Source organism: Mycobacterium sp. BK086 (genome assembly GCA_004362315.1).
Classification (GTDB): domain Bacteria; phylum Actinomycetota; class Actinomycetes; order Mycobacteriales; family Mycobacteriaceae; genus Mycobacterium.
Genome location: SNWL01000005.1, coordinates 453754 through 510653 on the forward strand (window position 1 = coordinate 453754; position 56900 = coordinate 510653).

60 protein-coding genes (2 of these 60 only partly in view) are annotated in these 56900 nt (G+C 65.3%); 31 read left to right on the forward strand and 29 right to left on the reverse strand.

The features are described 5' to 3' along the window. The 4 genes from EV580_RS18585 to EV580_RS18600 all read right to left on the reverse strand — a co-directional run. A protein-coding gene (locus EV580_RS18585) for an FAD-dependent oxidoreductase (RefSeq protein ID WP_133693131.1) crosses the window boundary here: on the reverse strand, nt 1-113 show its 5' portion. It extends 1363 nt beyond the left edge of the window; the window shows 113 of its 1476 coding nt (coding positions 1-113); the start codon lies at nt 111-113; its stop codon lies beyond the left edge, outside the window. Continuing rightward, nucleotides 110-1018 (reverse strand): biphenyl-2,3-diol 1,2-dioxygenase, encoded by a 909-nt coding sequence (bphC, locus tag EV580_RS18590; RefSeq protein WP_166654765.1) that lies wholly within the window; start codon nt 1016-1018, stop codon nt 110-112. Before bphC (EV580_RS18590) ends, EV580_RS18585 begins: the two co-directional genes overlap by 4 nt. A gap of 1 nt (nt 1019) precedes the next feature. Continuing rightward, nucleotides 1020-2201 (reverse strand): acyl-CoA dehydrogenase family protein, encoded by a 1182-nt coding sequence (locus EV580_RS18595; protein ID WP_133692670.1) that lies wholly within the window; start codon nt 2199-2201, stop codon nt 1020-1022. Nucleotides 2202-2294: 93 nt separating this feature from the next. Next, nucleotides 2295-2615, reverse strand: coding sequence for a 2Fe-2S iron-sulfur cluster-binding protein (locus EV580_RS18600; RefSeq protein WP_133692671.1), 321 nt, complete (start codon nt 2613-2615; stop codon nt 2295-2297). A 101-nt stretch (nt 2616-2716) separates the two neighbouring features. Here EV580_RS18600 and EV580_RS18605 point away from each other — a divergent pair, with 101 nt between their 5' ends. The 5 genes from EV580_RS18605 (at nt 2717) to EV580_RS18625 (ending at nt 8207) form a co-directional block, all read left to right on the forward strand. Further along, on the forward strand, nt 2717-4330 hold the full coding sequence (locus EV580_RS18605) for a flavin-containing monooxygenase (protein WP_133692672.1): 1614 nt from the start codon (nt 2717-2719) through the stop codon (nt 4328-4330). Further along, the gene (locus EV580_RS18610) at nt 4331-5137 is read left to right on the forward strand and encodes a mycofactocin-coupled SDR family oxidoreductase (RefSeq protein ID WP_133692673.1); all 807 of its coding nucleotides are present in this window, start codon (nt 4331-4333) and stop codon (nt 5135-5137) included. Further along, on the forward strand, nt 5134-5967 hold the full coding sequence (locus EV580_RS18615; RefSeq protein ID WP_133692674.1) for a mycofactocin-coupled SDR family oxidoreductase: 834 nt from the start codon (nt 5134-5136) through the stop codon (nt 5965-5967). The genes EV580_RS18610 and EV580_RS18615 overlap by 4 nt, the downstream gene beginning before the upstream one ends. A 26-nt stretch (nt 5968-5993) precedes the next feature. Continuing rightward, nucleotides 5994-6848 (forward strand): enoyl-CoA hydratase, encoded by an 855-nt coding sequence (locus EV580_RS18620; protein WP_133692675.1) that lies wholly within the window; start codon nt 5994-5996, stop codon nt 6846-6848. 75 nt (nt 6849-6923) lie between these two features. Beyond that, complete coding sequence (locus EV580_RS18625) at nt 6924-8207, forward strand: HNH endonuclease signature motif containing protein (protein ID WP_133692676.1); 1284 nt, start codon at nt 6924-6926, stop codon at nt 8205-8207. On the opposite strand, the gene EV580_RS18630 is transcribed toward EV580_RS18625, so the two are convergent. From EV580_RS18630 to EV580_RS18640, 3 genes are read right to left on the reverse strand one after another with little or no spacing between them, the layout of a single operon-like run. Further along, the gene (locus EV580_RS18630; protein ID WP_133692677.1) at nt 8204-9664 is read right to left on the reverse strand and encodes an FAD-dependent oxidoreductase; all 1461 of its coding nucleotides are present in this window, start codon (nt 9662-9664) and stop codon (nt 8204-8206) included. The genes EV580_RS18625 and EV580_RS18630 overlap by 4 nt on opposite strands. Nucleotide 9665: 1 nt before the next feature. Further along, nucleotides 9666-10574 carry a biphenyl-2,3-diol 1,2-dioxygenase gene (bphC, locus tag EV580_RS18635; protein ID WP_166654766.1) on the reverse strand — a complete coding sequence of 303 codons (909 nt, stop codon included), beginning with the start codon at nt 10572-10574 and terminating at the stop codon, nt 9666-9668. 1 nt (nt 10575) lies between these two features. Continuing rightward, nucleotides 10576-11757, reverse strand: a complete 1182-nt coding sequence (locus EV580_RS18640; RefSeq protein WP_133692678.1) for an acyl-CoA dehydrogenase family protein — start codon at nt 11755-11757, stop codon at nt 10576-10578. A 119-nt stretch (nt 11758-11876) separates the two neighbouring features. Between EV580_RS18640 and EV580_RS18645 the strand changes: the two genes are divergently transcribed. Next, a complete protein-coding gene (locus EV580_RS18645) occupies nt 11877-13478 on the forward strand; it encodes a flavin-containing monooxygenase (RefSeq protein ID WP_133692679.1) in 1602 nt (533 codons plus the stop codon). Nucleotides 13479-13483: 5 nt separating this feature from the next. On the opposite strand, the gene EV580_RS18650 is transcribed toward EV580_RS18645, so the two are convergent. Next, nucleotides 13484-14338, reverse strand: a complete 855-nt coding sequence (locus EV580_RS18650; protein WP_370581613.1) for an alpha/beta fold hydrolase — start codon at nt 14336-14338, stop codon at nt 13484-13486. Between the two features lie 169 nt (nt 14339-14507). Between EV580_RS18650 and EV580_RS18655 the strand changes: the two genes are divergently transcribed. Genes EV580_RS18655 through lhgD form a run of 3 tightly spaced genes read left to right on the forward strand, consistent with a single transcriptional unit; the run spans nt 14508 to nt 19308 of the window. After that, nucleotides 14508-16685, forward strand: a complete 2178-nt coding sequence (locus EV580_RS18655; protein ID WP_133692681.1) for an adenylate/guanylate cyclase domain-containing protein — start codon at nt 14508-14510, stop codon at nt 16683-16685. Then, nucleotides 16685-18100: a mechanosensitive ion channel domain-containing protein gene (locus tag EV580_RS18660; protein WP_133692682.1), complete on the forward strand. Its 1416-nt coding sequence runs from the start codon at nt 16685-16687 to the stop codon at nt 18098-18100. Before EV580_RS18655 ends, EV580_RS18660 begins: the two co-directional genes overlap by 1 nt. 5 nt (nt 18101-18105) lie before the next feature. Further along, nucleotides 18106-19308 (forward strand): L-2-hydroxyglutarate dehydrogenase, encoded by a 1203-nt coding sequence (lhgD, locus tag EV580_RS18665; RefSeq protein WP_133692683.1) that lies wholly within the window; start codon nt 18106-18108, stop codon nt 19306-19308. A 1-nt stretch (nt 19309) separates the two neighbouring features. On the opposite strand, the gene EV580_RS18670 is transcribed toward lhgD, so the two are convergent. Genes EV580_RS18670 through EV580_RS18680 form a run of 3 tightly spaced genes read right to left on the reverse strand, consistent with a single transcriptional unit; the run spans nt 19310 to nt 22285 of the window. Next, nucleotides 19310-20620, reverse strand: coding sequence for a DUF1214 domain-containing protein (locus EV580_RS18670; protein ID WP_133692684.1), 1311 nt, complete (start codon nt 20618-20620; stop codon nt 19310-19312). After that, nucleotides 20610-21764 carry a sulfotransferase family protein gene (locus EV580_RS18675; RefSeq protein ID WP_133692685.1) on the reverse strand — a complete coding sequence of 385 codons (1155 nt, stop codon included), beginning with the start codon at nt 21762-21764 and terminating at the stop codon, nt 20610-20612. The genes EV580_RS18670 and EV580_RS18675 overlap by 11 nt, the downstream gene beginning before the upstream one ends. A gap of 53 nt (nt 21765-21817) precedes the next feature. After that, nucleotides 21818-22285 (reverse strand): MarR family winged helix-turn-helix transcriptional regulator, encoded by a 468-nt coding sequence (locus tag EV580_RS18680; protein ID WP_133692686.1) that lies wholly within the window; start codon nt 22283-22285, stop codon nt 21818-21820. Nucleotides 22286-22384: 99 nt separating this feature from the next. Between EV580_RS18680 and EV580_RS18685 the strand changes: the two genes are divergently transcribed. Continuing rightward, a complete protein-coding gene (locus EV580_RS18685) occupies nt 22385-23251 on the forward strand; it encodes an EamA family transporter (RefSeq protein WP_370629545.1) in 867 nt (288 codons plus the stop codon). 10 nt (nt 23252-23261) lie between these two features. On the opposite strand, the gene EV580_RS18690 is transcribed toward EV580_RS18685, so the two are convergent. Next, on the reverse strand, nt 23262-24710 hold the full coding sequence (locus tag EV580_RS18690; protein WP_133692688.1) for an MFS transporter: 1449 nt from the start codon (nt 24708-24710) through the stop codon (nt 23262-23264). A gap of 65 nt (nt 24711-24775) precedes the next feature. On the opposite strand from EV580_RS18690, the gene EV580_RS18695 reads away from it, so the two are divergent. Next, complete coding sequence (locus EV580_RS18695) at nt 24776-25591, forward strand: acyl-CoA thioesterase domain-containing protein (RefSeq protein WP_133692689.1); 816 nt, start codon at nt 24776-24778, stop codon at nt 25589-25591. A gap of 1 nt (nt 25592) precedes the next feature. Here EV580_RS18695 and EV580_RS18700 read toward each other — a convergent pair whose 3' ends face one another. Continuing rightward, nucleotides 25593-26744 carry a DmpA family aminopeptidase gene (locus tag EV580_RS18700; protein ID WP_133692690.1) on the reverse strand — a complete coding sequence of 384 codons (1152 nt, stop codon included), beginning with the start codon at nt 26742-26744 and terminating at the stop codon, nt 25593-25595. 328 nt (nt 26745-27072) lie between these two features. On the opposite strand from EV580_RS18700, the gene EV580_RS18705 reads away from it, so the two are divergent. From EV580_RS18705 to EV580_RS18725, 5 genes are read left to right on the forward strand one after another with little or no spacing between them, the layout of a single operon-like run. Continuing rightward, complete coding sequence (locus EV580_RS18705) at nt 27073-27921, forward strand: sulfurtransferase (protein WP_133692691.1); 849 nt, start codon at nt 27073-27075, stop codon at nt 27919-27921. A 2-nt stretch (nt 27922-27923) separates the two neighbouring features. Then, a complete protein-coding gene (locus EV580_RS18710) occupies nt 27924-28163 on the forward strand; it encodes a hypothetical protein (RefSeq protein WP_133692692.1) in 240 nt (79 codons plus the stop codon). Then, on the forward strand, nt 28160-28927 hold the full coding sequence (locus EV580_RS18715) for a potassium channel family protein (protein WP_133692693.1): 768 nt from the start codon (nt 28160-28162) through the stop codon (nt 28925-28927). The genes EV580_RS18710 and EV580_RS18715 overlap by 4 nt, the downstream gene beginning before the upstream one ends. A 1-nt stretch (nt 28928) precedes the next feature. Continuing rightward, the gene (locus tag EV580_RS18720; RefSeq protein ID WP_133692694.1) at nt 28929-30125 is read left to right on the forward strand and encodes a thiolase family protein; all 1197 of its coding nucleotides are present in this window, start codon (nt 28929-28931) and stop codon (nt 30123-30125) included. Beyond that, a complete protein-coding gene (locus EV580_RS18725) occupies nt 30122-30565 on the forward strand; it encodes a Zn-ribbon domain-containing OB-fold protein (protein ID WP_133692695.1) in 444 nt (147 codons plus the stop codon). The genes EV580_RS18720 and EV580_RS18725 overlap by 4 nt, the downstream gene beginning before the upstream one ends. A 39-nt stretch (nt 30566-30604) precedes the next feature. Here EV580_RS18725 and EV580_RS18730 read toward each other — a convergent pair whose 3' ends face one another. Further along, on the reverse strand, nt 30605-30790 hold the full coding sequence (locus EV580_RS18730; protein ID WP_108054293.1) for a long chain fatty acid-CoA synthetase Faa4p: 186 nt from the start codon (nt 30788-30790) through the stop codon (nt 30605-30607). A gap of 173 nt (nt 30791-30963) precedes the next feature. On the opposite strand from EV580_RS18730, the gene EV580_RS18735 reads away from it, so the two are divergent. From EV580_RS18735 to EV580_RS34290, 5 genes are all read left to right on the forward strand, one after another. Continuing rightward, complete coding sequence (locus EV580_RS18735) at nt 30964-31362, forward strand: DUF1801 domain-containing protein (RefSeq protein ID WP_133692696.1); 399 nt, start codon at nt 30964-30966, stop codon at nt 31360-31362. A gap of 169 nt (nt 31363-31531) precedes the next feature. Continuing rightward, nucleotides 31532-32104, forward strand: coding sequence for an MspA family porin (locus EV580_RS18740; protein ID WP_370629557.1), 573 nt, complete (start codon nt 31532-31534; stop codon nt 32102-32104). Next, the gene (locus EV580_RS34085; protein ID WP_208114637.1) at nt 32101-32472 is read left to right on the forward strand and encodes a hypothetical protein; all 372 of its coding nucleotides are present in this window, start codon (nt 32101-32103) and stop codon (nt 32470-32472) included. The genes EV580_RS18740 and EV580_RS34085 overlap by 4 nt, the downstream gene beginning before the upstream one ends. Nucleotides 32473-32521: 49 nt before the next feature. Beyond that, nucleotides 32522-33355: a hypothetical protein gene (locus tag EV580_RS18750; RefSeq protein WP_133692698.1), complete on the forward strand. Its 834-nt coding sequence runs from the start codon at nt 32522-32524 to the stop codon at nt 33353-33355. A gap of 80 nt (nt 33356-33435) precedes the next feature. Next, nucleotides 33436-33834, forward strand: coding sequence for a hypothetical protein (locus tag EV580_RS34290; protein WP_255525398.1), 399 nt, complete (start codon nt 33436-33438; stop codon nt 33832-33834). A gap of 236 nt (nt 33835-34070) precedes the next feature. Here EV580_RS34290 and EV580_RS18760 read toward each other — a convergent pair whose 3' ends face one another. After that, nucleotides 34071-34472 (reverse strand): nuclear transport factor 2 family protein, encoded by a 402-nt coding sequence (locus tag EV580_RS18760; RefSeq protein ID WP_133692699.1) that lies wholly within the window; start codon nt 34470-34472, stop codon nt 34071-34073. A 140-nt stretch (nt 34473-34612) separates the two neighbouring features. Between EV580_RS18760 and EV580_RS18765 the strand changes: the two genes are divergently transcribed. After that, nucleotides 34613-35446 (forward strand): alpha/beta fold hydrolase, encoded by an 834-nt coding sequence (locus EV580_RS18765; protein WP_133692700.1) that lies wholly within the window; start codon nt 34613-34615, stop codon nt 35444-35446. Here the strand turns inward: EV580_RS18765 and EV580_RS18770 are convergent. Then, a complete protein-coding gene (locus EV580_RS18770) occupies nt 35435-35980 on the reverse strand; it encodes a TetR/AcrR family transcriptional regulator (RefSeq protein WP_286171660.1) in 546 nt (181 codons plus the stop codon). The genes EV580_RS18765 and EV580_RS18770 overlap by 12 nt on opposite strands. A gap of 139 nt (nt 35981-36119) precedes the next feature. Here EV580_RS18770 and EV580_RS18775 point away from each other — a divergent pair, with 139 nt between their 5' ends. From EV580_RS18775 to EV580_RS18800, 6 genes are all read left to right on the forward strand, one after another. Beyond that, nucleotides 36120-37037, forward strand: a complete 918-nt coding sequence (locus EV580_RS18775) for a metal-dependent hydrolase (protein WP_133692702.1) — start codon at nt 36120-36122, stop codon at nt 37035-37037. Then, on the forward strand, nt 37034-37489 hold the full coding sequence (locus tag EV580_RS18780; protein WP_133692703.1) for a VOC family protein: 456 nt from the start codon (nt 37034-37036) through the stop codon (nt 37487-37489). The genes EV580_RS18775 and EV580_RS18780 overlap by 4 nt, the downstream gene beginning before the upstream one ends. Before the next feature lie 98 nt (nt 37490-37587). Next, nucleotides 37588-39057, forward strand: a complete 1470-nt coding sequence (locus tag EV580_RS18785) for a flavin-containing monooxygenase (protein ID WP_133692704.1) — start codon at nt 37588-37590, stop codon at nt 39055-39057. 12 nt (nt 39058-39069) lie between these two features. Then, complete coding sequence (locus tag EV580_RS18790; protein ID WP_133692705.1) at nt 39070-39513, forward strand: VOC family protein; 444 nt, start codon at nt 39070-39072, stop codon at nt 39511-39513. Continuing rightward, nucleotides 39510-40244 carry an SDR family NAD(P)-dependent oxidoreductase gene (locus tag EV580_RS18795; RefSeq protein ID WP_133692706.1) on the forward strand — a complete coding sequence of 245 codons (735 nt, stop codon included), beginning with the start codon at nt 39510-39512 and terminating at the stop codon, nt 40242-40244. The genes EV580_RS18790 and EV580_RS18795 overlap by 4 nt, the downstream gene beginning before the upstream one ends. Next, complete coding sequence (locus tag EV580_RS18800) at nt 40241-41896, forward strand: N-acyl-D-amino-acid deacylase family protein (RefSeq protein WP_133692707.1); 1656 nt, start codon at nt 40241-40243, stop codon at nt 41894-41896. Before EV580_RS18795 ends, EV580_RS18800 begins: the two co-directional genes overlap by 4 nt. 3 nt (nt 41897-41899) lie before the next feature. Here EV580_RS18800 and EV580_RS18805 read toward each other — a convergent pair whose 3' ends face one another. The 10 genes from EV580_RS18805 to EV580_RS18850 all read right to left on the reverse strand — a co-directional run bounded on the left by EV580_RS18805 (nt 41900) and on the right by EV580_RS18850 (nt 51257). Further along, complete coding sequence (locus EV580_RS18805) at nt 41900-42832, reverse strand: thioredoxin family protein (RefSeq protein WP_133692708.1); 933 nt, start codon at nt 42830-42832, stop codon at nt 41900-41902. Nucleotides 42833-42863: 31 nt separating this feature from the next. Next, nucleotides 42864-43907: an NAD(P)H-dependent amine dehydrogenase family protein gene (locus EV580_RS18810; protein ID WP_133692709.1), complete on the reverse strand. Its 1044-nt coding sequence runs from the start codon at nt 43905-43907 to the stop codon at nt 42864-42866. Continuing rightward, nucleotides 43900-45129: a cytochrome P450 gene (locus EV580_RS18815; protein WP_133692710.1), complete on the reverse strand. Its 1230-nt coding sequence runs from the start codon at nt 45127-45129 to the stop codon at nt 43900-43902. The genes EV580_RS18810 and EV580_RS18815 overlap by 8 nt, the downstream gene beginning before the upstream one ends. A 33-nt stretch (nt 45130-45162) precedes the next feature. Beyond that, nucleotides 45163-45723 carry a TetR/AcrR family transcriptional regulator C-terminal domain-containing protein gene (locus tag EV580_RS18820; protein WP_133692711.1) on the reverse strand — a complete coding sequence of 187 codons (561 nt, stop codon included), beginning with the start codon at nt 45721-45723 and terminating at the stop codon, nt 45163-45165. Continuing rightward, nucleotides 45723-47462 carry an N-acyl-D-amino-acid deacylase family protein gene (locus EV580_RS18825; protein ID WP_133692712.1) on the reverse strand — a complete coding sequence of 580 codons (1740 nt, stop codon included), beginning with the start codon at nt 47460-47462 and terminating at the stop codon, nt 45723-45725. Before EV580_RS18825 ends, EV580_RS18820 begins: the two co-directional genes overlap by 1 nt. Continuing rightward, on the reverse strand, nt 47459-47953 hold the full coding sequence (locus tag EV580_RS18830) for an SRPBCC family protein (protein WP_133692713.1): 495 nt from the start codon (nt 47951-47953) through the stop codon (nt 47459-47461). The genes EV580_RS18825 and EV580_RS18830 overlap by 4 nt, the downstream gene beginning before the upstream one ends. Next, nucleotides 47954-48583 (reverse strand): nitroreductase family protein, encoded by a 630-nt coding sequence (locus EV580_RS18835; protein ID WP_133692714.1) that lies wholly within the window; start codon nt 48581-48583, stop codon nt 47954-47956. An 837-nt stretch (nt 48584-49420) separates the two neighbouring features. Beyond that, entirely contained in the window at nt 49421-49813 is a 393-nt protein-coding gene (locus EV580_RS18840; protein ID WP_133692715.1) for a nitroreductase family deazaflavin-dependent oxidoreductase, read from the reverse strand. A gap of 155 nt (nt 49814-49968) precedes the next feature. After that, a complete protein-coding gene (locus tag EV580_RS18845; protein ID WP_133692716.1) occupies nt 49969-50394 on the reverse strand; it encodes a hypothetical protein in 426 nt (141 codons plus the stop codon). 155 nt (nt 50395-50549) lie between these two features. Then, nucleotides 50550-51257 (reverse strand): GAP family protein, encoded by a 708-nt coding sequence (locus tag EV580_RS18850; protein ID WP_133692717.1) that lies wholly within the window; start codon nt 51255-51257, stop codon nt 50550-50552. 93 nt (nt 51258-51350) lie between these two features. Between EV580_RS18850 and EV580_RS18855 the strand changes: the two genes are divergently transcribed. Beyond that, entirely contained in the window at nt 51351-51809 is a 459-nt protein-coding gene (locus tag EV580_RS18855) for a hypothetical protein (protein WP_133692718.1), read from the forward strand. Nucleotides 51810-51832: 23 nt separating this feature from the next. On the opposite strand, the gene EV580_RS18860 is transcribed toward EV580_RS18855, so the two are convergent. Together EV580_RS18860 and EV580_RS18865 are read right to left on the reverse strand one after the other, a co-directional pair. Then, entirely contained in the window at nt 51833-53377 is a 1545-nt protein-coding gene (locus tag EV580_RS18860; protein ID WP_133692719.1) for a phospholipase D family protein, read from the reverse strand. A gap of 61 nt (nt 53378-53438) precedes the next feature. Continuing rightward, the gene (locus EV580_RS18865; RefSeq protein WP_286171664.1) at nt 53439-54293 is read right to left on the reverse strand and encodes a universal stress protein; all 855 of its coding nucleotides are present in this window, start codon (nt 54291-54293) and stop codon (nt 53439-53441) included. 64 nt (nt 54294-54357) lie between these two features. Here EV580_RS18865 and EV580_RS18870 point away from each other — a divergent pair, with 64 nt between their 5' ends. Beyond that, complete coding sequence (locus tag EV580_RS18870) at nt 54358-54822, forward strand: hypothetical protein (RefSeq protein ID WP_166654767.1); 465 nt, start codon at nt 54358-54360, stop codon at nt 54820-54822. A gap of 11 nt (nt 54823-54833) precedes the next feature. On the opposite strand, the gene EV580_RS18875 is transcribed toward EV580_RS18870, so the two are convergent. After that, a complete protein-coding gene (locus EV580_RS18875) occupies nt 54834-55604 on the reverse strand; it encodes a dienelactone hydrolase family protein (RefSeq protein ID WP_133692721.1) in 771 nt (256 codons plus the stop codon). A gap of 125 nt (nt 55605-55729) precedes the next feature. Between EV580_RS18875 and EV580_RS18880 the strand changes: the two genes are divergently transcribed. Next, nucleotides 55730-56900: the 5' portion of a GMC family oxidoreductase gene (locus tag EV580_RS18880; protein WP_133692722.1), read on the forward strand. 515 nt of this gene lie beyond the right edge of the window; the window shows 1171 of its 1686 coding nt (coding positions 1-1171); its start codon is at nt 55730-55732; its stop codon lies off the right edge, out of view.

Here is a 56900-nt window from a genome sequence, read left to right on the forward strand (position 1 = left end):
ACAGCAGCGGCCGCTCCCGCGATGCCGTAGCCGATGATGACCACATCGGCCTCGTGATCCCACCTCCCGATCGACGAGGCCGGGATAGGCGTGACGTCGTCCTCGGGTGTCACGGCCGCATGGCTGCCGGAAGATCCGATACCCACTGGTGCCCCCAATAGCTGTCGGCGGTTATCTCTTCTGCGGTGTAGTGACTTTCGTCTACCAGCTCGCCCGCAGTCCCGAATTCAATATCCCAGTCACCGGGCGCGCGTACATAGAACGACACCATTTTGTCGTTGGTGTGCCGGCCCAGCGTGGACGAGAGCTGGTATCCCGCGGCGTTGACGCGGTCAAGAGCCTGGCCGACGGCGTCGAGGGAATCGACTTCGACCATGAGGTGGATCAGCCCCGGATCTCGCAGCGTCTGCGCCGGGCAGATCGCGAGGCTGTGGTGCCGTTGATTGACACCCATGAACCGCACGCGCAGCGGACCGAACTCGGGCGGCACCGGCACCCGGAACGCGCCGCGCGACACGAATCCGAGTACCGCGGTATAGAACTCGAAAAGACCGTTCACATCGAGCGCAGGCAGGACGACGTGTCCGAGTCCCTGGCCGCCGGTGACGAAACGCGCTCCGAACGGGGTGACCACGGGGGAGTGGTCGAGTACCGCCCCGTGGAACACCTCGAGTGAGGTTCCGGCCGGATCCTCGAAGGCGATGACTTCCTCGACCCGTCTGGCGTCCGCCTCGTCGAGGGACAGTTGCTTGAACGGGGCGCCTGCGGTGTCGAGTGCGGCCTTGACCCGCTCCAGGTCGGCGTGGTCGCGTACCTCCCATCCGACGGTCAGGATTTTGTCCACATCGCCGGGGACGACGACGATGCGGGCGGCGCGTTCGTCGATGCGGAGGTACAGAGCGGCGTCGTCGGGACCACTGCCCTCGGCGAAACCGAGCACGTCGAAGGCGAAATGGCGCCAGCGACCGATGTCGGCGGTCGCGACGGTGACATAGCCGAGGCTCTTGATCAGACTCATCTCAGATCATCGCCCGAAGCGGTCCCTGCGGATCGACACCCAAGGAGCTGAGTGCCGCGGCGTGGTAGATGGTTCCCGGCACATGGATGGCGTGGGCTTGGCCCACATGGACGTCGCGCCAATACCGTTGCAGCGGTTTGTCCATCCGTGCCGCATTGCCACCACAGCGCGCGAAGATCTCGTCGACCGCGGACACCGCGCGCCACACCGCGCGTACCTGGGTGCGCCGTCCGGCCGCCCGGTCCTCGAAGGACACCTCGTTTCCGGAGTCGACCATGTCGTAGATGCGATCGGCATTGGCGAGAAGTTCCTGCCGCGCCGCGTTGATGTCGGCTGCGGCCTCACCGATGGCGTACATGACGTAGGGGTCGTCCTTCACCGCCACCCCGCTGGCATTGACCCGCTCACGCTGATAATCCAGCGCCGCGGCGAGGGCGCCTTCAGCGATGCCGATGGTCGCCGCACTGATGCCGAGGGGGAACATCGTCGACCACGGCATGAGGTAGAGGGTGTCGGTCATGCCCGCCTCCCGCTGAGCCGTACCATCCATCACCTTCGTGGCATCCATGGTGCGGTAAGCCGGCACGAATGCGTTCTTGACGATCACGTCTTTCGACCCGGTACCGCGCAGCCCCACGACATTCCATGAGTCGTCGACGATCTCGTAGTCTTTGCGCGGCAGGATCATGTGGAGCATCTGCGGGGGCATCACGGGCTTGCCGTCGGCGTCGGCGAGCATTGCGCCGAGGAAGATCCAGTCGCAGTGGTCGGTGCCGGAGCTGAACTGCCACCGGCCGTTGAAGAGGTAACCACCGTCCACCGGCTTCGCCACGCCCTGCGGGGCATAGGGCGAGGCCACCCAGGTATCGACGTCCTCGGCCCAGATCTCGGCGGCAACCCTCGGATCGGCATACGCCAGCTGGTAGGGGTGCACACCCACGACACCGTTGATCCAGCCGGCCGACGGATCGAGCGCAGCGGTGGCCATGACGGTCTCGGCGAATTCACGTGGATGAACTTCCAGGCCGCCGTGCGACTTCGGTTGCAGCAAGCGGATATTGCCCGCCGATTTCATCAGCTTGACGGTCTCGTCGGTGAGCTTGCCGATTCTCTCGGCCTCGACACCCTGCTCGCGGAGTTGCTCGGCGTTTCGCCGCACCCGGTCGATTACCCGCTCAGTCATGATCTGTTCCCATCTCGCTCGGCTGAGGCTGATCGTGTACCGGTGCGGCGACGACGGCGGTCAGGATTCCCGGTCAGCGGAAAGCGGCCGCACTCAGAATTCGACGTGGACGTCATCGGTGAGTGGTCTGGCCTGGCAGCTGAGAATCACGCCGTCCGCAAGGTCTTCGGCCTTCAGGATGTCACAGACGGCCATGTCGACCTTTCCGGTCACCACGGTCGCCGCGCAGGACCCGCAGTGGCCCTCTTTACAGGAGAACGGCACGTCGAGTCCGGCGGCGATCAGGGTGTCGACGAGGGTGGCGGCTCGAGGCCAGCGCACACGGTGCTGTATTCCGTAGAGGTCGACGTGAGCGGTCGCGGTCTCTGCGCTCTCGAATTGCGTTGCCGCTGTGCTGCTGTCGAGGTCGGCCATGGGCGCCCATTCTGGCCGACTGGCCGGGACGTGGTATTCGGGCGTCCATTCACCGGGAAGCGGGTCTGTCGGCTGCGTGACCGGCGCCTACCGTTCGGTGCGTGAGCAGTGAGTCGAAGACCGACGTCGATGTCGTCGTGGTGGGAGCCGGATTCGCCGGCCTGTATGCCCTGCACAAGTTCCGCTCGCAGGGGCTGTCGGTGCGGGTGTTCGAGGGGGCACCTGAGGTCGGCGGCACCTGGTATTTCAATCGATATCCGGGCGCACGGTGTGACGTCGAAAGCGTCGACTACTGCTACTCGTTCTCCGACGAGCTGCAACAGGAGTGGACGTGGACCGAGAAATACGCCACTCAGACCGAGATTTTGGCCTACATCAACTGGGTCGCCGACAAGCTCGATTTGCGCCGGAACATCACCTTCGACACCCGGGTGACGAGCGCGGTTCTCGACGAAAAGACGTTGCACTGGACGGTCACCACTGACGCAGAGGAGACGGTACGGGCCCGCTTCGTCGTCATGGCGACAGGTCCACTCTCGGCGGCACTGACTCCGAACTTCCCGGGGCTGGACAGCTTCCGTGGCGAGGTCTACCACACAGCGCACTGGCCGCACGAGAGCGTGGATTTCACCGGCAAGCGCGTTGCCGTCATCGGCACCGGATCCTCGGGAGTTCAATCGATACCGATCATCGCCGAACAAGCCGAACAGCTCTACGTGTTCCAACGCACGCCGAATTACAGTGTGCCTGCGGGCAATCGGCCACTGACTGCGGACGAGGTCGCCGACGTCAAGGCAAATTACGCCGACCGCCGACGGATGTCGTGGCGTAGTGGCGGCGGGTCACCGCACGTTGCGCATCCGAAGCTGACGATGGAGGCCACGCCGGAGGAGCGCAGGGCGGCGTTCGAGAAACGCTGGGAATTCGGCGGCGTGCTGTTCTCGAAGACGTTCACCGACCAGATGGTCTCCGCGCAGGCCAACGACGAGGCCCGCAAGTTCTACGAGGAGAAGATTCGCGCCGTCATCGACGATCCGGCTCTCGCGGAGCTGCTCATCCCGACCGACCATCCGATCGGCACCAAGCGAATATGCACCGATTCCAACTACTTTCAGACGTTCAATCGGCCCAACGTCGCACTGATCAGTGTGCGCGACACTCCCATCGAGTCGATGGACGAAACGGGAATCGCCACCTCGGACGCGCACTTCGAGATCGACGCACTGGTGCTGGCAACCGGGTTCGACGCGATGACCGGCGCGCTCGCCAAGATCGAGATCGTGGGCCGTTCGGGGGAGCGGTTGATCGATGACTGGGCTGATGGGCCTCGGACTTATCTAGGATTGGGGACCGACGGCTTCCCCAATCTTTTTCTGGTGTCGGGGCCTGGCGCACCTGCGGTTCTCGCCAACATGGTGTTGCACGCCGAGGCGCACGTCGATTGGATCGCCGAGGTGATCGAGTACCTGGACGATTGCGGTTACGACGCCGTCGAACCGACCGCTGCGGCCGTCGACAGCTGGATCGCGGAGTGTGCGCAACGCGCTGAAGCGACATTGTTCACCAAGGCCGACTCCTGGTACATGGGTGCCAATGTTCCCGGCAAGCCGCGAGCCTTCATGCTCTTCATCGGCGGCTTCGGAACCTATCTCGATATCTGCAACGAGGTAGCCGCCGCCGGGTACAAGGGATTCGATCTCATCAAGGCGCCGTAGATGCCGTCGGGCTTGGCGGACAAGGTCGTTCTGGTTACCGGCGCGGCCAGGGGCACGGGCCGGGTGCACTGTGAACGGTTCGCCGACGAAGGTGCCGACGTCATCATGTTCGACCACGCCGACGCGGCCGACGACCTGCGCGAGACCGCGCAGCGCGTGACGCAGCGGGGGCGGCGTGCCGTCGCCACAGCGGCCGACGTGACCGATCTCGCCCAGGTCACCAGCGCGGTCGAAGAAGGCGTCGGACAACTGGGCAGGCTGGACATCGTCGTGGCCAACGCCGGGATCCACACGCCTGGTGGACCCGCCTGGCAGATCGATCCAGCGGTATGGCAACACACCATCGACGTGAACCTGACCGGCGTGTGGCATACGGTCCGGGCGGGTGTACCCCACATCGGTCCTGAGGGCGGCTCGGTGGTGATCATCAGTTCCACCAACGGATTACGGGGCACCGCAGGCACTGCTCATTACACCGCCAGTAAACATGCCGTCGTCGGGCTGGCGCGCACCCTGGCCAACGAGCTGGGGCCCAGGAGCATCCGGGTCAACACCGTGCACCCAGGTGCTGTCGGCACACCCATGGTTCGAAATGAGGCGACGTACAAACGCCTGCGTCCCGATCTGGACAACCCGACCGAGGCCGACGCTGCCGAGGTCCTCGCCGCCCGCAACCTGTTGCCCGTGCCGTGGGTCGAACCCGTCGACGTCGCGAACGCCGTCGTCTTCCTGGCGTCCGATCAGGCTCGGTACATCACCGGAACCCAGCTGGTCGTCGACGCCGGCCTGACCCAGAAGACGACATGACCGGCCGGCTCGAGGGGAAGACCGCGTTCATCACCGGAGCTGCGCGGGGCATCGGTCGTGCCCAGGCGGTGCGTTTCGCGCAAGAGGGTGCGGCGATCATCGGCGTCGACATCTGCGGCCCTGTCGAATCAGTGCACGTGCCCGCGAGCACCCCGGACGACCTCGACGAGACCGTACGCCTGGTCGAGCGCCTCGGCGGACGCATCGTCGCCGATATCGTCGACGTACGCGATCGCGACGCACTGACCGCGAGCGTCGACCGCGGTGCCGCCCACTTCGGCGGACTCGACATCGTTTGCGCCACAGCAGGAATCACGTCACGCGGCGCGGCCGTCGATATGACGGAGTCGACATGGCGAACGATGGTGGACGTCAACCTCACCGGGGTATGGCATACCTGCACGGCTGCGGTGCCCCACTTGATCGATCGCGGGGGAGGGGCTGTGGTGCTGGTGAGTTCGATCGCCGGTCTGCGCGGCCTGGTCGGTGTCGCCCACTACACCGCGGCCAAGCACGGTGTGGTCGGTCTGATGCGCAGCCTCGCACAGGATTTGGCGCCCCACGGCATTCGTGTCAACACGGTCCACCCGACGAACGTCGATACGCCGTTGATCCAGAACGACGTGGTGAGCAGCGCGTTCCGACCCGATCTGACCCGGCCGCCGACCAGGCAGGAGTTCGCCGAAGCGGCGTCGACGATGAACATGCTCGCGGTGCCCTGGGTGGACCCACGCGACGTTGCCAATGCCAGCCTGTTCCTGGCCTCCGATGAGGCGCGCTACATCACCTCGGTTAGCCTTCCGGTAGACGCCGGCAGTACCCAGCGTTAGGCACAACGGTTATCGAAAGGCACGTGATGACAACACTCGACGGTGACGTGGTGACCTACGAAGTCGTTGGCGGAACCGCGGTGGTGACCATGAACCGCCCGCGCTACCGCAACGCCCAGAATTCGGTCATGACCTATGCCCTCGACGCCGCTTTCCAACGAGCCGTCGAGGACGACGATGTTCATGTCATCGTGCTGGCCGGCAACGGCGACCACTTCAGCGCCGGCCACGACATCGGCACACCGGACCGCGATCACCATGTGTCGTACGACAACAAGGCCGCGCTCTGGTGGGACCACGTCGACAAAGAGGGCGGCGACATGCGCTACGCCCGTGAGGTCGAGGTCTATTTGGGGATGTGCCGGCGCTGGCGGGAGATTCCCAAGCCCACCATCGCCATGGTGCACGGCGCCTGCATTGCCGGCGGGCTCATGCTGGCGTGGGTCTGCGACATGATCATCGCCGCCGATGACGCGTTCTTCTCAGATCCCGTTGTGCGCATGGGTATCCCGGGCGTGGAGTACTTCGCCCACCCCTGGATCGTGGGGTCACGCTTCGCCAAGGAGATGTTGTTCACCGGGGACAAGTTCGGTGCACAGCGTGCCTACGAGATCGGGATGGTCAACCGAGTCGTGCCGCGCGACGAACTCCGGACCGCCACCCTCGAGATGGCCGAACGGATCGCCACCATGCCGAGATTCGGTCTCGCCTTGACGAAGCGCGCGGTCAACCAATGCGAGGACCAGATGGGCTTGCGCAGCGGCATGGATGCGGTGTTCGGGCTGCATCACTTTGCCCATTCGCACAACGTCGAAGTCGGTCAGGACTCGCTTGGTGGGCTGGACGCGAAGACGATGGCGGCGGGTCGTAAAGTGCCGTAGCCCAAGGTTTTCCACAGCCTGGGGTTCATCAACAGGCAGCCGGTTTTTGTCGGTGGCCGGGCATAGTGTTTGGGCATGACTTCGATCGTGGCGGCGTTGGATGCGCTCGACGCCGCTGTCGAACTACTGGGCGCCGCTGATATCCAGGAGTTGCCCGCACCGCAGCGGTTCGCGGCGATCGAACGGCTGGAAAACGCGGTCCGCTGCCAGGTCGCGATCTCCCATGAACAGCTCACCAACCGCGAGCGCTACGAGGGCTGCCCGCCGATTCCGATGGTGTTGGCTGATGTGTTGCGAATCAGTCGCACGGCCGCCAAGCGCCGGGTCCGCGATGCCGAGCAGCTGACCGCGCGCACCACATTGACCGGCGAGCAGCTCCCGCCCTTGTTGCCGGCCACGGGGAAAGCCTGGGCGGCCGGTCACCTCGACGGCGAGCACGTGCGGGTGATCCAGAAGTTCTTCCGAGAGTTGCCCGATCATGTCGGCCCAGCCGAGGTCGACAAGGCCGAACGCGCCCTGGCTGAGCACGCCCAGAGGATGCGGCCCGACCAGCTGGAGAAGGTGGCTGATCGCCTCGCCGTCCATCTCAACCCCGACGGAAAGTTTTCGGACGAGGACCGGGGCCGCAAACGGGGCTTCCAATGGTGCGGCAGCCAACGCCCCGACGGCATGAGTGTCGGGAAACTGATCGCCGATCCACAACTGCGCGCGGAATTGGATGCGTGGTTGGCGAAGTTCGCTGCACCCACCCCCGACGACCTGCGTAGCCATGTCCAGCGCCAGCACGACGCCCTCAAGACATTGGTCCACGAGCGGCTAGGTGATCCGAAACTCGGTCAGCACAACGGGTTACCGGTCACGATGATTGTCACCACCACCCTGCAGGACTTGCAGAAGGGCGCGGGGAAAGCCGTTACCGCGGGCGGCACGTTGATCCCGGTCTCGGATCTGATCCGAATGAACGCTTCCGCCTACAACTATCTGGCAGTGTTCGACGGTGTGACCGGCCGGTCGCTCTGGCTGGGCCGCAGTAAACGCCTGGCCTCGGCGGATCAGCGCATCATGTTGTTGGCGAAATACCGGGGCTGCACTGCACCCGGATGCGCGGTCAACGGCTACAACAGCCAGGTTCATCACGCCGACAAGGACTGGAAACACGGCGGCCACACCGATATCGACGATCTCACCCTGGCATGCCAATGCAACAACCTCATGGTCGAAAACGACGGCTGGACCACCCACCAACTACCCAACGGCCAAACCTATTGGACCCCACCACCTGACGTACCCCTGCGCGGCGGCACCAACGACTACCATCATCCCGAACGGTTTCTGCCGAAAGACGACGAGAAGGACTAAGGCCGGGCAGCCGAGCGACCGGCGCGGCGGCCGTAAAAGCTGCCGTCGCCCAACGAGATTCCGCTCGCGTAGCCCCATGCGGCCAATCCCGCGGTGCAGCGACCGGCTGCGTACAGGCCCGGGATCGGGTCGCCGCTGACGTGCAACACCTCGGCCGAGAGGGTGGTGCGCAACCCGCCGAGGCTGAAACCGCCCGTGCTGTGCCGCAGGTCGATCGCGCCGATGGGACTGCCCAGAGGGCGTAGCCATCGAGCCTTCTTGTGCAGCAACGGATCCTCACCGCGGGCCGCGGCCTCGTTATAGCGCGCCACCGTGTCCTGCAGGCTGCCATAGGGTAGGCCCATCTCGGCCTCGAGCTCGGCCACCGTCTCACACACCCACTTCGGTTTGCGCAGAATCAGTTTGGGTGTCTGCGATGCCAGGGCCTGTTCTTGACCTTCCTCATCGAGGATCAGGAAGGCCTTGTCGTCCTGGTAGTAGAGCGTGTGCTGTCCCACCCGGCCCGGGTAGGTGTCCTCGGCGACGAAGCGCTGCCCGCGCCCGTTGACCAGAATGCCCCGCACCAGCTGCTGCGGATCGACGAAGAAGGCCACCTCGGTGGCATCTGTGTGGGAAAGATCGGCGCCGAGGGCCTGCGCCATCCGAATGCCTTGCCCGTCATGCTGTTCCACCGCGGAAATCGGCCGGCCGGCGATCCGCGGGGTGAAGCGGGCCATCATCGACTCGTTGTAGGCGAAGCTGCCCGTTCCCAACACCACGCCGCGGCGAGCGCGGATGGCGATGTCGGTGCCGTACTGGCGTGCGGTGATACCGACGACCCGGCCGTCGGACTCGACGACGAGGGACTGCACGCGCACGTCGTACTCGGCCCGAACACCAAGTCCTGTCGCGGTTTCCACGAGCGGCTTCATCAGCATGAAGCCAGCACTGGCCTGACCCTGCTTCTTGTTCTGCATCTTCGGTACATGCCCGCGCGGCGCCGGTTCGGCGATGGTGTTGAACGGGTAGGCATCTTCGCCGCCGCTGTACATCAGTCCCTGGTCGCCCAGCGGTTCCCAGCCCGGCTCGTCGAAGAACTCCGGTTTGAACGGCACGCCGCAGTCAACCAGCCAGTTGAAGTGCGCGACGCTGCCTTCGGAGTAGTCGGCAATGCGCTCCCGGTCGGCGCCCGGGCCCATCGCCGCGTTGAGGAAGGCGGCCATATTGTCCGCGGAATCGCTGAAACCGCAGGCTTTTTGCAGGGGAGTGCCGCCACCCAGATAGATGAACCCGCCGGCCAGGGCCGCCGCACCGCCCCAGGCTCCCGCCCGCTCCAGCACCAGAACATCGGCGCCCGCTCGCGCGGCTTCGACCGCCGCGGTCGCACCGGCCACGCCGTAGCCGGCGATCACCACGTCGGCCTCGTGGTCCCAGCTCGTCACCGCGGCGGCGGGGACCGGGCGGACGTCGGTGTTCACGTCAGGGTCGCATGGCTGCCGGCAGGTCGCCGACCCACTTGTGGCCCCAGTAGCTGTCGGCGGTGATTTCCTCAGCGGTGTAACGGCTTTCGTCGACCCGCATGCCACCGGTGCCGAACTCGATATCCCAGTCGCCGGGGGCGCGGACGTAGAACGACACCATCTTGTCGTTGGTGTGCCTGCCCAGCGTGGACGACAGCTGGAATTCCTGGGCGGCGATCCGATCCAAGGCCTCGCCGACCGCGTCGAGGGTGTCTACCTCCACCATCATGTGGATCAGGCCTGGGTCGCGCTGATGCATCGCAGGGGCAATCGCCAGACTGTGATGGCGTTCGTTGAGGCCGAGGAAGCGGATCCGGATCGGGCCGAATTCCTTGGGCAGCGGGACGCGGAACGCACCCCGGGACACGAATCCCAGTACCTCGGTGTAGAACTCGAACAATCCGGGGGCGTCCATGGCCGGCAGCACGACGTGACCGAGGCCTTGATCGCCGGTGACAAACCGGGCGCCGAATGGGGTGACGACGGGGCTGTGGTCGAGGACCGCGCCGTGGAACACCTCCAGATGAGTGCCGGCCGGATCGTCGAACGCGATGACTTCCTCGACGCGCCGGTCGTCGGCCTCGGACTGCGACAGCTGCTTGTACGCCACCCCGGCACCGTCGAGCAGTTCCTTCACCTGCTCCAGTGCCGCGTGGTCACGGACTTCCCAGCCCACGGTCGCGATCCGGTCGCCGTCGCCGGGCACCACGATGATGCGGGCGGCCCGCTCGTCCATCCGCAGATACAGCGCCGCCGGGTCCGGGCCCTTGCCTTCAGCGAATCCCAGGACACCGAAAGCGAATTGGCGCCAGCGATCGATGTCCGCGGTTTGGATGGTGACGTAGCCGAGGCTCTTGAACAGAGCCACGTCAGATCATCGCCCGCAGCGGACCCTGCGGGTCGACACCGAAGGAGCTCAGCGCCGATGCGTGATAGACGGTGCCCGGCACGTGAATGGCGTGCGCCATCCCCGTGTGGGCATCGCGCCAATAACGTTGCAGCGGCTTGTCCATCCGCATGGCGTTACCGCCGGAACGGGCGAAGATCTCGTCCACCGCACTGACCGCACGCCAGACCGCGCGAACCTGGGTGCGACGTCCGGCCGCACGGTCCTCGAACGAGACCTCCTTGCCGGCGTCGACCATGTTGTAGATCCGGTCCACGTTGGCCAGGATCTCCTGGCGGGCGGCGTTGATGTCGGCGGCGGCCTCACCGATCGCGTACATCACGTACGGGTCGTCCTTGATCGCGGTGCCCGCGGCGCTGACCCGCTCACGCTGGTAGTCCAGGTGCGCAGCCAGCGCACCTTCGCAGATGCCGATGGTGGCCGAGGAGATGCCGAGGGGGAACATCGTCGACCACGGCATCAGGTAGAGGGTGTCGGTCATCCCGGCCTCGCGCTGGGCCGTGCCGTCCATGACCTTGAACGCGTCCATCACCCGGTATTCGGGCACGAATGCGTCCTTGACGATGACGTCCTTGGAGCCGGTGCCGCGCAGTCCCACCACGTCCCAGGAATCCTCGACGATGGTGTAGTCCTTGCGGGGCAGGATCATGTGCAGCATCTGCGGCGGCATCTGCACCTTGCCGTCGGCGTCGCTCTTGATGGCGCCGAGGAAGATCCAGTCGCAGTGGTCGGTGCCGGAGCTGAACTGCCAGCGTCCGTTGAAGATGTAGCCGCCGTCGACCGGCCGGGCGATGCCCTGAGGGGCGTAGGGGGAGGCGACCCAGGTGTTGACGTCGTCGGCCCAGATCTCCGCGGCGACCCGGGGGTCGGCGTACGCCAGCTGGTAGGGGTGCACACCCACAACGCCGTTGATCCAGCCGGCGGCGGGGTCCAGTGCGGCAATCGCCATGACGGTCTCGGCGAACTCGCGGGGATGGACCTCGAGGCCGCCGAACTTGGCGGGCTGCAGGAGCCGGATGTGGCCGGCCTCTTTCATGACCTTGACGGTCTGGTCGGTGAGTTTGCCGATCTTCTCGGCCTCAACGGCCTGCTCGCGCAGCTGGTCGGCCAGCTCGTTGGTCTTGTCGAGCACCGAAGCAGTCATCATGCATCCTTGTCCAGGTCTGGGCTGTTGGTTTCATCCTGACGCCGCGAGACGGTCAGTATCGGGCAATGTCCCGATGAGCGGGGCAAGTTAGCGACGCTCGACCTACGCTGCTGGGCATGAGCCTCGACGTGGTGGTGGTCGGCGCCGGCTTCGCCGGGCTCTACGCGCTGCACAAGTTCCGCGAGCAGGGCCTGTCGGTGCGGGTGTTCGAGGCGGCCCCCGACCTGGGCGGCACCTGGTATTTCAACCGGTACCCGGGCGCACGGTGCGATGTCGAAAGCGTCGACTACAGCTACTCGTTCTCCGACGAACTGCAACAGGAATGGACCTGGAGCGAGAAGTACGCCGCGCAGGGTGAGATCCTCGCCTACCTGAATTGGGTTGCCGACCGACTCGACCTGCGCGGCGGGATCACCTTCGACACCCGGGTGGCATCGGCGGTGCTGGACGAGACCACCCTGACCTGGACGGTGACGACCGAGGACGGGCAGACCGTCACCGCACGGTTTGTCGTCATGGCCACCGGGGCGTTGTCGTCGGCCATCACACCGGCATTCGAGGGTCTGGAGAATTTCGGCGGCGAGATCTTTCACACCGCGCACTGGCCGCACGAGGGGGTGGACTTCACCGGCAAGCGGGTCGCGGTCATCGGCACGGGTTCCTCAGGTATCCAATCGATTCCGATCTTCGCCGAGCAAGCCGAGCACCTGTACGTCTTTCAGCGCACCCCCAACTACAGCATCCCGGCGGGCAATGCTCCGCTGACGCCGCAGCAGGTGGCCGAGATCAAGGCCACCTACGCCGAGCGCCGGCGGGTCTCTTTCCGCAGCGGCGGTGGCTCGCCCTACGTCGGCACCACGAAACTGACGTTTGAGGTGTCACCGGAGGAACGCTACGAGGCCTTTGAGAAGCGTTGGCAGCTCGGTGGTGTGCTGTATTCCAAGACCTTCCCCGACCAGCTGACCAATGCCGAGGCCAACGACGAGGCCCGCAGATTCTGGGAGGACAAGATTCGCGCGGTGATCGACGACCCACAGGTCGCCGATCTGCTGATCCCCGACGACCATCCGATCGGATCGAAGCGAATCTGTACCGACTCCAACTACTTTCAGACGTTCAACCGGCCCAACGTGACGTTGATCAGTGTCCGCCGCACGCCGATCGAGTCGATCGACGAGACCGGCATCACCACCTCCGACGCGCATATCGACCTCGATGCGATCATCTTCGCCACCGGATTCGACGCGCTCACAGGCTCATTGGGCAAGATCGACATCGTCGGGCGTGGGGGCGAACTGCTACGCGACGACTGGGCCGACGGGCCGCGCAGTTACCTCGGACTGGGTGACGACGGTTTCCCGAACCTGTTCGTGATCACCGGCCCGGGAGCGCCCGCGGTGCTGGCCAACATGGTGCTGCACGCCGAGTCCCATGTCGACTGGATCGCCGACGCCATCGGTTATCTCGACTCCCGTGGTTACGCCGGCATCGAGGCGACCCCGGAGGCGGTGGAGAACTGGCTCGCCGAACTCACTCAGCGCGCGTCGACCACGTTGTTCCCGCGAGCCAACTCCTGGTACATGGGCGCCAATGTGCCCGGCAAGCCACGGGTTTTCATGCTCTTCATCGGTGGCTTCGGCGCCTACAACGACATCTGTGCCGAGGTCGCCGCCGCCGGCTACAAGGGTTTCGAGCTGCTGAGCCGTCCCGCGGGTTAGTCCCGTCAGTCCCGCTGCAGGAAGCCCATCACGGTGCTCTCGAAAGCCTGCTTGGCCTCGATCATCACCCAGTGCCCGCAGTTGGGGAACACGTGCAGCTCGGCGTTGGAGATGGTGCGCATCGGGATCAGGGCCATGTCCAGCGGGCTGACCCGGTCGTCGCGGCCCCACGTCAGCAGGGTCGGTGCCTTGACCTTGTGCATGGTGGCCCAGGGGAGCGGGAAGTCGGCGTTACGCATCATCTTCGTCATCGCCGCGAACGCGGCCTTGCCGTACATCCGGCGCGCACTCGCCAGAGTCTCGGGGTCGGTGGCCAGCGCCCAGCGCTCCTCGATGAGCTGTTCGGTCACCAGTGCCGGGTCGTAGACCATCGAATTGAGCCAGTCGACAAGGCGCTGCCGGGTGGGATCCTCGGTGAATTCCTGCAGAAGCCGGATGCCCTCACTGGGGCCCGAACTGAAGATGTTCGTGCCGATTCCGCCGATGGTCACCAGCTTGCCGATCCGGTCGGAAAAGTTGATCGCGAAATTGATGCCGACGCCGCCGCCCATCGAGTTGCCGATCACGTCGACCTTGTCCAGGCCCAGGGCGTCGACGAAGGCGGGTACCGCGGCCTGCGCGTCCAGCATCGGGTGGCCGCCGAAATCGTCACTCACCCCGAAACCGGGGAATTCCAGCACCAGGCAGCGGTAGTGCTGCGCGAAGAAGTCCAGGTTGCCGCGGAAATTACGCCAGCCGGTGACGCCGGGGCCGGAGCCGTGCAACAGCAGCAGAACGGGGCCTTCGCCGGCCTCGTGATAGCGCAGAACGCCCTTCTCGGTGGAGATCTCGCGCTGCGTGCCCTCGTAAGTCGTATCCACGGCTGCTATCCGAACATCGCCGCCGTGAGGATGGCAACCAGGGGTTCCGGTGACCGGGTCGCGACATCGATAAATTCACCACCCGCCACAGCAGCCTCATTGGTCACATCGTGCGGTAATCTGCTCCGTGATCCGTGTCTTTCGGATCATGGCGGGCGAAGGGATGCCTATGGCAGAGGTGTCTGAACAAGACGCTGCCGAAACGCCGCGAACCCGCCTGGAGCGTTTCCGTCGTCGTCGGCTGCTCTCGCACGTCAGCATCATGTCCAAGCTGATCCTGATGATGGTGCTGTGCAGCATGCTGGCAGCGGTGGTGATCGGGGGCATCGCCTTCCACGCCGGGCGCGCGTCGATCCGTGAGGCCGTGTTCAGTCGGCTCACCGAGGTCAGGGAGTCGCAGACCCGCGCGCTCACGGGACAGATCACCGACCTGAGAAATTCACTGATCATCTACACCCAGGGCGGCGTCGCCGGAAACGCTCTCGAGGCGTTCACCACCGGATTCGATCAGCTGAACAATGCTCAGGTCAGTCCGGCTCAGTGGCAGAGCATCACCGACTACTACAGCAACACGTTCGTCAAGGACGTCGAGCACTACAGCGGGACGAAGCTCGATGCGAGCGCACTGTTGCCCACGACGCCCGCCGAACGGTACCTGCAGGCGAACTACACGGCGCTGCGCAAGAACGACGACGTCGCAATCACAATCGACGATGCCCACGACGGGAGTCAGTGGTCGGCGGCGAATGCGCGGTACCAGAACTTCTTTCGGGAGATCGTGACGCGCTTCGAGTTCGAGGACGCCTTGCTCATCGACAACCGAGGCAATGTGGTCTACAGCGCCTATAAGGATGTCGACCTCGGGACGAACATCATCGACGGACCCTACGCGGGATCGAAGCTCCACTCGGCGTATCTGAAAGCGATGTCGGCGAACGCCGTCGACTACGTCGGCTTCACCGACTTCGAGCTGTACCAGCCGGCCGAGATGCAGCCGACCGCGTGGATGGTGGCGCCCCTGATCAGGAACGGACGCGCGGAAGGTGTTCTGGCGCTGCAGTTCCCGATCACCAAGATCAACTCGCTGATGACCTTTGACCAGAAATGGCAGGAGTCGGGGATGGGCGACACCGGCGAGACGGTGTTGGGCGGTCCGGACGACCTGATGCGATCGGATTCGCGGCTGTTCCTGGAGAATCCTCAGCAATACAAGACCGACGTCGTCAACGCCGGTACCCCACCGGACGTCGCCGATATGGCGATCCGCCAAGGCGGCACCACACTGATCCAGAAGATGACCTCAGAGGCTACCGTCAACGCCCAGCGGGGCGAGACGGGAACCGTGATCACCAAGGACTATCTCGGCCAGAACACGTTGCAGGCCTACGCGCCCCTGGTGATCAAGGACTCCGACCTGCACTGGTCGATCGTCGCGAAAGTGACCACCGAGGAGGCCTTCGCCCGCGAATCGACCTTCACCAAGACCATGGTTCTGGTGACGACGGGAATCATCTTCCTGGTGTGTCTGCTGGCCATCTATCTGGCGCAGATATTCGTGCGGCCGATCAGACGCCTGGAGGCCGGCGCGCAGCGGATCAGTGCGGGTGACTACAACGTGGCGATCCCGGTCGACACCCGCGATGAGATCGGCGATCTGACAGCGGCATTCAACGAGATGGGCCGCAGCCTGACGGTCAAGGAAGACCTGATCAACCAGCAGCGCAAAGAGAACGACGAATTGCTGCGCTCACTGATGCCGGACGCCCTCGCCGAACGCTACAAGCAGGGCGAGGAGACGATTTCGCTCGAGCATCCCAACGTCACTGTCATCTTCGCCGACATCATGGGGCTCGATCGCCTTCAGGCCGAGCTGGCCCCGGAGGCGTCCCTGACGCTGATCAACGAGCTGATCCGCCAGATCGATGCCGCGGCAGACAGTCTCGGCATGGAAACCGTGCATACCGTTCGCAACGGCTACCTGGCGAGCTGTGGGCTCACCGTTCCGCGGCTGGACAATGTCCGCAGGACAGTGGATTTCGCGCTGGAATGCCAGCAGATCGTCGAGCGGTTCAACAGTGAGAACGGCACGGATCTTCGGGTGCGGGCCGGTATCGACACCGGCGCCGTCAGCAGTGGCCTGCTGGGCCGGCCGTCGGTGGTCTACGACATGTGGGGCGCGGTCGTCAATCTGGCGCATCAGATCAAAGACGGCTCACCGCAACCGGGAATCTACGTCACCTCGAATGTCCACGATGTGCTGCAAGACTCCATGGATTTCGCCGACGCCGGCACGGTCTCGGTTGACGGTGAGGCGCAACCGATCTGGCGACTGTCGGAGCGTCACTGATGGGCGACGTGTTCTTCTCGGCGTGGTTCTACTGGGCGGTGGGCATCGCCTTCGGTCTGCCGCTGGGCCTGGTCGTCCTCACCGAATGGCAACACGCGCTGCAACGCAAGCGAAGCGCGCTGCTGCGGCCGGTGACGATCCTGCGCAACTACCTGCTGCCGCTGGCCGCCCTGTTGCTGTTGATGCTGGAAGCCAATCAGATTCCGGCACAGGCGACGTCGGTGCGGGTGGTCGGCACGCTCGTCGCGTTCGTCATCCTCGTCCTGTTGCTCTCCGGCATCAACGCGGCGCTGTTCCAGAGCGCACCCGACGGTTCCTGGCGCAAACGGATGCCGTCGATCTTCCTCGACGTGCTGCGCTTCGTGCTGATCGCTGTGGGTCTGGCGATGATCTTCGCCTACATCTGGGGCGCGAACGTCAAGGGGCTGTTCACCGCGCTGGGCATCACGTCGATCGTCGTCGGTCTGACGCTGCAGAACTCGGTAGGCCAGATCATCTCCGGGCTGCTGATGCTGTTCGAGCAGCCGTTCAAGATCGGCGACTGGATCGAGACACCACAGGCCAAGGGGCGCGTCGTCGAAGTGAACTGGCGCGCCATCCATCTCGAGACGGGCACCGGGCTGCAGATCACCCCGAACTCCGTGCTGGCCAGTGCCTCGTTCACGAACTTGAGCCGTCCGACGGGCAAGCACACCGCCGAGGTGATCACCGTCTTCGCCAGTGAGGATGCCCCGGACAAGGTGTGCGCCATGCTGACTCGCGTCGCGTCGGAACTTCCGCTGTGCGATCCGGATCGCAGCCCTGGCACGGTGCCGTTCGGTGGTGCGCAATACAAGACGAAAATCCCGCTGACGTCTCCCGCCGAGGACGGCAAGGCGACGGCCATGTTCCGGCGCTGGGTCTGGTATTCCGCGCGGCGGGAAGGGCTGCACCTCGATGAGGCAGACGACAGCTTCTCGAGTCCGGAGCTCGTCGAAGAGGGCATCGTCAAGATCGTCGGCCCGACGTTCCGGTTGAGCCACGACGAGCACCAGGACCTGATCGACCACGCGAGGATTGAGCTCTTCAGCGACGGCGAGATGATCCAGCGAGCCGGCGAGGTGCCGAGCGGGATGATGTTCGTGTTGTCGGGCACGATCCAGATGATGGCGATCCTGGAGGACGGTTCCCAAGTGGTCGCCTGGACACAAGACGAGGGCTCGTTCGTGGGTCAGTCCACGCTGACCCGTCAGCCGGTGCTCGGATCGGCCTACGCCGTCGGTGAGGTTGCGGTGGTCTACGTCGGTCGGGACATGATCGCCGATCTGGTGCAGCGCAATCCGGAGCTGCTCCAGGAGCTGGGCCGCACCATCGACGAGCGCCGCGCGCATGTGCTTCGGGCGATCGACCAGGCCACCGACGCCGACATCGATTGAGCGCCATGGCTTCTCCTGCTGTGCATGACCTGGTGGTCGTCGGGGCGGGTATCGTCGGGCTGGCGGTGGCCAGGGAATGGACCAGGCGTCGCCCGGCCGATTCGGTGATGGTTCTCGAACGCGAGGCGGGGCCTGCACACCACCAGACGGGCCACAACTCGGGGGTGATCCACGGCGGAATCTATTACCAGCCCGGATCGCTCAAGGCTCGGCTGTGCGTCGAGGGTGCCCGGCTGATGTACGAGTACTGCGAACACAACGGCATCAGCCACGAACGGTGCGGCAAGCTGATCGTTGCGGTCTCGCCCGATGAGCTGGGCCGCCTCGGTGACCTGCACGCACGCGGCATCGCCAACGAAGTGCCGGGACTGCGGCGCGTCGGGGCCGAGGAGATCGGCGAGATCGAGCCCAACGCTGTTGGGCTGCAAGCGCTCCACGCACCCAATACCGGCATCGTCGACTATCCCGGGGTGGCACAGGCACTGGTCGACGAGCTGAGCGCGGCGGGCGTGACCGTCCGCTTCGGCACCGATGTCACCGCCATCGACGGTGCGGGCAGTCCGGTGGTCCACACCGCAGACGGACCGGTGCGGGCCCGAACCGTCATCGCGTGCGCGGGCTTGTGGGCCGATCGACTGGCGCGGCGGGCCGGCGCACCGCGCGAGCCGCAGATCGTTCCGTTCCGCGGCGCGTACCTGGGGCTCAGGCCCACCGCGCGGCCCCGGCTGAACGGGATGATCTATCCGGTGCCCAACCCCGAGTTGCCCTTCCTGGGTGTGCACATCACCAAGCACATCACCGGCGATGTGACACTTGGTCCGACTGCGATGATGGTGGGTGCGCGCGACGCATACGCGCTGCGCCGGTTGAGTATTCGGGACTCGTGGGAAACCCTGACCTGGCCCGGTACCTGGCGGGTGGCGCGCCGGTACTGGCGGGTGGGGCTCGATGAGATCCGGATGGCCGCCAGCCGTCGGGCATTCGTCACCGCCGCAGCCCGCTACATGCCCGGCCTCACCGTCGCCGACCTCGACGGCAGCTCGCACGCAGGGGTTCGCGCTCAAGCTGTCGGGCGCGATGGCGCACTGGTCGACGACTTCGTCATCTCCCGGGACGGTCAGATCTCACACGTGCGCAACGCGCCATCGCCGGCAGCCACGTCGGCGTTCGCACTGGCGCGCGAACTGGTCGACCGCGTCACCGGTTAGCTCAGTACTGCCGATACCTGCGCTGGACGTGGGCCTGACGAATCGCGATCTGGGCAGCGCGCTCGTCCGGTGCGACAGTGCGGGTGGTGGCCGGAAGAAGCTCCCGTACGTCGGCGAGTTGCACTGTGCTGACCGTGATCTCGGGTAGTTGCTCGGGGTCTTGAGAATATGTCCAGCGGAAGCTCAGGAAGCCCTTCTGCAACCCGGTGGTGTCCAGCCAGTTCGGCACGCCGGGATCGGCGGCGGCGATGACGTAGCGGACCACACCGTCCTCATCGGGCTCGGCCTGGAAACCGTTGAGGCTGGACTGGTGATTGGCGTAGTCCAGCGACTCACCCCAGAGGTTGCTCAGGTGAAATCCGCTGTAGGCGGGCACGACTGGAACCGTCGCCTCGATCAGCAGTGCCTCGTCGGCGGCGAGGTCGAACACCCCGCCCGAGTAGACGTTGGTGTTCTGGCCGCCACCGGTGGCCAGGTTGGCGCGCGCGGGCGCGTTCAACCCGTTGCGGGGCATGAACGTCACGCCGTCGCCGTTGCGGTCGCCGTGGGCCTCCAGGATGACGTCGTAGAACTCGTTCCAGAATTTCATCTGGCCCTCGACGATCTCCCCGATGCGGCGCATCCGGCCCGCGGCGGCCGGAGCATCGATCGGTGTCGGGTGCCGCCCCTCGTAGCCGACCTGCACGATGTGCAGGTCGGGGCAGACCTCGGTGGCCCAGTCGTGAAACAGGATGCGCACGATCAGGTATCGCGCTGTGCCAGTGCCGTTGTCGGTAACCTTGCGGCCGGACACGAAGTTGCCGTCATACCCCGCGGGTGGCTCGGGAGCGATGAGGATCTCGAACGTGCCGTCGTCGTCGATCTTCAGCTCGTCACTGTCCAGCGACCCGGTGATCATCCGGTGCGCCGGGCTGAGCTCCATCAGGCTGCCCGAGTCGCCGGCATAGGCGGTGTGTGTCTCGAAGATGAGGTACTGCGGTGCTTTCGGCAGCACTCTGCCACGGATCCGGTAGGTCTGGTTGCCGTCGATGGCCGCCGACAGGTACAGCGCGTCGGCGTTGTCGATGGTGGCCTTGTCGGTCGGCTGGATCGCGCGCCGGAAGTACGGGAACGCCGGGTCTTCGAAAAAGGAGCGTTCGATCGCCGCGAACGTGAAGCCGAGCAGATAGCGGTAACCCTCGGCCAGGCCTCGTTCACTGGCCGGGGGAGCGTGCAGTTCCTCGGAGTCGACGGCGTCGCGGGCGCGGTTCAGGGTGGCGATCAGGTCGTCCCAGGCCGCCCGCAGTTCGGCGCCGCCGTGATCAGTTGACACCTGCGTGCTCTCCTTCGCTATCCCACCCGAACTGGTCGAAAAGTGCCGCGAGCCGCAGATGAATCGCTTCGGGTTCGAGGCCGAATTCTTCCAGGCTGTAGCGGTGGGTCGTTTCGTGCCCCTGTCCGCGGGACGCGCTCACGGCTGCGGCGACCTCGGGTGGCATGGTCAGGTCCAGTTCGTCGTACACCCGGGTCATCGTCACCGCCGGCTGCCCGACCAGATCGCGGTAGTCGACGACACAGGAACGGATTTCGGGGTGCCGGGCAAGCACCTCGAGTGGATGACAGTAGGAGTCGAACGACTGATCGGCCAGGATGGCCAGTGATTCCAGGATGAGCCGGTCGTCGCGGCCCTGCAGCGCCCAGCTGGTCTGCAGCATCTTGAGCAGGCTTGGAATCGTCTCGTAGGGATTGCGCATCGGCACAATGAATTTCGCGTCGGGGAAGGTCTCGATGAGCGCTTCGACGCGACCGCAGAACGTCGGATTCTTGCTCAGGTGGGTGCCACCGCCGTTGAGGGCCAGCTGCCTGCGCACACACTCTTTGTAGAAGGTCATCATCCGCCGGCGCTTCCGCTCGCTCCACCGGTCGACGTGGTAGAAGTCCAGCTGGCCGAGATAGGGGAACAGCACGATCCAGAATCCGGACCCCAGCGACCAGGTGAGCAGGAAGTCGTCCTCCTCGGCGGCGAAGAATCCGGTGCGATGCATATCGTTGGTCTCGGCGAAGGTGCGCTCTTCGACCTCATCGATCTTGCGCCGCAACCGTTTTCCGAACAGCGTCTCGTCGGCGCGGAACAACAACCGCAACAACTTCTTCTCCAACAGGGACGGAAAGAACATCTCGTACATCAGGACGACGCTGAACCGTCGATCCTGGGCCATCAGCCGGTGCAGGTAGGTGGTTCCGCTGCGGGCATGCCCGACGGAGAACACCGGCTCGCGGACTTCGGTCCGGCGCAGCGATCCGAACAGCAGGGGATCCAGCGCAAAGCACACCGCGTGGATGGCAACCATCAGCGGAACGCCGACGAGGAACGCCGCAAGCAGTTTTCGGCGCCGGGCCTTGTCGGTCTCGGCGCGCACCAATCGCAGCATCGTGACGTAGTTGCCGACGTCGAAGTAGAACCGCGTGCCGACCATGGTCGAAGGCTAGAAGCGAAAGATTGACAAAGTCAAGCAATTGGCCGGGTTCATCAGTCGTCGATCGGGGTGGTCATCGAGTCGGCGACGAACCGGGTCAAGAACGCAGCGAACTGGTCCAGTTCGGCGCCGGTCCAGCCGGAGAGCGCCCGCTGCAGGTGATCTCTGCGCATGTCTTGCAGCTTTCCGGCCACCCGACGGCCCTGCTTGCTGACCCCGACCAGCGAGACCCGAAGATCGGCCGGGTCGGGCTTGCGGGTCACCAATCCGGCGTCGACAAGGGCGGTCACCTGCCGGGTCGCCATCCCCACGTCCATGTGCGCACCGCGTGCGAGTGCACCCATGGCCTGCGGGCCGTGATCGATCAGAACCCGCAACAGTGCATAGGAGGGCTGGGTCAGGGCGACCCCGGCGGCGGTGGCCTGACGGGCGAACAGAGATCGGCTGCTCGTCAGGCGCACAACTTGGGCCAGTGTTCTGCTGATCGAGTCCAGCGACTCGTCCTTCGGTGAAGAAGTCAACAGCGTCCGTTCCACTGGGTCCGTTTTTCATGGGGCGTCAGCACTGTTGATACCAGCCCGGCGATTCTGCGGCGCGGTGGGTGTCGTTCAATGCCAACCATGACCCGACATCCGGCGCGCGTGGGGGCCGCCCTCGCGGTGGGGTCGATGGTGTCGGTCCAACTCGGCCTCGCGGTCGCGGTCGGGCTGATCGACCGGATCGGGGCCGAAGGTGCCGCCTGGTTGCGCCTGGTGTGGGCCGGCGTCCTGTTTCTGGTGGTGGTGCGTCCGCGTCGGTCCTCCTTCACCCGCTCGACGTTCGGGTTCTGTGTCCTGCTCGGCGTCGTGACCGCGGTGATCAGCATGCTGTTCATGGCCGCGATCGCGCGCATCCCGATGGGGACGGCCAGTGCCCTAGAGTTTCTCGGACCGCTGGGGGTCGCTGTCGTCAGCGGCCGGGGCCGGGGTCGCTGGGTGTGGCCGGCCCTGGCCGCCGTCGGCGTCGTCGCGCTGACTCAGCCGTGGCAGGGCAGCATCGACACCGTCGGGGTGGGATTCGCACTCATCGCCGCGGCCTGCTGGGCGGTCTACATCCTGCTGACCCAGCGAGTCGGCGACCAGGTGAGCGGGCTGCAGGGTCTCGGGGTGTCCATGCCGGTGGCCGCTCTGGTGGCGTCCGTGGCGGTCGGCCCGGTCGTGGTGCCGAGGATGACCCCGGACATGATCCTGATCGGGCTGGGACTGGCGCTGCTGGTGCCTATCGTTCCGTTCACCCTCGAACTGCTCGCACTGCGTCGCCTCAACACCGCGGCGTTCGGGACGTTGATGAGCCTGGAACCCGCGTTGGCGTTGCTGATCGGCTTCCTCGCCCTGCATCAGGAACCCGGCGTCGTCGGCATCGTCGGCATCGGCTTCGTGGTGGTGGCCGGGATCGGGGCGGCGCGCAGCGGCGCGCGCGATATGCCTGCGCCGGTTCAGCCCGGATAGTGCTTGCGGCTCAGCCCCATTCGTGGTTCATCGCACGCGACTGGGTGACATCGTCGGAATCCATCGGCCGCAATGGCGACCGCGTCACCGCGATCAACACCATCGCCGCACCCGCGGTGATCGCACCGAGGGCGAAGATGATCGTGAAACTGCTTTCGGGGGTGTGGCCATGCTGCGACCGGCCCAGCAGTACCGCGACGATCGCGGCGGCGATCGCACTGCCGATCGTCCGCGCGATCGCGTTCATGCTTGTCGCCACGCCGGTTTCGTCGGCGTCCACCTCGCGCACCACCAGGGCGGGCAGCGCGCCGTAGGCCAGGCTGATGTAGGCGTTGGCCAGCACGCCTGCCGCGATCACTTGCCACGGCTGGTCATGCCAGACGGCGAGGAGGACGAACCCGACGATGCCGGTGGCGGCGCCGACGAGCAGGACGGCACGGGCGCCATAGCGGTCGATGTAGCGGCCACTGATCACCGCGGTCAGAAATCCCGCGAGCGCGCCGGGCAGCAGGAACATCACACTGGCGCCCAGCACCGTCGCACCGAACCCGTAGCCGCTGTCCGGGGATGCCTCGACGAAGTCGGTGAGGCCGAGGAACGCGAAATACAGGCCGGTCCCGACCAATACGGTCGCGAGGTTGGTGAGCAGGATCGGCCGGCGCGACAACATCGCCGTCGACACCAATGGTTCGCGGCAGCGACGTTCCCACCACCACCAGATGCCGAGCACAGCCGCCCCGGTGCCCACACACCCGATCGTGCGCGGTGACCCCCAGCCCCAGCCGTTGCCCTGTGTGATCGCCAGCAGTGCCGCGGACAAGCCCAGTGCGAGCCCGGCCGCCCCGGCCCAGTCGACGGTGCCGTCCGTGCTGCGCGGCCGAGTCGGCAGGACCACCACCACGGCGATGATCACCAGCACGGTGAACCCGGTCGTCAGCCAGAACACCCGGTGGTAGCCGGCATCGCCGCGCATCAGCAGACCGGTGACGACCAGGCCCATCCCGCCGCCGAACCCGAGCGATCCCGACAGCACGGCCATGGCCCGCATCAGCCGGTCGGCGGGCAACTCTTCGCGCATGATCGACACCCCGATCGGATACAGGGCGTAGGAGGCGCCCTGCAGCACGCGGGCCAGGATCAGCAGCGGAAGCGACGACGTCAGGGCGGCCAGCAGTGATCCGGCGAGCACCACCGCGAGCACGGCCAACAGCACCCGCTTCTTGCTGTACAGATCGGCCAGCCGACCGATCAGCGGCGTGGTGGCCGCGGCGGCGAGCAGGTTGGCGGTCACCGCCCAGCTGACCTCCACGGGTGAGGCGTGCAGCTGCCGAGAGATCACGCCGAGAACCGGCACCACGCCCGTCTGCAGGACAGCCACGGTCAGCGCGACGACACACAGCGTCGCCACCAGCAGCCCGGGCCTGCGGTACTCGACGCCGCGCGCCTCCAGGTCTGCCACCCGTTGATTATGTCGTCTAAGCACCGCCCGAATGAAACCGGAGTGCGCTGTGCGAGGATGCCCCGATGGCCACCCGACCGGCGCATTTCATATCCGATCCCGACGGCACCTTCCATCCCACGGAGAACGCCCGAAGCCGCTGGGGTGCCGACATGCTCAACGGCCCGGCGGTCGTGGGCCTGGCCGCGTTCAACCTGGAGCAGCGGTTCGGGCTCCCGGAGTTCCTGCCGGCTCGGCTGACCGTCGACCTGTTCAAGGCGGCGAAGCGAGTTCCGACGATCGTGCGCACCCGCCTGGTCCGCGACGGCCACCGGGTGCGCAACGCCGAGGCCGACGTCGTCCAGGGCGACGTGATCGTCGCCCGGGCAACGCTGGTGCAGTATCGCCAGTCCGAGCCGCCGCCCGGCGAGGAGTGGGCCGGCCTGCCCACCTCGTTCACCCCACCGACCGACGCCGATCCCCACGCCTTCGTTATCGGCAGCGATGACGTCGGCTGGAGCCCCGGCGGAGATGTTCACCAGAACACGTCGCGAAAGCGCGTCTACCACAGCCCGATTGACGTGGTGGCCGGCCATGCCATCACCCCCTTCGTCCGGTCGGTGATCGTCGCCGAGGCGACCAGCCTGGTCAGCAATATGGGCACCAAGGGGATCGGCTACATCAACGGCGACCTGACGGTCGCGCTCTGCCGGCTCCCGCGGTCGGCAAGTATTGGCGTAGAGGGTGATTCACACTGGGTGGCGGACGGGATCTCGGTCGGTACCGGCACGCTGTACGACGATGCGGGCCCGTTCGGCACCGGCCTGGTCACCGCGATCGCGAACCCCGCCGCTCAGATCGACTTCAGCGCACCCGATTCGATCCCGAAGTTGAGCGTCTGAGTCACAGCAGCGCGCGCAGCTGGTCGTGCGGCAACGCGGGGGAGCGGTGCCCGTCGCGGCCGACCATGTCGGCATTGACCACCAACGCGTTCAGCACGGCCTCTTCGACGCTGTGCACGACCGCGGTGTAGAGGTCGTCCATCCGGCCCCACGGCAGGAACCGCATCTGGCCGAACTCGTCGTCGCCGGGCTCGCCGATCGGGAAGCGGCTGGCCAGATCCGGCGCATCGGCGGTGGAGAAGGCCAGGAAGATATCGCCGGAGAAGTGGCTGCCGGTGGTGCCGGTGCGTGCCAGGCCCAGCGGTACCCGCCGCGCGAGCGCCTTGCACTGGCCGGGCAGCAGCGGCGCGTCGGTGGCGATCACCGCGATCACCGACCCCGCGCCGGGCGGCGGGCGGTTGAGATCGCGCTCGAACCAGTCACCGTCCAGGGGATTCTCGGCAGCAATGTGCGGCCCGACGTGGTGTCCGGCGACGGTGAGTTCTTGGCGCGCACCGAAATTCGCTTGGACGAAGGCGCCGACGGTGAACGTGTGGCGGCCGTAGCGCACCAGCCGCGACGCGGTGCCGTTGCCGCCCTTGAACTCATAACAGTTCATCCCGGTTCCGCCGCCGACCGAGCCTTCCGGCACCGGCCCGGCCGCGGCGTTGTCCAGGGCGGCCTCGGCGTGTTCGGGGCGGACATGCCCGCCGTTGATGTCGTTGAGGTAGCCGTCCCAGGTTTCCGCACACACGGGCAGCAGCCACTGGCGGGCCAGGACCGGGTCGACCCGGTTGACCCAGGAGATCACGCCGGTGTGGCAGGCGCCGACGGCATGTGTATTCGACAGCAGGACAGGAAGATTGAATGCACCGGACTCTTCGATCCAGGTGGTCCCGGTCATCTCGCCGTTGCCGTTGAGCGAGAACCAGCCTGCCGCGCACGGCGCTCCGAGTCCGGCGCGCCCACGCGGGAGGATTGCCGTGACGCCGGTGCGCACCGGTCCCTGTCCCACCGTCATCGCTCCGTCGCCGCTCACCAGGGTGGTGACGCCGACCTCGACCCCGGCGACGTCGGTGATCGCGTTGAGTGGTCCCGGTTCACCGGGGAGCGGGATGCCGAGGCCGCGGGCACGCGGCCGGCCGTCGGCGGTGAATTCCGCGGGAGACGTCATCGGCCGACCCTACTGTCGGCCGGCATTGCGCTCTACCCCAGAAAGACCACGGACGCCGGGGAAGGTTTTCACGCCTTCCCCAGCGCCGCCTGGCGCTCGCACCACACCCCCCAGTCGTGGTGCGAGCCATCAGGCGATCCCGGTGCCCCCATCGGAATCCGTGTCTCGACTGATGTTGAATGCAAAGCTAGTGGGCTTCCGGCTACCCGCGCACGCGTAGTGCACTACTCGATTTCAGCAATTTCTCAGGTTGACTACCTACGGCAGCGGCGGATCCGTGCCCGGGGCATGATCGTCGGTGGCCGGTACGAAAGCGAACGGAGATCCGATGACGGGGCGTGCGGACGTGTTGATATCGGCCGAGGCGCTGGTCAAACGCCTGGCGGCGGGTGAGCCGGTGACGGTGCTGGACGTGCGCTGGACACTGAGCGAGCCCGACGGGCGCGACGAGTATCTGCGGGGCCATCTGCCCGGCGCGGTGTACGTATCGCTCGACGACGACCTGAGCGATCACACGGTGTCCGGCCGCGGTCGCCACCCGCTGCCCTCGGGGTCCGCGGTGCAGGCCGCGGCCCGCCGGTGGGGCGTCCGCGACGGCGTTCCGGTGGTGGTCTACGACGACTGGAACCGGGCGGGTTCGGCGCGAGCCTGGTGGGTGCTGACGGCGGCCGGGGTGGCCGATGTGCGCATCCTCGATGGCGGCTGGTCCGGGTGGAAGGCCGCCGGTGGCGCCGTCGCGACCGGTCCGGTGGATCCGGCACCGGGCGACGTCACCGTGACGCACGAGGATCTGTACGCCGGTGCGTTGCCGACGCTGACCGCCGACGAAGTCAATCGTCGTCCGCTGCTGGATGCCCGGGCGCCCGAACGCTTCCGCGGTGACGTCGAACCGGTCGACCCGGTCGCGGGACACATCCCCGGCGCCCGGAATCTGCCCAGCACCGTGCTTCTCGGCGGCGACGACACATTCGTCGCAGCCGGCGCGGTGGACGCGCTGCTGACCGAGCGCGGAATCGAGGCCGGCGACCCGATCGGCGTCTACTGCGGGTCCGGGATCACAGCCGCCGTCGCCGTCGCCGCACTGACGGCAGCAGGCCGCGACGCCGCACTGTTCCCGGGTTCCTGGTCGCAGTGGAGTTCAGACCCGGACCGGCCTGTCGCCCGCGGCGAGCAGTGACGATGGAGACGTTCCGGACCTACCTCAAGATTCAGGCGGCCTGCTTCGTGTTCGGCATCGTCGGACCGATCTTTCTGGTCGTGTACTTCGCCGCTCAGCCCGACCTGACGCTGCGGTGGATGTACTACTGGGGACTGATCATCACGGCCATCGATATGTTGATCGCGCTGGGCGTCACCGACCAGACCATCCGGGCCCGGCAGGTCACGCGCGAGAACGAGAAGGAGAGCCGATCGTCGTGACGATCGCCGCGGAAACACCCACCCCGACAACGGTTCCCGAGTCGCGATTGCAGCGCTGGGAGGCTCAGGCCGAATGGCCGCTCGCGGCGTGTGCGGCAGTCTTCCTCGCCTTGTTCTCGGTCAAAGTTCTCGCTCAGCCACAGGGCCTGAACCGCACCATCATCCACGGCATGTTGGTGGTGCTCTACCTGCCGTTCCTCATCGACTACATTGCGCGCCTCACGCTCGCCGAGCATCGGGTGCGCTGGTTCTTCCGCCACCTGCTCGGTTTCGTGGTCGTCGTGGTGCCGCTCATGGGCCCGCTGCTGCTGTTGCGACTCGTCGCACTGGTGGGAGCGCTGCAACGCGCGATAGGGGACGCCGTCCGTGGGCGCGTGGCGGTGTACACCGCATTCACTGCGGTGCTGTTGGTATATGCCTCGTCGCTCGCGGTGTTGCAGGTGGAACGGCCGGCGCCGGGAGCCAACATCAGGAACTTCGGCGATGCGGTGTGGTGGGCGGTCAGCACGATCACCACCGTCGGGTACGGCGATCTCTATCCGGTGACGGTGCTGGGACGGATCGTCGCGACATTGCTCATGATCGGCGGAATCAGCATGGTGGGCGCCATCACCGCCACCATCGCCAGCTGGATCGTCCAACGGGTATCGGCGGAGGACACCGCCCAGCAGGCCGCCACCGTCGCGCATATCGAGAGTCTGCAAGCTGAGGTGTCGCGGCTTGCGGACCTGGTGTCCGCGCAGGCGAAGCGCGAGGAGAGCTGACATGAACAGGGGACCGTTCGAGGGCAGGGCCGTCATCACCGGGGCGGGTAAGTCCCAGGTGGGGCGGCGGTTGGGTCGCACCGGGCTGGAGCTGACGATCGAGGCGGTGCTGCGGGCGATCGCCGATGCGGGGCTCGATGTCGACGACGTCGACGGTATCGCCAGCTATCCGGGTGCGGTGGCGGGGAACCCGGGATTCTCAGGTGCGACTGTCACAGAGGTGCGCACCGCGCTGGGATTGCGCAGCCGTTGGTACATGTCCGGGCTCGAGACCGCCGGTCAGATCGGCCCGGTGATCGAAGCCTGTATGGCGGTCACCCTCGGACTGGCCAACCACGTCGTGGTGTTCCGGTCGGTGTGGGAATCGACAGCCGCACAGCAGTCCGGTGGTGGGCATGCCTCGGTGTTGCTCGGTGGCGGCGGCAAGCTGCCCGTTCAGATGGAGTGGACCGCGCCGTTCGGTGCGCTGTCGGCAGCCAACTGGCTGGCGATGCCCGCACAGCGCTATATGCATGACTTCGGGCTCACCCGTGAGCAACTCGGTGCGATCGCGGTGAATGCGCGGCGCAACGCCGGGTTGAATCCTGATGCGGTGTACCGCGATCCGATGACAATGGAGGACTACCTGTCCGCCCGGATGATCTCTGAACCGTTGTGTTTGTACGACTGTGACGTTCCGTGCGACGGGGCGACCGCGGTCATCGTGTCCCGTCGGGACGCGGCAGCCGGGCTGCCCCGGCATCCGTTGACGGTGGAATCGGTCGGGCCGGGGATGTTCGAAAGGCCAACGTGGGAGCAGCGTTTCGACCTCACCACGATGGCCGCACACGATTCGGGGGCCACGTTGTGGGAGAACACCGCGTTGAGACCGGCTGATGTCGACATGGCCCAGTTGTACGACGGGTTCAGCTTCCTGACCGTGATGTGGTTGGAGGCGTTGGGATTCTGCGAACACGGCCGGGTCGGTGCGTTCATCGAGGGCGGGGAGAAGATCGCCTTGGACGGGGAGTTGCCGTTGAACACCAGTGGTGGACAGCTTTCCGGGGGTCGGCTGCACGGGATGGGGTTCCTGCACGAGGCGTGTGTGCAACTGTGGGGTGAGGGCGGTGAACGTCAGGCTCTCAAGACACCGGAGGTCGTCGCGGTCGGGGTCGGCGGGGGCCCGGTCGCGGGTTCGATGTTGGTAAGCAGCCGATGAACTATCAGCGACCGGATCTGCGGTTGGCGCCCAGTCCGACCTCCGAATCGAAGGCGTTCTGGACCGGTGGGCGCGAAGGGGATTTGCTGATTTCGCGGTGCCGCGCGTGTGGCCATTTCTTTCACCCGCCAGGTCCGGCCTGTTGGCGTTGCCGCAGCACCGATGTGGCCCCCGAGAAGGTGTCGGGGAGGGCGACAGTGGCGGCGTTCAGCGTGGACCGCCAACCGTGGATCCCGGGCTTCGAGCCGCCCTACATCGTCGCGATCGTCGAAATCGCCGAACAGCCCGACGTCCGGCTGATCACCAACGTCGTCGATGTCGAACCCGAGGACATGAGCGTCGGGCTCGAGGTAGAGGTGTTCTTCGAAGACTGGACGGACTTCTCCGGAGACGAGGACAGCCGGGTGTGGATTCCCTTGTTCCGGCCCGTTATCCGCTGACGGGTCGAGTTCAACCGTTGTAGGACAACGGGATTGAGGTCAGTCGCGAACCCAGACGGAGATGTAGCCGATGGGGATGCCGGTGCGGGTGGCGATGCATTCCCGGGCGGCCAGCTCGACCTTGTCGCGTGCTGTCGCCTCGGTTGCATCGTTGATTTCGGGAATCCGGATGACCCAGCGATTGGTGTCGAAACGGATGTCGATCTCGAAGCACTGGCCGGCCATCGGCCGCAGTACGGAATGGGTGCGAAGACCCCGTTGCGGACGGGTAGAGAAGCCGCGAGTTCTGTAATGAGTGCGCATCTTCAGGCTTTCCGGAACGATTCTGGGCCGCGGGAAAACATACTCCCCAACACGCGGAATACAAAATCGTGGTGGTTTGTGACCAAGATGGGGATATGGAGCACGACGACCCCACCGCCTCAGAACGTATCGACGCCCGAATTGCCGAACTCGACGATTGGCGCGGACAGACGCTGGCGCACATCCGCGACGTGATCCGGCGTGCGGACCCTGACCTGGTCGAAGAGTGGAAATGGCGGGGTGTGCCGGTGTGGTCCCACGGCGGCATGATCTGCACGGGGGAGACGTACAAGACCGCGGTCAAGATGACGTTCGCGAAGGGCGCGTCTCTGCCGGATCCGTCCGGTCTGTTCAATTCCAGTCTTGATGGGAACACCCGCCGTGCGATTGATATTCACGAAGGCGACGAAATTGACGACGAGGCCCTGACGGCTCTCATTCATGCGGCTGTCGAATTGAACCTGTCATCGAAGCGGTCGCGAAAGCGCGGATAACCCAGCGCGGTCCCAGGAACCACTCAGCTGCCAAACCTACGATTGCGCGCGGTGCCCGCCATCGGCCACCGGCGAGTGCGCAGCTTCAGGGATGCGAGAGCAGGTGTTCGTGGTCAGACCGGTTTCGGTGGGTGCGGTTGCGGCAGCGCTGCTCTGCCTGAGCCACGCGGTGGCCGGGGCGGAGCCGCTGCCGGTCGCCGATGTCACGCAGTCCACCGATACCGACGACGGCTGGCATTTGAGCGCGGCATTGAGTCGGATGACCATCAATGCGGTTCCCAACATGGCTGCGACGGCGTTCACCAGGGAGGGCTTCGTCACCGGAAAGGTGATGGCGACGATCGGCGGCAACGGGGCCATTCCGGTCAACGCAGGCACCGTGATCCTCGGGCTGCAGTTGGGTTGCCAGGTGGACCTCAGTGAAGGCGGAAGCCTCAATGCCGGAGGGGATATCGGCATCTCCCCGGGCTTCAACCATGGCGATCCTCTGGATGATCTCGGGCCCTACGCCGACCTCAATGCCGGCGGGTCGATCAACCTGCTGCCCGGCAACATCACGAATATCGGGTTGGGCAAGAAGGCACTCAAGGGCCGCACCGGCGAGATCGTCGTCAACGATGCGCACGTGAAGGTCGACGGCTGCGGCGGTCAGGTTGCCATCCGATTCTTCGCGACGGCGATGATCGATACGGACAAGTCCGACGACAGTGTCAACGTCTACGGCGACATCCTCACACTGTGAGACGGTTGGTCGCTTCACTCGTGCTCGTCGGGTGCCTGCTCGTCAGCCCGGCCGGCGTCGCGCGGGCCGACTGCGACACCCCGGGTGATTTCGGTGCGGGCTCGGGATGCCCGCCGCCGGGGTCGGATTCCTCGGACAGCGGTGGCACCGAGAGTTGGCCGCCCACCTCCGTGGACTGGCCACCCAAATTCGACTCCGCCTTCAGCGGGGACAACGAGAAATCCAAGACACCGCCGATCGTCATGCCCGACGGGATGGCGGCGCCGCCGGCCGCTGACACCCCCACGGCGCCGATCGTCGGCGCCGGGTCGGGCTCCAGCACAAGCTCCACCACCACATCGACGCCGATCGTGATGCCGGGAAGTTGACTGCAGCAAACTGAACCCACAGCCGGCGATGCGCCGATACGCTGACCCGATGGTGGGGGCCAAGCTGGTGGGATGGATCGGCGGCGCGACGGTCGCCCTCGGGGTCGGGCTCGCGATCGGGACCGCGAGTGCGCCATCGGCGTCGGCCGCGCCGGGGAGTGCGTCGGGTACCGCCGATTCACACAGCGGCGCGGCGAGCAGTGCGCGAGGGTCGAAGAGCGCAGCGGTGCGCCGCGCACCGGGCCGCGTTACTCAGACGGCGGCGAAGCGGTCCGTCGAGACGTCACAGAAGGCGACCGGCGTTGCGCGCAGCGCCCGCCCGCAGGTCGAGCAGAAGGCGACGGCCACCGCGTCGCCGTCGCACAACCCGCTGAACCTGATCGTCACCTTCAAAGGCCAGCACGTGGCGCTACCCCCGCAGATCGTGTTCTTCGTCAAACAAGTTGCCGGGAAAGCGACTTTCACCGAGAACTCGGTCTACGACCTCCACAATGTCGACCAGTACGACTGGAACAAGCTGACCGGGATCTCCTTCACCCTGTTGCACCCCGACGACGACGCGCTCATGGTTGCCTGGCGATACAACGTCGACACCAACATGTTCGAGGTGGGGCCGTACTACAACATGGACTTCGCCAGGATCATGCCGGCCGACGACGAGATCATCTCGGTGCCAGTCGATGAGACATTCACGTTCAATGTCGACTACCAGGGCATCACGGTGCAATACGGAGACACCGTGGTGTACAAGCCGATTCCCGAAGGCCTGCACCCGAATCAGTTCTCCGCGTTCCGAATCTTCAGCTGGTTCGGCGGGACGAGTGTGGCGCCCAGAACGATCTCGTACTACATGCAGTTGAAGCCGTGGTGGCAGACGCTCTGACCTAGTTGCGTGAACTCGGCGGACAGATGGCCGGTGGCAGTCCCAACGAGTTGGCCATGGCAGCCTGATTCTGGCACGCGTTGACGCCGGAATCCGGTGGGGTGATCGCGCCCTTGGTGCCCGGGCACGGAGTCGGCTGCAGTCCAATGGCGATCGGCATGGCGCTGGAGTTGGTGCATGCGGTCGATCCGGAATCGGGCGGAGTGATGGGACCCTGGGTTCCCGGGCAGGTGGTGGGCTGCAGCCCGATGGCGACGGGCATGGCACTCTGGTTGGTGCATGCGGTGGACCCCGAATCCGGTGGGGTGTTTGGACCCTGGCTTGCCCGGCAGGTGGTGGGCGGCAGGCCCAGCGAGGTGGCCATGGCGCTCTGGTTCTGGCAGGCGTTGATGCCCGAATCGGCTGGATTGCTCCCGGTCGGCGGACTCTCGGTCTGGTCTTTGTCCGGTGAATCGGACCCGTCCTGCGTCGCATCCTGATTCGGATCCTGAGTGGTGGTGGCCGTGGGACTGGGACTGGCACTCGAGCTCGGACTCGGGGTGGTCGTGGGGCACGGCGGGGGGTTGTAGCCGCCTCGTTGAAAGCAGCCCGCCACGGCCGTGCCCGACGGCGGTACGGCGTATAGAACCGCGAACCCGATCGCGGACGTCGCGAGAAGCGTCACAGCTGTGATCCGGCCCCAAAAACCCTGTCGCATCACGGCTCTGGACAACTCTCAGATGTCTTTGACGAGAATTCGATAGCGCCGCACGGCGAACCGCCACACGCCGTCGACCCGACGTAGCTCGTCGTCGTACGCGCCGACGAGTTGGCGGGTTGTGCCGTCGTGGAAGCACAGCGTCTCCAGACAGTACGACCGCGCGGTCGCGGAGGCGCCATCGACGACGATGGAACCGATCTGGGTCATGAAGGCCATCTGGGACAACGCCTTCCAGATTCCGTGCCAGTGAGCGCGCAAGGCGCCGATACCCTGGCATTCGCCGCCGGCCCCGAATCTCGCGCCATCATCGGTCCAGCAATCCAGATAGTCGTCGAGCGCCTGTCGGGTCACCGCATCGCTGTAGCTGTCGAACCGCTCGCGAATGCTCAGACGATCGTCGATCGGGCCGGAGAACATTCCTGGAAGGTAGCTGATCGACTACCGATTCGGCGAGATTGGCGCCAACAGCGCTCGCAGTCGAGTCTTCCGGGTGAACGAGCTGGACGTGGATCGAGATGTCTGTTTACTTTTAGGGTAGTAAATGTAAATCTGACCGGGTGGAACCACGGTTGACCTTCGGGGATCTCGACGACGACACCAAGCCGCTGGCGGTCCTTGTGCACGGCTTTCCGGACACCCCGCACACCTGGCGGCTGTTGGGCCCCGCACTGGTCGATGCAGGGTATCGGGTGGTGGCACCCTGGTTGCCGGGATATCGAGAACCGGCGACGGCGCCGGTGAGCGTCGGAACCTATGTGCGACATGTCCTCACGGTGCGCGACCAGTACCGCGGCGACGAGCGCTCGATTCTCATCGGTCACGACTGGGGTGCCAACGCCGGCTACGGTGCGGTGGTCAGCGAGCCAGCGGCCTTTCGCCGATTCGTCGCACTCGCGGTCCCGCCGACCGCGGCATTGGGCGGCGGTCTGTTCAGCTACCGGCAGCTGCGGCGCTCGTTCTACATCTGGTTCATCCAGCAGGTGGGTCTGGCTGAATTCGCCTTGCTGGAACGAGGTTTCTGGGAATCGCTCTGGGCGGACTGGTCACCCGGCTATGCCTGCGAGCAGGATGTCGCCATGCTGCGCGAGTACGTCACCGCCGACACGATCAGCGGCGTGCTGGGGCCGTACCGCGCGTCGTTCAATCCCGATTTCGTCGACCCCGCGACCGCGGACGAGGCCGCGGCAACGATGCAAGCGCCGCCTGTTCCCACCTATTACCTGCACGGATCCGCCGACGGGGCAATCGGGGCGGAGCTGCTCATGGACGTGTCCAGCCATCTGCCCGCGCCGGGTTCGACATTCGATCTGGTCGACGGCGCCGGGCACTTCCTACATCTGGATCAGCCCGAATTGGTGGCAGGCAAGATCCTCGACTGGCTAGGCGACTGAGGGCCCGCGTTTGCGCTTGACCTCGATGCCGGCGGCATAGCGCAACTCGGCCAGAAAGCGGGCCCTGTCGTGTCCGCGTACCAGGTAGTGGCACACCGCAATCCGAACGACGGTGGCTGCCGCGAGGTCGGCGTCGTTGCCGGTCATGATGTTGCGCATGCCCTTCTCCATGATCGGCAGCACGCGCGTCATCTGGCCGATCGAGTATTCGGGCTCGAGTTCGACGAGCTGTTGGTGAGAGTGCGAGAACTGGTAGTCGACGATGAACTGAAGAGCGGCATCCACCCGGTCGGGCCCGCGGAGTCCTGCCGTGGCCGCGGCCATCTCGGCGGCGAAGTTGTCCTGTTCGTAGAGGGCGAATGCTTCCAGTAGGCCCTCTTTCGACCCGAAGTAGCGGTAAACGGTCGGGCGTGACACCCCGGCTTCTGCGGCGACCTCGAGGAGCTGCACCTTGTTGGCGCCGCGCCGCGACACCACGGTGTAGGTCGCATCGAGGATCCGCTTGCGGATGGACTGCTCGCTGTCGGCAGGCACTTGATGTCTCCTCATCTGCTTTACACGGACAGGCGTAAATGTCACACTAGACCCGGTCCGCTCTCATGTCTCGTTGCCTCGACAGAGACACCGAACACACCAATGTTAAGCCGCCTCGGCGCGATGGAGTGACAACCGAATGACCGACCTGGTGATACGCAAGATCCGCTGGGACTTCAATGAAACCGTGCCGTTCCTGTGGCAGCCCGCGAATCCGAACTTCGGGATGTTCTGCAACGTCTTCACGTTCATCGCGGTCCCGTTCGAGCGCTACCTGATCAAGGCGCTCAGCCAGGGCCAGGCCAGATTCGACGAATCGCCTGACATCGCCGCGGAGGCCGATGGATTTCTGCGCCAGGAGGCTCAGCACGCCTCGGCGCACCGCAAGCACATGACCGCTCTGATCGCGCAATACCCGGGTCTGGAGCGGGCCTACGAGGACGCGACGCGGTGTTTCGACGATCTGATCGCGCAGCATCCGGTGGAGTTCCATGCCGCCTACGTCGCCAACCTCGAAGCAACGTTCACACCGCTGTTCAAAGCGATTCTGGACAACCGAGATTCACTGTTCTGCGGCTCCGATCCGCGAGTGGCTTCGCTGATGGCATGGCATTTCGTGGAGGAGATCGAGCATCGCAGCTCAGGACTGATCCTGTACCGGCATCTGGGTCCCGATCCGTGGTATCGCGTGCGGCATGTCCGCTCGACATTCCGCCACATCGGCGAGGTGGCCGCGGCTATCGCGCGAACCGTCGACGAGGTCGTTCCGGTCGAGGACCGGGTGGTCTCCGCCGAGGAGTTGATGTCGGTCGCACTGCTGGTCGACGAGTTCAAGTACCGCGGGCCGGGTGGTCGGCGCAGAGCCGCCCGGCGCGGTGGGCCACCCACGCTGTTCAACGCCGTGCCGACCAGTCATCTCGCGAAGATGGTGTGGCGACTTGCGTTGTCCCAGATGCCCAATCACAACCCGGCCGATCAACCGCTGCCGGACTGGGCGGACACGTGGATGTCCGAATACGCCAGGGGAACCGATATGACAGTGTTCGCCCCGCGATGACACTCGTCCACCACACCGCCCTGTGCGTAGCGGACATCGACGCGTCGCTGCGCTTCTACCGCGACGGAATCGGCTTGACCGTATTGGCCGACGTCAGCATGGATGCCGATCTCCATCCGTTGTTGGGTGTTGCGACCACATCGCTTCGAACCGTATTCCTCGGGGCTGCGGGCAACAAAGACTCCGGCATCGTCGAGCTACTCGATCTGGGGGACGCCGAACTCGCCAATCATGAACGGCAGCAAGGATTGCCGGTTCGCGGCGTGTTCCTGCTCTCGGTCCAGGTCGATATCGAGGCCGTGCTGGGCCGGCTGGCCGACCTTGGATTGGGCGGGACGCCGCGCACCATGCCCACGCCCAGCGGCCTGGCAGCCACTGTCGTCGACCCGGATGGAGTGATGGTTGAGTTGCTGCCCACCGGTCCGCTGAAGGTGTTACAGACAGATGCCTAGCGCTTACATTCTCCAAAATTGTGATCGTGCATGCTGCTACGCTGCTTTACATACTGCATGCGATATGTCACACACGAAGATCTGGTGGTGAAGCTTTGGTGCGGAGAAGGCCGACAGTCGCAGTGATCGGTGCGGGGCCCGGCGGAATCGCGATGGGCGCGCTGCTTGCCGAGGGCGGATACGACTTCACGATCTTCGATCGAGCCGACGGTTTCGGCGGCACGTGGCGCAACAACACGTATCCGGGTGCCGCCTGTGACGTCCCGTCGCACTTCTATTCGTATTCCTTCGCAATCAATCCCCGATGGTCCAAGACCTACGCCGGTCAGCCTGAGATCCTCGCCTATCTCGAGCGGGTAGCCGATGGACACCGGCTGGGGGAGCGCCTCGTGGCCAACACCCGGGTGACCACGCTGTCGTGGTCGGATACCGCTCACGAGTGGACGGTCATCACCGACAGCGGCGCGGCCTACACCTTCGACATCGTTGTCAGCGCGGTCGGAATGCTCGACGTCCCCAACATCCCCGACATCCCGGGGCGAGAGGCGTTCCGCGGCCGCGTCTTTCACTCGTCGGCGTGGGACCATTCCAAATCGACCGCCGGTGAACGCGTCGCGTCCATCGGGACGGGTGCCAGCGCTGTCCAGTATGTTCCGGCCATCGCGGCGCAGACCGACCACCTCACCGTCTTCCAGCGCACACCGATCTGGGTGTCACCCCGGTTCGACGAGCCGTTCACACCGGAACAGCAGGAGCTGTTCGAACGGCACCCCGCTGAGGCTCGTAAACTCCGCGACGCGGCGTTCGAGCAGTACGAGGCCGCCGACTTCGCCGAAGACGCACGGCAGACCGCGGAATCGACCAGCCTGGCCCGCGACTATCTGCATCGCAAGATCGCCGATCCCGAGCTGCGCGCCAAGCTGACACCCGACTATCCCGTGGGGTGTAAGCGCCCGCTGCTGTCGCGGGACTGGTTCCCGACGTTCACGTTGCCGAATGTGACGCTCGAGACCACGCCGATCGCAGGGTTCACCGAGCGGGGACTGCGCACCGTCGACGGCGTCGAGCACCTCGCCGACACCGTCATCTACGGCACCGGATTTCGCGCGGCCGACTACCTCGGCAGCCTGGACGTGCACGGGCGAGCAGGGGCCCGCCTGCACGACGACTGGCGCGAGGGCGCCGAGGGATACCTCGGAACCACGGTGCCGGGCTACCCCAACCTGTTCACGCTGTACGGCCCCAACACCAACGGCGTCACGTCGATCATCTACATCCTGGAGGCGCAGACCGCCTACATCAGAGGACTGCTGGACGTGATGGATGAGCGGGGCTTGCGCAGCGTGGAAGTCAAGCGTGAGGTCAACGACCGATACAACGCCGAGATCCAGTCGGCGATGGCGGGCACGGTCTGGCTTGCCAACTGCAACAACTACTACCGGCACCCGAACGGCAAGATCGTCACGCAGTTTCCTTACAGCGGAAAGTCTTTCGCTGATCTGCTGGCCACGGTGCAGCTCGACGACTACGACATCGTCGCCGCCGACACGGCCCTGACCACACGCTGACCGAGGAGGACAGTGCGCGCCATCCATCACACCGCGATCATCACCAGCGACATCGACCGGTCGCTGCGATTCTGGCGAGACGGGCTCGGGCTGATTCCGATGCTCGATCACACCTTCACCGGCGACTGGCCGACACTGTTCGGCGTCGATAGCGATACGTTGCGGTCGATCTTCCTCGGCGATCCCGAGAGTCCCGATGCCGGGATCGTCGAGCTCGTGCAGTTCGTCGGCACCGAACACGAATCAGCAGCAACGCAATCCGCTCCCGGAGCGGGCTTCTTCCTGGTGTCTCTGCAGCGCGATGTCGAACCGACACTGGCGGCGCTGGCGGCGTTGGACTTCACCGACGGTGTGCGCCGGATCGAGATGCCCGCGCCCGGCGGCAAGACCGTCGCCATGGCGGTGATCACAGCGCCGGACAATGTGCGTGTCGAACTGATCGGTGACCCCGTATGACCGCGGTGGTCACCGGGGGAGCGTCCGGTATCGGCGCCGCGGTGGTTTCGCGTCTGCGCTCAGCAGGTCACACGGTCGTGGTGTGGGACCTGAAGGATGGCGATATCACCTGTGATATCAGCGATTCCGATTCTGTCGATGCGGCGATGAGTCAGACGATCGCGACTGTCGGCACACCCGAGCGATTCATCAGCTGCGCGGGGATCGGTGCGTCGGGCCTTCTGCTGGAACAGAGCCCAGAGGACTGGCGGCGGGTCCTCGACATCAATCTCACCGGCACCTGGCTGGCCATCCGGGCCGGAGCGGCGGCCATGGTCGAATCCAAGATCCGCGGGTCCATCGTCGCGGTATCGAGCATCAGCGGAACACTGTCGGACCGAGATATGGGTGCTTACTGTGTCTCCAAAGCCGGCATCGACATGTTGGTCAGGGTTGCCGCGGCCGAGTGGGGCACATTCGGCATCCGGGTCAATGCGATCGGTCCCGGGGTGACCCGCACTTCGATGCTGGCCAAGCCTGAAGCGCTGCCCGGCTGGGTCGACGGACTCACTGAGCGCACCGCCCTCGGGCGCCTCGGCGAAGCCAACGACGTCGCCGAGGCGATCGTCGCCCTGTCTGAGATGTCTTGGGTGACAGGCCAAACCCTGTTCGCAGACGGCGGCCTGGCCCTGCAGAGCCCGATCGACGCGTACGGACAAGTGCAACGACTGACAGCCAGGAGGACGCCATGAGCCATGATGTGGTGATTCGCGGGGGCACGGTTTTCGACGGGACGGGAACGCCAGGGCGCAGCGCCGATGTGGCGATCACCGACGGCGTGATCACCGATGTCGGTGCCGTGGCGCAGCGTGGACGTCGCGAGATCGACGCCGACGGAGCGATCGTCACGCCCGGATTCGTCGACATCCACACCCACTACGACGGACAGGTGACGTGGGACAACCGCCTGCAGCCGTCCTCGGTGCACGGTGTCACCACCGCGTTGATGGGCAACTGCGGCATGGGTTTTGCGCCGGTGCGCCCATCCGATCATGCCCAGCTGATCGAACTGATGGAGGGTGTCGAGGACCTGCCTGGCCCGGTCCTGCATGAGGGCTTGCCCTGGACCTGGCAGAGTTTCGAGGAGTACCTAGACGCCGTCGACAGTCTGCCGCACGATATCGACGTGGCGACCCAAGTGACCCACGATCCGATCCGGCTCTTCGTGATGGGACAGCGTGGCGCCGACCGCGAGGCCGCGACTGCCGACGAGATCGCCGAGATGGGTCGGCTCGCGGCGGCCGGAATCCGCTCGGGTGCATTGGGTTTCAGTACCTCACGTACCGAATGGCACAAGACCAGCCGTGGGGAGCAGACACCGTCGGTGCGGGCCGAGATCAATGAGCTCGTCGGTATCGCCAAGGCCATCGGAGCGACGGGAACCGGTGTTTTCCAAGTGGTTTCCGACCTCAAGGGCTTCGACCACGAGTTCGCCGTGATGTTCGAGATGATGCGGGTGTCCGGCCGGCCGCTGTCGTTGTCGGTCATGCAGCACGAGCCGGGGGAGAGCTACCGCGAGACGCTGGCCGCGATCGAACGGGCCAATGCCGAGGGACTGTCGATGACCGCCGTCGTCGCACCGCGGGCCATCGGTGTCCTCGTCGACTTCCGCGGCACCTACAACCCCTTCGTGCTGTCGCGGTTCTTCCGCACCGACCCTGATCTTCACGATCCTGAGGTCAAGCAGCGCATCTTGGCCGAGATCGCCGAACGCGGCGGGCTGCGCGCGCCGTTGCAGGACATCTACGAACTCGGTGACCCGCCGCAGTACGAGCCGGCACCCGAAACATCGGTGGCCGCAATCGCACAGCGTGACGGTCGTGATCCCGCCGAGGTGCTCTACGACATCATGCTCAACGGGCCGGCGTACATGCCGGTGTTCAACTATCACGGCGGCAACCTCGACGTCGTGCACGAAATGTTGTCGCACCCCAACGCTTTGCCCGGACTCAGTGACGGCGGTGCACACGTGTCGACGATCTGCGACGCCAGCTTCTCGACCACCCTGCTGACTCATTGGGGCCGCGACCGCGGGCACCACCAATTCGACCTCGCCTGGCTGATCCAGCGGCAGTGCCGGGACACGGCACAGTTGGTCGGACTCGGCGACCGCGGTGTGCTGGCGCCTGGATACAAAGCCGACGTCAACGTGATCGACTTCGACACGCTGACCGCCCGGGCGCCGCGATTGGTCGCCGATCTGCCCGCCGGCGGTCAACGGGTGCTACAGCCCGCCGATGGCTATCTGCACACCTTGGTCAGTGGTGTCGAGACCTACAGCCGGGGTGAGGCGACGGGTGCGCTGCCGGGCCGGTTGATCAGGGGAGCGCGTTCAGTCGGCTAGCCCTCACAGGTGTGGTTCGAGCTCGGCCACCAATTGCTTCTTGCCGCCGAAGCCGAGGACGCGGTGGATTTCCTCGCCATCCTTGAACATGATCATGGCGGGGATGCCACGGAAGTTGAAGCGCTCCCACACACCGTCGAACTGATCGACGTCGATCTTGCGGATGACGATCCGGCCGGCCCACCGTTCGGCCAGCTCGGCGAGGACGGGCGTCACCATGCGGCAGGGCCCGCACCAGTCGGCCCAAAAGTCAACGAGCAGCGGCACACCCGTCGCACTTTCGGCGTCGATGTCTTCCGGTGTGATCGCGGTGAGCTTGTCGCGCGCGACGAGGTACTCCTGTTTCTCTGTGGCTTCCTGCGCCAGAACCTCGTTCGACACCCGCTCCCCATGGGATCGCACCCAGTCGGTGAACTCGTCGAAGCGTGGACCTGGCTTGTCATGCTCACCACTCGCTTCCGAGATGGCGCGGTTCAGCCCCTGCAGCGCGTGGGAGAGACTCGGGCCGTTACCGTCCAAACCGAATGCACTGACCGTGAACACGTCCGTCTCGCGCTGTACCTCGGCGTCCTTGAACAGTTGCACCATGTACTGCTCGTCGTCGGTCACGTGCCAGCGCAGGGAGATCGCGCGCAGTCGTGCTAGCTCGCGGGCGGCGATATCGTCCTGCGTCAGCCGGCTACCTTGCTCGCGCACATAGGCGGCCAGCGGCTGGTATTGCGGGGCGTCGGGGTCAGTACCGGAGCGCTCGCGCAGATCGCTGAGGAGCTGTTGGTAGACCTCGGCCTCGGTGTCGGCGGTGGCCTCCAAATCGAATGCGGGCCAACGGCCGATCGTGGCGCCGTCCGATTGCTCGATCTCGACGCCCTCGAGCAGCCGGATCGCGTACACGGCGTCGTCGGCCAGCGCGATGACGAATTCATAATCTCGATCCATGGATCCTCCCCGCGGCCACCCCAAATCGACGCTAGCAGGCTTGCGCGCGGGCGGCCACGATCGGCAGATCCAGCGGCGCGAAAACGCCTGGACGTGCGGATACCACGGCAGGTATCGCGTTGACAGCCGGCATCGCGGTGGTGGTGCCGATGTCGAAGGTGTCGAAATCCGATGGCGCGAAGGACATTGTGATCTTCACATTGGGGTCGCCGGAGATGCGCACGATGTAGCCGTTGGCCAGCCCCCACTCCGGCTCCTGCGGGTGGCCGAGGATCGTGCCGAGCGTCCAGGTCGTGCGCAGTTCGGTGACTTGTGCGCCATCGCGCACGCCGGACCAGATCGCGTCGATCCCGGCGACCGATCCCGCCGGAATCTGCAGGAAACCGAGGTCGCGATCGGTAAGGGCCACCGCGCATTCCACGGTCAGGTCGACGCTGTCGATCTCGACGCCGATGGCGCGCGCCATGGCGGCGACTGTTTCGGCGTAGTCGGGTTCGGCCTCGATCAGCGCAGCCTTGATCGCTACGGGATCCGGGGGGCCACCGAATCCGTACCCGGACCAGGTGGGCGCATTGCCGTACAGGAAGCAGTCCATCGACTCGGTGACGCTGATGCGGTTGACATGCCGGCACATTGCGGTGGCCGCCAGCGCGACGGTGGGCACGTGCATGGGATTCATGCCGGTTCCCACCAACGTCGAGTTGCCTGCCCGCGCGGCGACTGCCAGCCGAGCTCCGGCATCGTCGGGGTAATACTCGCCGTTGACCAGTCGGGCGGTGGTGACGACGTTGATACCACTGGACAGGATGCGTTCCAGCTCGGCGATATCGGGCCAATGTGGCATGTAGACAATGCAATCCGGGCGAAGGGCCACGATCGCATCGGGGTCGTCGGTCGCGGTGATACCGATCGGGTCACGTCCCGCGAGGGTGCCGGCATCCTGGCCACGTTTGTCGGCGCTGTGACTGTACAGGCCGACGAGCTCGAGGCGGGGATCGTCGAGAATGGCACGTACCGAGCTCATTCCGACGATGCCGCTGGTCCACTGCGCCACTCGGATGGAGCTTTCAGGCATCCCACACCACGTTCAGCTGGGCGGGCGAGCGCATCAGCGTGCCCTCGATCGTGGGTGGCGGATAGTCGGGGTCCAGTCGAAGGCCCGGTAGCGAATCCAACAGTGCGCGAACGAGATCCTCGGTCTCCATTTTGGACAGGTGCATACCGATACACAGGTGAACGCCGTGTCCGAACGCCAGCGCGGACTTGTAGGGGCGGCGGAGGTCGAAGCGTTCGGGGTCGTCCCAGCGTGTCGGGTCGTGGTTCGCCGCGCCGATCACCACCATGACGGTGGCGCCCGCCGGGATTGACACACCGTCGATTTCAGTGTCGCGGGTCGTCAGGCGAGGAACGAACTGCAGTGGCGTCTCCCACCGGACGGCCTCGTTGATGGCTGCCGTCATGGCGGCCGGATCTTCGCGGACGGCATCGAGTTGGTCCTGGTCGGAAAGGAGGCCGACCAACAGTGACGACGACGAGCGGTACGTGGTCTCGGCGCCGGCGGGCAGCAACAGACGCAGGAATGAGTAGATCTCCTCGTCGGTGAGCCGCTGGCCGTTGTGTTCGGCGTGGGCCAGCACGGAGATCAGATCATCGGCCGGCCGCTCGCGGCGGTCGGCCAGAACCGAGGCGAACATGTCCCCGAGCTTGTTCGCGCTCGCCAGGCCTTTGTCCAGATCGTAAGACAGGGTCACCAGTTCGATTGCGGTGTAGTGAAAGTCGGAGTACTGAGCGGCTGGAAGCCCGAGTATCGCGGCGAACGTTCGCATGGGGAAGGCGAAAAGGAATCCCCGGACGAGATCGGCCCGACCTTGTGGACGCAGCTCGGCGGTCATCTCCGCCAGCAACGGCGTGACGTACCGGGATCGCCACGAGTCCATCGTCTTCGGGCCCAGCGAGGGTTGTAGCAGGCTGCGGTACTCGCGGTGAAGTGGGGGATCCATCTCGATCAGTGAGCGGCCCATCACTTTGCCGATCATCTCGTGGTAGGCGAGGCTGCTGAAAGTTTCCGTGTCGCGCAGGACCTGAACGGCGGCGTCGTAGGAGTACACGCTGAACACCGGTGGCACACCGTCGGCGTTACCCGGCATGCCCAGGTGCGGAAGCCCGGCGTGCACCCCGGCCTCTGAGCGCAGTGCCGCGTAGGTCGCATACGGGGCGGGCTGGCCGAACCCGACCGCCAGGTTGAACGTCTCGAACATCTGCCACGCGGCGTCGTCATAACCGGTCGTTGCGTGCACGCTGCTGTCCTTTCTTGGCCCATCGGGGCGTTGTCACACTGCTTCGAGCCCGGCGATCACAATGTCGAGCCCTTGCTGGAATCGGGTCTCTGGCCCTTCGGTGAGCTGATGTGGCAGGCCCTCGATAGCCTGCTCGAATTTCACCGACCCGAGAATGAAGACCGTCAGCAGTATGCGGGCCGATTCACGCTTGCCCGCGGGCACTCCAGCATCGATCACCAGCTGTTGCATCAACGAATCAACCTGTTGTGCAGCACCTTTCGCAGGGTGCGTCTGCAAGATGTCCGCGATTCCGTCGATCCGCAGCATCGCCTCTCGTGCACTGTTGGCGACGACTCGAATGCGCTGCTGCCACGACCCTGACTCCGGTAGCTCAACTGAGCCGAGGGTGGCCTCTGCGATCAGGTTCAACAGCTCAGCTTTGCCGTCGACATACCGGTACATCGCGGTGGTCGAGAGGCCGAGTTCGGTGGCCAGCGAGCGCACGGTGACGCTGGGGATGCCACCACGTTCGGCGACACGCAAAGCGGCCGCGACGACAACGCTGCGGTCCAGTTCGCCGTAGCGCAGGGGTTTGGGTTGTCCGTCACGCATCAGGCGCGCGCTCCCCGGATGAGGCCGCCCGGCCGTGCGTCGGTCAATTCGCCGCCGTCCACGATGGTCTGGCCCAGGACGAGCGTCTCGACGTAGCCCTCCGACCGTTGGATCAACCGCGCCGCGCCTGCGGGGAGGTCCGCGATGCGTTCGGGATAGTGCAGACCCAAGCGGTCGTGGTCGATCAGGTTGATGTCGGCCCGCTTGCCGGGCGCGAGGAGTCCGCGGTCGCCGAGGCCGTAGAAGGCAGCCGGGTCGCCGGTCAAGCGGTGAACCGCGGTTTCCAGCGGGATGCGGGGACCACGCGTCCTGTCACGGGTCCAGTACGACATCAGGTACGTGGTCATGCTGGCGTCGCACACGATGCCGCAATGGGCACCGCCGTCGCCGAGGCCTTGCAGGCTCACCGGATCGGACATCATGTCGTGCAGGTGGTGATAGTCGTTTCCGGCGTAGTTCAGTAGTGGAAAGAGGAGAAACTCTCGACCATCGGCCTGCAGGAGAACGTCGTAGGTGACCTCCCACGGGTCGCGGCGTTCTCGCTCGGCGATCGCGGCAATGCTGTCCTCGGTCGACGGCTCGTAGTCGAGCCGGTTGCCGAGCGGATAGACCCTCTTGAACGTGTGCCGGTTGAGTTGATCCGCCGAGGGCGCCCCGCTGCTATCCGGCGTCTCGGCCAGGATTCGCGCCTTCATCGCAGGATCTCTGAGCAGGCGCACGCGTTCCTCGATGGGGAGGTCCATCAGCGCGGCATACGTTGGGCGGTGCCGGAACGGGTTCATCCGTGACTGGTGGCCCATCAACATGCCGAACGCTCGGCTTGCGACCTGCGGGCGAACCTGTGCGCCAGCGGCATTGGCGGCATGGACATCGGCGAACCACCGCTGCCAGTCATGGGGATCTTGCTCGTTGACCATCGCCAGGAAGGTGAGCGGAATCTGGAATTGCTGCCCAAGCCGGGTGATCCACTCGATCTCGACGTCGATGGAATGGCGGTGATCGCCGCCCATCTCACCACCGACACCGGCTGGAACCACCTGCAGGACACCGGTGCCGGCTTCTGCCATGGCCGCCATCAAGGCAATGAGTTCGTCCTCGTCCGAGAAGGTGCCGGGAACCGGCTCACCCGCCGCGCTCCGATGACCGGCCGTGCGCCCGAAGGACATTCCCAATGCACCGTCGCGTATGCCCTGGGTGACCGCACGGCTCATGGCGGCGAGGTCCTCGGCAGTCGGGGCGTCGAGGGCGCGATCACCCATGACGTAGGCACGCAACGCGGCCTGCGGGATCTGGGTGCCGATATCGACAGCGCGGGGCATGCGTTCGAGTGCGTCGAGATACTCCCCGAAAGTTTCCCACTCCCAGGTGATGCCCTCGGCGAGTGCACTTCCCGGAATGTCCTCCACGCCCTCCATCAACTCGATCAGCCAGTCATGCCGGTCTGGCTGCACGGGCGCGAACCCGATACCGCAGTTGCCCATGATGGCCGTGGTGACGCCGTGCCAGCAGGACGGTGTCAGGTGTGGATCCCAGGTCGCCTGGCCGTCGAAGTGGGTGTGGACGTCGACGAATCCTGGTGTGACAGTGAGCCCATCGGCATCGATGGTGCGTCGCGCTGTTTCGCTCACCCGCCCGACTTCGGCGATCAGGCCGTCGTGTACGGCGATATCCGCGGTGCGGGCAGGCGCACCCGAGCCGTCGACGACCGTGCCGCCACGAATGATCAAGTCGTAGGTCACGACACCCTCCTGGTTGTCCCTGCTCGACCCAGCGTCTGTTGGTAGGTGAACAGATTGTCTGCGGAGATCTTCGCGTGCACCCGCCGCTCAAGCAGAGCCCGCAGCGCTGGGTTGTACACGTGATAGGTCTCATGAAAGGTCAGAAGCGTTGAGCCGTCCGGTTGTTCGGCCAACCGGTGGAAGCCCTCGGCGCGAGACCAGAGCGGCTTGCTGATCGAGACGTATCGCGAGATCTCGTCGATCCTGGCCTCGGTCACGATCTCCCAGGACCGGGCCTTACCGCCGGACAGCAGATACCGAGGCACCGGGAAAACGCAGGTCCGGACCAACCCCTGGCCGGCGTCGTCGCCGTCGTACAGGATCTCGATGCTGCCGGCCGGGTAGTCAAAGATGCGGGGGACCGTCGCGCCGTCGGGCACCCGGGGATGGAGTGCACGCCACACCTTACGGGGCGGTGCTTCGATTGCGAATGTTGCTGTGTAGGAGACCATTCAGTGCTCTCCCCAGGTGTTCCACGACGTCACTGTCTCCGGAGGAGGACGTGATGCAGGCTTGAAGTCGGTGCCGACGGTATAGGCGACGGGGAACATCGCGACCTGCATCACGGTGTCCGGGATGCCGAGTAGTTCGGCGACTTCCTGTTCTCTGGCCAGGTGCAAAGTGGTCCAGACCGAGCCCAAACCCCTGGAGCGCAGGGCAAGCATGAAGCTCCACGCGGCCGGAATGATCGACGCCCATGCCGAGGCCGCGACCAGACGATTGTTGGAGTCGAAAGTTCTTTCGATACAGGGGATTACCAGTACTGGCACCTTCGCCAAGACGGCCGTGAAGGCATGAGCGCTCTCGTACACCCGGCGGGTCTGCGGATCTGATTCCGTGGCGGCGGCGTTCTCGAGGTAGTCGTTGCCGACCTCGCGATAGATCTGGGCGATCGCCGCACGCTTGTCAGGGTCGGTGACCACCATGAAGCGCCAGTTCTGGTCGTTGCTTGCAGTCGGCGCTTGTATCGCGAGCCTCAGACAGTCGAGGACTACGTCGCGCTCGACTGGGCGGGTGAGGTCCAGTCGGCGGCGAACGGCTCTCGTCGTCGAGAGCACTTCGTCAATCGAGTCGATGTCCACTAGACTCAATTTTTACACTGTTAACTTCTGATCGGCAAGGGGTAGCCGGGAATTCAGGCCGAAATCGTCACTGTGACGTATTATGTTGCAGGCGTGGGACTTTCGGCGTTGGTGAAGTCTTGGACATGCCGCTGGCGGCAGGCCCGTCGACGTCACTGGCGACGGTGACAGTGGGCGCGGAGATGACCGAAAGATGGCCAAATATCCGCCGGATGGTCACTACAGAAGTCCAGTTGTGTTGTTGGGGAAGGTGATTCGCGTCTTGGGAAGGTCCAGCCCCGAAGGGGTAGTTATGTCACGTGACGTAATAAACTGAGTCGAATGGGGATGAGGGCAGGGCAGGGCGGGAGGGTGTGGTCGATGCTCGAACGCGGGGATCGTGCGGCGTGACCGGCGCGCAACCCCCTTCGATGCTGCGGGATGGCGCCCGAGGCGATGGGCGGCGTCGATGCCCAAGGGGCTGGGCCGGTCTCTAAACGTCACAGTGACGAATCGACCGTGCCGGGCTGGATGTGGGCGGGAGTGGAATTGGCTCCGTCTCAAGGCATTTGGGTGGTTTGGTTAGCCTAAAGCGCCGACGTGTCTGCGTTGACGGAGTCTGTGGCCGGAGGCCCAGTTTCGGTACCTGATAACGGTGCGGCTCAGAGAAGGGCGCCGGCCGCGGGTGGCTCGAATGACGTGTGCACGACGGCGGCGCCGGCGCGGTAGCGACTAGCCCCAGGTCATCGTTTTGCCGATAAGCCACATTATGTCAAGTTGGGTGGATTTGGCTCCACCCCTGGTGAGCTGCGTCGATACTTCTTGCGAGGCTGCTGCCTGGCTGCCGCTGTGGCGGCGTTATCCGGCTGATTCGTGGTACTCGGTCAGGTCGAGGAAGTCGTCCACCGCCAACATGCCCAGGACCCGTCGCTCGAGTGGTCTGATGCTCGTGCGCTCTGGGTCGTGGACGATCCGCGGCTCCGACAAAGTCAACGTGTGGCCCTGGGTTCGCAACGTACAACCCTGTGCCGCGACGACATTCTTCACCCATTGGCTATCGGCGCCGTAGGTGAGGGCGATGCGTACCCCGGTTGGCGTCCGAAAGACATTGACGGGGGTTGTATAGCTTCGCCCCGAGCTGCGACCCCGGTGGATCACCAGCCCAAACCCGGGTGCCCAGGGCGCAATATGTTGGGTGACCTTGTTGAGGCCCACTCGATTCAACCGGGCCACCGTCTTCGGAATCGGCATTCGCCACTCCTCTCCAAGTTGGTACACGCGCACCGTGGACTGCCGAACGCCCAAATACTGCCACGGTCCGATGGGCTTCACTCGACATGTTCACACGGCGATGTCGCGGTCCTTGGCTCGGTTGGACATCGATCGCCAACCGAGCCAAGCGCTGTTTAGTCGGGACCGCCGACTTGGATGCCCAGATTGGTTTGGTCGATGGCTTGTTGGGTCAAATTGATGGCGGTTTCTCGGTGGCCGCCCTTGTTGTCTTCGGCCGCTTGCAGCTCGCCCACCGCCATTTGCAGCCACGCGTTGGCGTTGTCCATCGCGGGTCCCATCGGCGGCAGCGGCGGGACGAAGAAGCCGTCAGGAGGCCCGCCAGCGAAGTCGATGCCCAGGTTGACCTGATCAATGGCCTGTTGCGCCAAATTGATTGCCGTCACCCGGTGTCCCCCCTTGTCGTCCTGGGCGGCTTGCAGGGCGCCAATCGCCTGCTGCAGGTCGTTCCTGGCGCTGTACATGCGGGGCTGGTCGGCATGAGCTGTGCCCACGCCGACGGTGGCCAGAGTCAGGGCGGTCAGACTCGCGGCGACGGTCATTCGAAGCGTTGCACCGGGCATACCTACGGTGTCCTCTCAGTGGGTGATATCGCCCTCATTGTTGCATGAGCAAACGCGAAGCATCCCCAAAATAGCTTGCCCACTTACTTTTCGGGCTAGCGCGCAAAACAAATCGGTGGGATGTAGGCGCAGATCTACAGGTGACTGATCCCCATGGCCAGGAACACCGCTGCGGCCGCCCACATGATGACGGTCAGCATCAATCGGTGGTGGATCTTCACCCACGCGTTGACCCGATCGACAACGGCACGGGTGGCGACCGGCGCCACCCGAAGACAGACAAGCGGGATCAGCGCGGCCGAGAATTCGCCCAGATTGAAGACGATCAACGCCGACAGCCGCGTTCCGGCCGCCGCATCCGCGGCGAAGATCGCCGCCATCGCCGCCAGATAGTGGGCGCCCGGCGACGCGGTGCAGAGTGCCAACGTGACCGGCAGCCACACCGACTCCCCCTTTAACGCCTTCTGAATTCGATCGGGCAGCCGGTCGAACAACGGCACCTGCGGGAGTCCGTCGATGTCGCTCTCTCCAGATGCTGATGCCGGCGACTTGCCGACCATGGCCGCCAATCGCCCGCTCAATGCGGCGACCAAGCCGATGGTGAACAGGATTCCTGCGACAGCGATTTCCACCTGCCAGGGAATGGTGCGTTGCGTTCCCAACACAGCTCGGCCGCCGGCCAGCACGGCCTCGCCGATGACGATACTGAGCGTGAAACCCACCATGAAGTAGACGGCCAGCGGCCGCGCCGGGTTCGGCCGCGACAGCAGGAATGCGCCCACGCCGACCCGTAGCGGATCAACAGTCCCCACGAGCGCCATCAACAGAACGGTGCTCCACACGGGCTACTCACCTTCCCGTCGTGTCTTGTGCGCATCATCGAGCATCGATTATCCATCCCACCCCCGCCCGCATCGGGCCGTAGACTCCGGTAAGTGCCTCGCATCCTGTCGACCCTGGTTGCGAGTGTCGCACCGCTGGTCCTCGTATCGTGCAGCGGCCCCGAGTCTGCTGCGCCGTCAACGACCCCGGCGGCCGCGTCGAGCGCCGTCACGCAGGCGACCTCGGGTGCGCCAACCTCAGGACAGCCGTGCCACCTCGTCGCGGTGCGCGATCTCATCGAGTGGCACAGATCCACCCACCCCGCCGGTCCTGAGGGCTGGACAGCGCCGCCAGCGTCGGCCGTCAAGTTCGGCAACGTCAACCTCGTGGGCTGTAAAAGTACGCTCGACGGATGGGTTGCGGACCATTCAAATAGCGAGGCCGAAACCCAGGCGGGATTCCGGGACTGCTTCGAAATCGGCTGGGCGGACGAGAACCCCGGTTATGACGTCCACGCCTTGCCGGCACCGCGCTTGAAAAGCGTTCTCTTACAGGCGGGCAACGACTGCTGACCAGACCGCTCGGCGGAAGCTCCTCACAGACGGTCGCGCAACCTGTCGCGCACCGAGCGGCCGTCGGGGTCATAGATCAGGCGGTACAGCGGTTCTGCCCATGCGCGGGTATGCCAGCTGAGACGCTCTGGCTTGTGCGGCCGCAACCGGCCCGGTGGCCTGGTCCCCCGACAGCCCGACGTGTACCACGCGTCCAGTGCCTCCGCGGCGGCGGTGATGTCGCGAACCGCTGTGGTGGGATCAACCAGACTTCCGTCCTGGCTACCGTCGGCATTCCGGTCCAAATGCTCGCGTAGCAGCCGCAATCTCAAATCTCTTGCGAAACTACCCTCGGGATCAATTACGGCACACGACAATTCACTGTCGTGGGTCCACGACCGCCGATTGAGATTGTCGCTGCCGACACACGCCCAAATGTCGTCGATGACGCACACCTTCGCGTGGACGTAGACCGGTGTGCCCCGGTGATTTTCGACATCGAAGATGTGCACGCGCTCAGGACTTGCGGCCTGGCAGGTCGCGATCGCCTGCCATCGACCGACCAGATTCGGGGGCAATTGCAGTCGACCGTCCACGTCGGGATAGCGCGGTATCACCGCGACGAGATGGAGGTCGGGATTATCGCGCAGCGCATTGGCGAACAACGTGGCCACTCGGGCCGACCAGAGATACTGGTCTTCGACGTAGATCAGTCGACGGGCGCGGGGAACCACCTTGTTGTAGGCGCGCGCGATGCTGCGCTCCCCGTGTGGTGCGAAGTCGAATTGAAAATGCGCGTCTGGGTAGGTGCGTAATACCTGAACGGCATGAGGTCCGCAGACCGGTGGGTCTGACGGCTGTTCCGGGAGCCGACCCGGCGAGAGATCCGCGCCGCGCACCTTGTCCATCAACCAGGCGACCGGAGACAGCGTATCCAGCGGTGCTGGATCGTTCCACCGCTCCCGGAAAGCGGTGTCGAGGGCGCCGACGGCCGGACCGCGAATCTGCAGTTGCACGTCATGCCACGGCGGGCGGCTTCCGTAACACTTGGCCATCCGCACCGCCTGCGGATCACCGTCGTGCGACTCGTCGTCGCGGCGGGAGTGGCATAAGTCGATGCCCCCGGCGAACGCGATATCCCGTTGTGGCGCTTCGGGATGACGAATCACCACTAATTTCTGATGGTGTGATCCACCCATGCGCACGCGCTGATCCAACAGCACTTCGCCCCCGGCCGCTTCGATGGCCTCACCCAGGTGCTCGTTCTCCTCCTCGCTGTACTGCAACTTGTCGAGATGAGATCGCCACACCAGCCCCTTGACCACCACACCACGTTGTGCGGCCTGACAGAACAGGTCCCGGATGGTAGGACCGTCATCGCGCAACAGTTGGTCGGGATCGCCGCGCCAATCGGTGAAGTAGACGTAGTCCCCCGCGCTCAGCGCCTCCACTTCGGTGGCGAGCCGCTCGAAGTAGTTGGCACCGTGAATGAGCGGCTCGACAGAGTTGCCTTCCGACCAAGCCGGTATTCGAGTGGCGGGGTTCCCCCGCTCGTCGCCGGTCAGGAACCACTCGGTCAGCTTCACCACGCTCTCAAAGTGCCCGTTCGGCGTTCGGACTACACCGGGTGCCCTCCGACGCTCATCGGGGCTACCGGACTACCAGCACCGGGCACTCGGCGTGGTGGATGAGGTTCTGGCTGACCGAGCCGAGGATAGAATCAGCGAGTTTTCCACGGCCATGACTGCCGACGACCACCAGTTGAGCTTCCCGGGACAGATCGGTGAGCCCCTTTGCCGGGCCGATGTCCTCAAAAATCTTGGTCACGTGGGCGTTCCGATACTTCAGGGCAAACGGTGCAACCATTTCGTCCAACCGCTGGCGCTGACGGGACTGCAACACGTCGAGCAGCTGCCAGTCCATTGGCCCCTCGCCACCGAGATCGCCCATGCCGACCGCCGCACCGATCTCCCACATGTGGACCACCGTCAGAGGTGCATGCAGTGCGGCGGCGACGTCGAAGGCCTCAGCCAGCGCGCGGCTCGAACCGTCGGACTCGTCGACGCCAACAACAATAGGTAGCGGCTTGCCGGTCCGCTTGGCGACTGGCTTCCGCCAGACCACGACGGGGCACGTCGTCCGGTGCAAGATCCTGACGGCGTGCCCGCCCAGGGCGCGATGGTCGGCCGCGCCTGTGCCTATGACGACGATTCGGGCGGTTTGAGAGGCGTCGGCCAGCGCGGTGGCAATCGCACCCTTGACGACTGCCGTGCGGATCGCAAGATCTGGATATGCCGACCGCACAACAGTTTCCGCCGCGGTGAGTGCCGTATCGCCGTCAGCGCTTCGGTCGAGTTGAGCGGTTGTCTCCGGACGGGCAAAATGCCAATCCAGCTTGGGAACCGCGTGCAGAAGCGTCAGTGGAAGCGCCTGTTTGGTGGCATACTCCGCCGCCCACCGGGCCGCGCCGAGCGCAGTGTCCGATTCGTCGATACCGGCGACCACGGCGCTCTCGTTGGCTGCGTCAGTCATTCCTCGACCCTATGCGGCATCGGCCTAAACTACGACGATGACGAACCGGATATCGGCCGCCGCCGTCACAGGCCTTGCGTCGCTGGTGGCGTTGATCGCAGGATGCAGTACCACCGCCGGGACACCGCAGACCCCGTCGGCTGCGGACAGCAAGCCGCCGACCACGACGAGTGGATTGGCGGCACCGGCACCAACGTCGGCGACGACGGCGCCCACCACCCCATCTGGGCCACCGGTGGGGACTGCGACCATGCAAATGGCCGGCACGGGGGCCGGTCCGGTCACCATTCGCTACCAAATCAACGGCGGCCCTGAGCAAATCGACACCAACGTCATGCTGCCGTGGGCCAAGGACTACCCCGTCTACAACGAGATCACGTCATCGGTGACCGCCGAAGGCGGCGGTCAGAACGTCCTCACATGCAGCATCACCATGGACGGAAAGCTCCTGGCGTTCCGCAGTGAACCCAACCCCACCTGTAGCTTCGCCTACTGGGGCTGACCTGGCGAGACCTATTGTCGCGCAGATGATTCGACGAGCGCCTCGTCGAACAATTCCAGCACCGCACGCCATGCGCGCGGAGTGTGCGACGGGTGATAACCGACGCCGGGCACGGTAGCCATGGTGTGAGTGCTCCCCCCGGTCGGCGACCCGTCGGGATTGGTCGGCTCAGCCCAGAACGCATGCTCGGCTCCGCCGTAGACATTGACGCGCCAGTCGACTCCGGCGTCCTGCAGAGCGCGGCCAAACGTGAGTACCTGCTCGGGGGTGCAAATCGGATCTTCGGAACCGGTACACAGCAGGACAGCACCGGTCACGTCGGTCCAGTCCGTCGTGCTGATGCCCAGAAGGCCGGGGTGGACGGCAGCAACGGCCTTGAACGCCACCCCCGCCCGGGCAAGTTCGAGCACGATGCGGCCGCCGGCGCCGTAGCCGAGAGCGGCAACCCGGTCAGGGTCGACACCGGGCACCGCGCGAAGGACATCAAGCGCGGCACTGCCGATAGTCCGCATTCGCTCAGGATCGGCCAGCAGGGGCATCACCCGGGCCAGCATCGCCTCCGGCCTGCCGAAGAACAACTCACCACCGTGATAGTCCATCGCCAAGGCCGCATAGCCCCGCGCGGCGAGGTCGTCGGCGCGACGCCGCTGATAGTCGTCGAGACCGATCCCGTCGTGTCCGATGAGAACGGCCGCCCAGGGCCCCACACCGGGTGGCAACGCCAGGTGGGCGACCATTGTCAGGCCGTCTACGTCGTACGTGACTTCACGCGATGCACTCATCGGCTCACACGCTATCGAGCGGTTGATGTCCCTGGTTCGCCGTTCACTTTCGGCCGAAACCGAGCACGATGTAGTCGTCGCGCACACTGGAACCCCTATCCGACGCCTGGAGGACCGATACCGGTATGAGCCCGGTCGCCGAATTCGACTTCGTCATCGTGGGAGCGGGCAGCGCCGGCTGTCTGCTCGCCAACCGACTCAGCGCCAATCCAGATCACCGTGTGCTCCTGATCGAGGCAGGCGGAGCGGACGACTGGTTCTGGATCAAGGTGCCGGTGGGCTATCTGTACACGATCGCGAACCCGCGTACCGATTGGTGTTTGGCGACCGAGCCCGACCCAGGGTTGGCCGGCCGCAGCATCCTGTACGCGCGGGGCCGCGTCATCGGCGGCTGCTCGTCGATCAACGCGATGATCCACATGCGCGGGCAAGCCAGCGACTACGAACTGTGGGCCAAGGCCACCGGTGACGAGCGATGGCTGTGGGGTGGTGCGGACTCCCCCGGTGAGACGCTGGCGATCTACAAAGAGCTGGAAAACTATTTCGGCGGTGCCGACGAGTGGCATGGCGCCGGTGGTGAGATCCGCGTCGAACGGCCTCGTGTGCGCTGGAAGATCTTGGACGCCTGGCAGGCCGCCGCTGCCGATCTGGGCATTGCCCCGATCGAGGAGTTCAACAGGGGCGACAACGCCGGCAGCGCGTACTTCCACGTCAATCAACGGCGCGGCCGTCGGTGGTCGATGGCCGATGCCTTCTTGCATCCGGTGGCCCACCGCCCCAATCTCACCGTCTACACACGCTCGCAAGTCGTGCGGCTTCTGATGGACGACCACGTCCGCGAGGACCAGCGCCGTGGGGCCTGGACCACCGCGCAGCACCGGGCGGTCGGCGTGCGGCTTCTGAAAGATGGACAACTCGTCGATATCCGAGCCCGCCGGGAAGTGATCCTGAGCGCCGGATCGATCGGCTCGCCGCATCTGATGCAGGTCTCGGGTCTCGGTCCGGCTGGGCTGCTCACCGAGCACCAGGTGCCGGTGGTCGCCGATCTGCCAGGGGTTGGCGAAAACCTCCAAGATCACCTGCAGATCCGAACGATCTATCGGGTCCGGGGTGCCCGGACGGTCAACACGCTCTATCGGAATTGGATCACCCGCGGGGGCATGGGACTCCAGTACCTGGCGCTGCGATCGGGACCCATGACGATGCCGCCGTCCACGCTGGGGGCTTTCGCGAAAAGCGATCCCGCGCTGGGCAGTCCCGATCTGGAGTGGCACGTGCAGCCCCTGTCGTTGCCGA

Bases quoted from the DNA above. Each gene is read 5' to 3' on its own strand.
- bphC (WP_166654765.1), bottom strand. From the start codon at position 1,018: ATGAGTCTGATCAAGAGCCTCGGCTATGTCACCGTCGCGACCGCCGAC.
- EV580_RS18595 (WP_133692670.1), bottom strand. From the start codon at position 2,201: ATGACTGAGCGGGTAATCGACCGGGTGCGGCGAAACGCCGAGCAACTC.
- EV580_RS18600 (WP_133692671.1), bottom strand. From the start codon at position 2,615: ATGGCCGACCTCGACAGCAGCACAGCGGCAACGCAATTCGAGAGCGCA.
- EV580_RS18610 (WP_133692673.1), top strand. From the start codon at position 4,331: ATGCCGTCGGGCTTGGCGGACAAGGTCGTTCTGGTTACCGGCGCGGCC.
- EV580_RS18615 (WP_133692674.1), top strand. From the start codon at position 5,134: ATGACCGGCCGGCTCGAGGGGAAGACCGCGTTCATCACCGGAGCTGCG.
- EV580_RS18620 (WP_133692675.1), top strand. From the start codon at position 5,994: ATGACAACACTCGACGGTGACGTGGTGACCTACGAAGTCGTTGGCGGA.
- EV580_RS18625 (WP_133692676.1), top strand. From the start codon at position 6,924: ATGACTTCGATCGTGGCGGCGTTGGATGCGCTCGACGCCGCTGTCGAA.
- EV580_RS18640 (WP_133692678.1), bottom strand. From the start codon at position 11,757: ATGACTGCTTCGGTGCTCGACAAGACCAACGAGCTGGCCGACCAGCTG.
- EV580_RS18645 (WP_133692679.1), top strand. From the start codon at position 11,877: ATGAGCCTCGACGTGGTGGTGGTCGGCGCCGGCTTCGCCGGGCTCTAC.
- EV580_RS18655 (WP_133692681.1), top strand. From the start codon at position 14,508: ATGGCAGAGGTGTCTGAACAAGACGCTGCCGAAACGCCGCGAACCCGC.
- EV580_RS18660 (WP_133692682.1), top strand. From the start codon at position 16,685: ATGGGCGACGTGTTCTTCTCGGCGTGGTTCTACTGGGCGGTGGGCATC.
- lhgD (WP_133692683.1), top strand. From the start codon at position 18,106: ATGGCTTCTCCTGCTGTGCATGACCTGGTGGTCGTCGGGGCGGGTATC.
- EV580_RS18675 (WP_133692685.1), bottom strand. From the start codon at position 21,764: ATGGTCGGCACGCGGTTCTACTTCGACGTCGGCAACTACGTCACGATG.
- EV580_RS18685 (WP_370629545.1), top strand. From the start codon at position 22,385: ATGACCCGACATCCGGCGCGCGTGGGGGCCGCCCTCGCGGTGGGGTCG.
- EV580_RS18695 (WP_133692689.1), top strand. From the start codon at position 24,776: ATGGCCACCCGACCGGCGCATTTCATATCCGATCCCGACGGCACCTTC.
- EV580_RS18700 (WP_133692690.1), bottom strand. From the start codon at position 26,744: ATGACGTCTCCCGCGGAATTCACCGCCGACGGCCGGCCGCGTGCCCGC.
- EV580_RS18705 (WP_133692691.1), top strand. From the start codon at position 27,073: ATGACGGGGCGTGCGGACGTGTTGATATCGGCCGAGGCGCTGGTCAAA.
- EV580_RS18710 (WP_133692692.1), top strand. From the start codon at position 27,924: ATGGAGACGTTCCGGACCTACCTCAAGATTCAGGCGGCCTGCTTCGTG.
- EV580_RS18720 (WP_133692694.1), top strand. From the start codon at position 28,929: ATGAACAGGGGACCGTTCGAGGGCAGGGCCGTCATCACCGGGGCGGGT.
- EV580_RS18725 (WP_133692695.1), top strand. From the start codon at position 30,122: ATGAACTATCAGCGACCGGATCTGCGGTTGGCGCCCAGTCCGACCTCC.
- EV580_RS18730 (WP_108054293.1), bottom strand. From the start codon at position 30,790: ATGGCCGGCCAGTGCTTCGAGATCGACATCCGTTTCGACACCAATCGC.
- EV580_RS18735 (WP_133692696.1), top strand. From the start codon at position 30,964: ATGGAGCACGACGACCCCACCGCCTCAGAACGTATCGACGCCCGAATT.
- EV580_RS18750 (WP_133692698.1), top strand. From the start codon at position 32,522: ATGGTGGGGGCCAAGCTGGTGGGATGGATCGGCGGCGCGACGGTCGCC.
- EV580_RS18760 (WP_133692699.1), bottom strand. From the start codon at position 34,472: ATGTTCTCCGGCCCGATCGACGATCGTCTGAGCATTCGCGAGCGGTTC.
- EV580_RS18775 (WP_133692702.1), top strand. From the start codon at position 36,120: ATGACCGACCTGGTGATACGCAAGATCCGCTGGGACTTCAATGAAACC.
- EV580_RS18780 (WP_133692703.1), top strand. From the start codon at position 37,034: ATGACACTCGTCCACCACACCGCCCTGTGCGTAGCGGACATCGACGCG.
- EV580_RS18795 (WP_133692706.1), top strand. From the start codon at position 39,510: ATGACCGCGGTGGTCACCGGGGGAGCGTCCGGTATCGGCGCCGCGGTG.
- EV580_RS18800 (WP_133692707.1), top strand. From the start codon at position 40,241: ATGAGCCATGATGTGGTGATTCGCGGGGGCACGGTTTTCGACGGGACG.
- EV580_RS18805 (WP_133692708.1), bottom strand. From the start codon at position 42,832: ATGGATCGAGATTATGAATTCGTCATCGCGCTGGCCGACGACGCCGTG.
- EV580_RS18810 (WP_133692709.1), bottom strand. From the start codon at position 43,907: ATGCCTGAAAGCTCCATCCGAGTGGCGCAGTGGACCAGCGGCATCGTC.
- EV580_RS18820 (WP_133692711.1), bottom strand. From the start codon at position 45,723: ATGCGTGACGGACAACCCAAACCCCTGCGCTACGGCGAACTGGACCGC.
- EV580_RS18830 (WP_133692713.1), bottom strand. From the start codon at position 47,953: ATGGTCTCCTACACAGCAACATTCGCAATCGAAGCACCGCCCCGTAAG.
- EV580_RS18840 (WP_133692715.1), bottom strand. From the start codon at position 49,813: ATGCCGATTCCGAAGACGGTGGCCCGGTTGAATCGAGTGGGCCTCAAC.
- EV580_RS18845 (WP_133692716.1), bottom strand. From the start codon at position 50,394: ATGACCGTCGCCGCGAGTCTGACCGCCCTGACTCTGGCCACCGTCGGC.
- EV580_RS18870 (WP_166654767.1), top strand. From the start codon at position 54,358: ATGACGAACCGGATATCGGCCGCCGCCGTCACAGGCCTTGCGTCGCTG.
- EV580_RS18875 (WP_133692721.1), bottom strand. From the start codon at position 55,604: ATGAGTGCATCGCGTGAAGTCACGTACGACGTAGACGGCCTGACAATG.